Genomic DNA, 56,081 nt, shown 5'->3' with positions numbered 1-56,081 from the left:
GGGATATCGCGGGCCAGCTGGAGGCGCCCGTGCCGACACCGAAGGAGAGCATCGGGGGTTCGGCGGAGACGGAGGTGAGGGAGGTGGCGGTGAAACCGACCGGGCCGGAGGCACCCGGAGCGGTGATCACGGCGACTCCCGCGGCGTGCCGGCGGAAGACGGAACGCAGGAGGTCGGGGGAGGCGAGCCGGGAGGTGCCGAGGTCGGGCGAGGCCGTCATGGAGTTGTCGTCCTTCTGGAGGGAGCGGCGGGAGGGTCCGGAGGCTGTCAACGGCCCGGACAGCGCGCGCTCGCGGTACGGAGCAGGTCGACGTGGACCCGTCCGTGGAGAAGGAGTTCCTCTGGCATGGGGTCAGGCTGACGATAGGTGGTCTGCCCAGTCAAGTACGTTCCGGAATCTGAAAGGTGGCTCACCCTCAGCCGACGGCAGGTCACACGGCCTCCCCCAGAGCGGCGATGACGTCGGCCCTGCGGGGCTGTCCGGTGGCGCGCCGGACGATCCGGCCGTCGGCGTCGAGGACCAGGACGGTCGGGGTCTTGAGGATGTCGAGTTCACGGACGAGGTCCAGATGCGCCTCGGCGTCGATCTCGACGTGGGTGACGCCGGGCACCATGTCCGCCACTTCGCCGAGGACCCGGCGGGTGGCCCGGCAGGGGGCGCAGAAGGCGCTCGAGAACTGCACGAGCGTGGCCCGCTCCCCCAGCGCGCCGCCGAGCCGGTCGGCACCGAGCCGTTTTCCGTCGTCGCGCCCGCGCACCCGCACCCTCCCGCTCCGCCGCCGCTGCAGCACTCCGTAGGCGCTCGCCGCCGCGAGCACCACCACGCACACCACCACTCCGGTCACGAGCTGCTCCAGCGTTCATGAGACTGAAAAGATTCCCCGCACCACGAACCGATTCTTCTGAGGAATGCTCGATCCATGGACATCGATGTGAGAGGCCCGCGCCTCGGGGCCGCCGTCACGACCGTAGTACTGGCGGTCGTGCTGGTGACCGGCAGTGTGTGGCTGCTGGCCTGGCAGACGCTGGCGTTCGCCCTGGGCGCCGCGGGCGGGGTGGGGCGTTCTCCGTACGGCTGGGCGTTCCGCAGGATCGTACGGCCGCGGCTCGGGCCGCCGACGGAGTTCGAGTCGCCGGAGCCGCCGCGGTTCGCGCAGGCGGTGGGGCTGGTCTTCGCCGCCGTGGGACTGGTGGGCCTGGCGCTGGGTCCCGGCTGGCTGGGGCTCGCGGCGACCGGTGCGGCGCTCGCGGCCGCCTTCCTCAATGCCGCTTTCGGGTACTGCCTGGGCTGCGAGTTGTACCTGCTCGTGCGGCGGGTGGCGGTGCGCGCGCAGTAAAGGCGGCTTAAAAGACCGAGGTGGATCACGGGGCGGAGTGACGAGGATCTCGTCGCCATGGGGCACGGGGACTGGCCCCCCGGCCGTTCTTCGGGCACGATCTGCGAGATGCCGTAAACCTACGGCAGCGTAACTTTGCCCGAGGGGAACCCCTTCCCGGGCAGAAGGAAGGGTCTGCGCCGCCCATGGCAGAGCTTGTCTACCGTCCCGCCGTCGGCCTCGCCCTGACGCTGTTCAAGGCCTGGGATCTCAAGATCGACTGCAAGGGGTCGGAGAACATCCCGCGCTCGGGCGGTGCCGTGCTGGTGAGCAATCACATCAGCTACCTCGACTTCATCTTCGACGGCCTGGCCGCGCTCCCGCAGAAACGTCTCGTTCGCTTCATGGCGAAGGAGTCCGTCTTCCGCCACAAGATCTCCGGTCCGCTGATGCGCGGGATGAAGCACATCCCGGTGGACCGCAACCAGGGCGAGGCGGCCTACCAGCACGCGCTGGCCTCGCTGCGCTCGGGCGAGATCGTCGGGGTGTTCCCCGAGGCGACCATCTCCCAGTCGTTCACGCTGAAGAGCTTCAAGTCGGGTGCGGCGCGGCTCGCGCAGGAGGCGGGCGTCCCGCTGATCCCGATGGCCGTGTGGGGGACGCAGCGGCTGTGGACGAAGGGCCACCCGCGCAACTTCAAGCGGAGCCACACCCCGATCACCATCCGCGTCGGCGAGGCGATCGAGGCGTCCAAGGACAAGTACGCGGGCGCGATCACCCGTCAGCTGCGCGAGCGCGTCCAGGAGCTGCTGGAGGCCGCCCAGCGCGCCTACCCGGTCCGCCCGAAGGACGCGAACGACACCTGGTGGATGCCGGCACATCTCGGCGGTACGGCGCCGACGCCGGAGCAGGTCCGGGCGGCCGAGGCGCACTGACGCCGGCCGTAAGGCGCCTCAGGTCAGCCCGGCGGGAAGCGTCTCCCAGAGGTGCGGCCGGTCCGGGGCGGCCCTGAGCGCGTCCAGCACCGCCGGGTGCGGTGCCGCGTACAGCACCGGATAGTCCAGCTCGCCCGCCTCCCGCTCCGGGAGGAAGGCGAGCCGTTCGCCGTCCAGGGAGAACCGCGCGTCCACCCCCGGCTTGTTGCCGCGCGGGTCCTGACGGTGCCAGGCGCCGTGGAAGCGTACGGCGACCAGCCCGTGCACACAGTGCCCCGCGCCGGCGTCGTGCGCGAGGCGCTGGTAGCACAGCGCCGTGGGGATGTCCTCGGCCCGCAGCAGCGCGGTGAGCGCGTGGGCCTTGGCGTAGCAGATGCCCGTGGCCCGCTCCAGCACGTCGGAGGCGCGCCAGGTGACGCGCGGATCGCCGGAGTCGTGCGAGTGGGGAATGGTGTCGCGCACGAACTCGAAGGCCAGGCGCGCATAGGCATACGAGTCCATGGCGTCCTTGGCGAGCCGTGCGGCGGTCTCCCGGACGAGCGGGTGATGGTGGTCGATGACCTCGTCGGCGGCCAGATAGGCGGACAGGTCGGGGGTTTCCTGGATCAGCTCCATGATCGGAGAGCATAGGAACGCGGCCACCCGATCGTCAATAATCTTTCGAGTGACCGCATACCTATGCATGATCCCTGCCGGGCCGGCGTCAGTGCGCCATCTCCTCCTTGACCGCCGCGACGAACGCGTCCACGTCCTCCTCGGTGGTGTCGAAGGCGCACATCCAGCGCACGACGCCCGCGGCCTCGTCCCAGAAATAGAACCGGAACCGTTTCTGCAGCCGCACACTCACCTCGTGCGGGAGCCTGGCGAAGACCCCGTTGGCCTGGACCGGGTGGAGGATCTCCACGCCGTGCACCGCGTGTACGCCCTCGGCCAGCCGTTGGGCCATCTCGTTGGCGTGCCGGGCGTTGCGCAGCCACAGGTCCTTCGCAAGCAGCGCTTCCAGCTGCACGGACACAAACCGCATCTTGGAGGCGAGCTGCATGGACAGCTTGCGCAGGTGCTTCATGCGGCGGACGGCGTCCTGGTTGAGGACGACGACCGCCTCGCCGAAGAGAGCGCCGTTCTTCGTCCCGCCGAGGGAGAGGATGTCGACGCCGACCGCGTTGGTGAAGGTCCGCATCGGGACGTCCAGGGAGGCGGCCGCGTTGGCTATGCGGGAACCGTCCAGGTGCACCTTCATGCCGTGCGCATGGGCGTGGTCGCAGATCGCGCGGATCTCGTCCGGCGTGTAGAGGGTGCCGAGCTCCGTGCTCTGGGTGATCGAGACGACCTGCGGCATCGCGCGGTGCTCGTCCTCCCAGCCCCAGGCCTGCCGGTCGATCAGCTCCGGGGTGAGCTTGCCGTCGGGGGTGGGGACGGTGAGCAGCTTCAGGCCGCCCATCCGCTCCGGAGCACCGCCCTCGTCCACGTTGATATGGGCGCTCTCGGCGCAGATCACCGCTCCCCAGCGGTCGGTGACCGCCTGGAGCGCGACGACGTTGGCGCCGGTGCCGTTGAAGACCGGGAACGCCTCGGCCGTGGCGCCGAAGTGGCTGCGGACGATCCGCTGGAGGTTCTCCGTGTAGTCGTCCTCGCCGTACGCGACCTGATGGCCGCCGTTGGCCAGGGCCAGGGCGGCCATCACCTCCGGGTGGGCCCCGGCGTAGTTGTCGCTGGCGAAACCGCGGACCTCCGGGTCGTGATGGCGACGGGCGTCGGTCTTCGGGGGGTTCACGGCTTCTCGGTGAGCCACAGACGCTGTCCGTTCACTTCGGAGGCGGGCTTGTCCCAGACGCCGGCGATCGCCTCGGCGAGGTCCGTGACATCGGTGAAGCCCGCGAACTTCGCGTTGGGCCGGTCCGCGCGCATCGCGTCGTGCACCAGCGCCTTCACCACCAGGATGGCAGCCGCGGAGGTGGGTCCCGCGGCGCCCCCGGCCTTGTGGAAGGCGTCCGCGAGCGCGAGGGTCCAGGCCTCGGCGGCGGCCTTGGCGGCGGCGTAGGCGGCGTTGCCCGCGGTGGGATGCGAGGCACCGGCCGCGCTGATCAGCACGTACCGCCCGTGCTCGCTGCGCTGCAGGCCCTCGAAGAACGCCAGTGACGTGTGCTGCACGGTCTTGACGAGCAGCAGTTCGAGGAAGTCCCAGTCGTCCAGACTCGTCTTGACGAACGTCTCGCTGCCGCGCCAGCCGCCGACGAGGTGGACCAGTCCGTCGATCCGGCCGAAGTCCTTCTCCACGCGGTTGGCCCAGTCACGGGTGGAGTTCAGGTCGAGCAGGTCGACGGTGTCGCCGGTGACGGTGGCGCCGCCGGCCTCGTAACGGGCGTGGTCGACGGCCTCCGCCAGGCGCTCGGGGTCGTTGTCCGAGCCGACGACGGTCGCGCCCGCGCGGGCGAGCCGGAGCAGTGCCGCACGGCCGGCGGGTCCCCCCGCGCCGGCCACCGCGATCACCGCACCGTTGAGAGCGCCGTTCCCCATCCTTGCCTCCTGCTGAGCGGTGTCCGTACGGTCGCTCACGCGGCGACCCTCTCGGCGCTGTCCGCCGTGATGCCCCTGGTGGAGGCGATCACGTTCTTGAGCTTCTTGGACAGTGCCTCATAGAACATGCTCAGCGGAAACTCGTCGGGAAGCACGTCATCCACGAGTTTGCGCGGCGGCTGCGAGAGATCCAGGGCGTCGGGGCCCTTGGCCCAGCGGGAGCCCGGGTGCGGGGAGAGGTAGGTGGAGACCAGCTCGTAGCCGGCGAACCAGTGGACCAGCTTGGGGCGGTCGATGCCGTCGCGGTACAGCTTCTCGATCTCGGCGCACAGCTCGTTGGTGACCTGCGGGGCGCGCTGCCAGTCGATGTGCAGCTTGTTGTCGGTCCAGCGGACGACGTCGTGCCGGTGCAGGTAGGCGAAGAGCAGCTGGCCGCCGAGGCCGTCGTAGTTGCGGACGCGCTCGCCGGTGACCGGGAAGCGGAACATGCGGTCGAAGAGGACCGCGTACTGCACGTCACGGGCCTGCGGGACGCCGTCGGCCTCGAGCTTCACGGCCTCCTTGAAGGCGGTGAGGTCACAGCGCAGCTCCTCCAGGCCGTACATCCAGAACGGCTGGCGCTGCTTGATCATGAACGGGTCGAAGGGCAGGTCGCCGTGGCTGTGGGTGCGGTCGTGGACCATGTCCCACAGGACGAAGGCCTCCTCGCAGCGCTTCTGGTCGTGGACCATGGCGGCGATGTCCTCGGGGAGCTCCAGGCCCAGGATGCCGACGGCGGCGTCGGTGACCCGGCGGAAGCGGGCGGCCTCGCGGTCGCAGAAGATCCCACCCCAGGAGAAACGTTCCGGCGCCTCCCGGACGGCGATGGTCTCCGGGAAGAGCACGGCCGAGTTGGTGTCGTAGCCGGAGGTGAAGTCCTCGAACTTGATGCCGCAGAACAGCGGGTTGTCGTAGCGGGTGCGCTCCAGCTCGGCCAGCCAGTCCGGCCAGACCATGCGCAGCACGACCGCCTCGAGGTTGCGGTCCGGGTTGCCGTTCTGGGTGTACATCGGGAAGACGACCAGGTGCTGGAGGCCGTCGGCGCGGTTCGCGGCGGGCTGGAAGGCCAGCAGCGAGTCGAGGAAGTCCGGCACCTCGAAGCCGCCCTCGGCCCAGCGGCGCAGGTCCTTCACCAGGGCCCGGTGGTAGTCGGCGTCGTGCGGGAGCAGCGGGGACAGCTCCTCGACCGCGTCGATCACCTCCTCCACGGCCTGCTCGGCCTCGGCGCGCTCGGGGGCGTCGACGGCGGTGAAGTCGACCGATCCGTCCTTGGACTGCCAGGGGCGGATCCGCTCCACGGCATCCTTGAGCACGGGCCACGCCGGGTGCTCCACCACCCTGGTGCCGGGAGGAACCCGCTCCCCCGTCGCCGCCTGCACAAGAATTTCCGTCATGTCCCATCCTCCACGGGAGAACCTCGCGTATGGACACCGTATGCATACGAGGTTTCCTCCAGCAAGGGGGACTGCCGGAAATTATCCTGCGCACCCACGGGTTCACGTGAGTTTTTCCTGTCCGACATCGGAGGAGTGACTGGTTCCGCTCAGGGCGGGTACCCGCTGCGACCAACGGCATCTACACGTGTCCATGACGAGCCCGGGCCGTTAGGCTGCGGATCTGCGCACCCGCTCGTCGACGGAAGCGAGTCCCGTCTTGAACTTCGTCACCATCGGTCATCGCGGCGTCATGGGTGTCGAGCCCGAGAACACCCTCCGCTCGTTCGTCGCCGCCGAGGAAGCCGGCCTCGATGTGATCGAACTCGATCTGCATCTGAGCAAGGACGGCGCCCTGGTGGTCATGCACGATCCGGACGTGGACCGTACCACCGACGGGACGGGACCCATCGCCGACCAGACGCTCGCGGAGCTGAAGACCCTGGACGCGGGGCGCGGGGAGCGCGTGCCGGTGTTCGAGGAGGTCCTGGACGCCGTGACGCTGCCGCTGCAGGCCGAGATCAAGGACGTGCAGGCGGCGCGGGCCCTGGCCGAGGTGCTGCGCGACCGGGATCTGGTGGGCCGGGTGGAGGTGTCCTCGTTCCACGACGAGGCGGTGGCCGAGATGGCCCGGCTGGTCCCCGGCGTACGCACCGCGCTGATCGGCAGCCGCTTCGGCCTCGACATCGTTTCCCGGGCCGCGGACGCCGGGGCGACGACCGTGTGCCTGAACCTGCGGCGCCTCACCCTGGAGATCGTCGAGGAGGCCCGCAGACGGGATCTGCGGATCATCGGCTGGGTCGTCAACACCCAGTACCAGCTGCGGCTGGTGCGCGCGCTGGAGCTGGACGGCGCGACCACCGACTACCCGGAGATCAGACGCACGGGGCGCTTCACCGCGTGAGGCGGGTCAGGACAGCGGCTTGACCAGCAGCTCGAACTGGAGGTCGTCGCGCTGCGGGATGCCGAAGCGCTCGTCGCCGTAGGGGAAGGGCGTCATCCGTCCGGTGCGGCGGTAGCCGCGGCGCTCGTACCAGGCGATGAGGTCGTCGCGTACGGAGATCACCGTCATGCGCATCTCGGTGGCGCCCCAGACCTGGCGGGCCTGCCGCTCGGCCTCGGCGAGGACGATCCTGCCGAGACCGCCGCCCTGGGCCGTGGGGCTGACCGCGAACATGCCGAAGTAGGCGTGGTCACCCCGGTGTTCGAGCTGGCAGCAGGCGACGATCCGACCGTCCCGCTCGACCGTGAGCACCCGTCCGTCGGCCGACCCGATGATCTCCAGAACCCCCTGGGGGTCCGTGCGTTGGCCCTGGAGGATGTCCGCCTCCGTGGTCCAGCCGGCCCTGCTCGACTCCCCGCGGTAGGCCGACTCGACCAGCGCGACCAGCTCGTCCACATCGGCGTCGGTGGCGTCACGGAAGGTGGGGGCGGTGGCGGCGGTGTCCATGCGGGCGGTCTCCGGTGTGTGGCGCGGCTGGGACTCGGACGAGGGTATCCCCACCCGCGCCGGGCCCGTCCGGCCGCTCGGCACGGCGGCGGGCCACTAGGCTCCCGGCGCATGGTGCATGTACTCAGCAGCAGGGTCCTCCTCCGCCCCACCGACCCCGAACGCTCGCGTGCCTTCTACGGCGAACAGCTCGGCCTCGCGGTCTACCGCGAGTTCGGTACGGGGCCGGAGCGCGGGGTCGTCTACTTCCTCGGCGGCGGTTTCCTGGAGCTCTCGGGGCGCTCGCGGACGCCGCCGGAGCCTGCCGTACGGCTGTGGTTGCAGGTCGCGGACGTGACGGCGGCGCATGAGGAGCTGCGGGCGAAGGGGGTCGCTGTCGTGCGGGCGCCGGTGACGGAGCCGTGGGGGCTGGTGGAGATGTGGATCGAGGATCCGGACGGGACGCCGATCGTGGTGGTGGAGGTGCCGGCGGATCATCCGATCAGGTATCGGCCGGGGATCTGAGGCAGTCCGCCGACTCGGTCGGCGGGCGCGCCCCTGGGGGGTGATGCCGGCCCCTGTCGCATGCGTGAGCGGATGCCGGGGCGGCAGGGCGGGCTTAGCGTGCTGGAGGGGTCCCCTTTTCTGGAAGGAACGTCATGAAGCTCGACGCGCCCGTGCCCGGCGGGCCCTGCTGGGCCGAGCTGGGGACCAGTGATCCGGAGGCGGCGAAGCGGTTCTACGCGGAGCTGTTCGGCTGGCGTGCGGAGACGGATCCCCGGCAGGAGGCCGGCGGCTACACCGTCGCGCACCTCGGCGAGGCGGCCGTCGCCGCGCTGACCCCCCTGTACCAGAAGGCGCAGCCGTGCGCCTGGAACGTGTCCTTCGCGGTGACCGACGCCGATGTCAGCGCACGGCTGGTCACCGAGGCCGGCGGCAAGGTGCTGGTCGGCCCGATGGACATCTTCGACGTGGGCCGTTTCGTGGTCGCCCTCGATCCGGGCGGAGCCGCGTTCCAGCTGTGGCAGGCGCGGGCCTTCCCGGGCGCGGGACTGTTCAACGCTCCCGGTTCGCTCGGCTGGGTGGAGCTGCTGACCCGCGACCCGGACCGGGCGGAGACCTTCTACACCACCGTCTTCGGCTGGACCGTGAGCCCGTCGGAGAACTATCTGCAGTGGGGGGTCGGTGGCGCCGACTTCGGCGGCATGATCAGGATGGACGAGACGTTCCCGCCGGAGGTGCCGCCGCACTGGCTGCCGTACTTCGCGGTGGCCGACGTGGACGCCTCCGCCGCCACGGCGACGGCTGCGGGCGGCACCGCGCCGATGGAGCCCACGTCGGTGCCCGACGGCCCGCGGATCGCCGTACTGAGGGATCCGCAGGGCGCGGTGTTCGGGGTGTACCGGGCGGGGGACGAGGGGTGAACCCCGGCGTCCGGAACGCCGGTTGACGCCTCAGGCCCGGACGGTCCGCATGTGCCCTTCCAGGCGGCTCAGCAACTCGCCCAGCAGCCCGGCCAGTTCGCCTTGGCGATCACGGTCGAGGGCGGACAGCACGGCCCGCTCGTAGGCGAGTTGCTCGGGGAGGACGGCGTCGACGAGGTCGCGGCCGGCGTCCGTGAGACGCAGGTGCGCGACGCGGCGGTCGCGGGTGTCGCCCCGGCGTTCCACCAGGCCGCGTTCGGTGAGCTGTTTGAGGCGTTTGGTGACGGCGGCTCCGGAGGAGAAGGTCTCCCGGGCCAGGTCGCCGGGGGTCAGTTCATGGCCGGTGCGGCGCAGTGCGCCGAGCAGGTCGAACTCGGGGCGGCTCAGGCCCGCCCGGCGCAGGGGCGCGTCCTCGGCCTGCTGGAGCAGGGCGGCACAGCGGTTGACACGGCCGATGATCTCCATGGGCCCGGTGTCGAGGTCGGGCCGCACCGCCTGCCACTGCCCCACCACCGTCGCGACGGTGTCCCTCCTCGCCCCGTCCCCGGCCGCCGCTGGTCCCCGCGTCGCCGTCATCGCCGTACGCCCTCCGCTCTCGTGGTCGCCTCCCGGCCCGGGGACAGGCCCCGGTGCCGTACCGTCGCGGCGAGCGTACGGTGTCCGGACCGCTCGGCCGCCACGACCCGCTCCTCGGGCAGGGCGCGCCGCCGCCACTCGCCGGACGCCGTGTCGGCGGTGGCCCGCAGGTCCACCAGCGCGGCGGCGAGGGCGCGGCGGGCGGACTCCAGGGGCACGGCGGGGGCGGGCTGCGGCTGCGCCAGGAGGCGCGCGGCGCGGTCACGGGCCTCCGACACGGCCGTCAGGGACCGCTCCAGGCGGTCGCCGGAGCGGCGGTTGGTGACGGCGACCGCGGCGACGAAGCCGACGGCCGCGCCGACGAGGGTGTCCACCAGTCGCTCGGTGATCAGCCGGCCCGCGTCCTGGTAGTGGGCGAACTCGGTGATGAGCAGGGCCATCGGGGTCACACAGACGCTGCCGAGCCAGTAGTTGCGGCTGATCAGCGCCTCCGCACCGAAGTTGAGGGCGAGGCAGACCAGGACCAGGACCGCCTGGTGGAGGTGGGCGAGGGGGACGAGCGCGGCGAAGGCGAGGACGCCGGCGAGATTGCCCACGACGCGCTGGACGGCACGGTTCCAGGTGAGGGTGACGTTCGCCTGGTAGAGAGAGGCGGCGGTGACCAGGGCCCAGTAGGGGCGGCCGACGCCGAGGGCGAGGGAGGCGTATCCGGCGAGGGCGCAGCCGAGGGCGGTGCGGGCCGCGATGGGGGCGAGCGGGCCCAGCCTGTGCCACAACGACGGTTGACCGGTGGCCGGTTCGGCGGCGATGCCGAGGAGTTCGTCGTCGGGGAGGTCGTCGGGGTGAGGGACCGGGCCGGTGCCGTGCAGGGCGCGGGCCCAGGTCCGCAGGCGTTCCGGGTCGGTGTCGGCGGGGGCGGCGAGGGCGGTCTCGGCGCGGACGAGGAGCCGTTCCAGGGCGCGGTGGGTGTCCTTGCGGCGCTCGGCGGGCCGCGGGCCCGGGGTGCGGGCGGCGAGCAGGGTCTGCCAGGCCGCGTGGACGGCGGCGGCAGCGGCGGCGCGGGCGCGGCCCTCGGCGGGGCCGTACGGCGGCGTCCCGTGCGTCCCCGTCGCGTGGGCGGCGACGTATGCGGCGGTCGTGCGCAGGGCGTGGGCGGTGGCCCGGCGCTCCGGGCCGTGCGGGCGCAGCAGCCCCGGCGCCATGCCGATCAGCCAGGCCCAGGAGCCCGCGGCGAGCGCCAGGCCCAGATGGCCGGGGATCCGGCCGAGGGTCTGCGGGGTGAACAGCGCGGCGGAGCTGACGAAGGTGAGGACGACGTTGGCGGGCGGTCCGAGGCGGGTCGCGTCGCAGAGCGCCTTCTGGGCGGCGGCCAGCAGCGCGCCGACGGTGACCAGGAGCACCGGGTCCGCGGTGAGCGCGGACGCCAGGAGCGCGAGGGCCAGGCCGCCGGTCATGCCCAGGACCACCAGGGCGAGGACCCGGGCGCGGGCGGCGTAGGGGCGGTTGTGGGCGTACAGGGCGCACAGGGACCCGGCCATCGTGTACGCCGCCAGGTCGAGCCGGCCGAGCGCCAGCAGGACCAGGTTCGGCGGGGCGACCGCGGCGACGACGCTCAGGGCCGGCTTGAACCAGATGTCGGAGGGACGGCCGAGGCTCAGTACGCCGGCCAGCGGGAGGCGGGGTCCGGGCATGCTCATCAATTTAGCACGTGTTTTACTCGTAAAGAATCGCTGGATCATCGCTCACCCGGCGTGCTCCCTCGAGTGCTCCCCGTGTACATCGTTGCGCCGCGTGCGCGCCGCGTGCCGTGGGCATCGCAACTCTCGACGCGACCGTCGAGCGGGGAGGTGCGCGTGCACGGACCGACTTCGCCCGGCTGGCTGCTGGTCACGCTGTGTACGGCGACCGGTGCCTACTGTCTGCTGCGGATGCGCAGCCATGTGGAGGAACAGCGCAGAGCCGCCGGCGGCGAGGCGCTCATGGGGTTCGGGATGGCGGTGATGGCGGTGCCGCCGCCGGTGTTCACCCCGCCCCCGTGGGCCTGGCCCGCGTATGCGGCGGTGTTCGGCGCGGCCGCGCTGCGGGCCCTGTGGGCGGCGCGTACGCACACCCATCATCTGCATCACCTGGTGGGCACCTCGGCGATGGTCTACATGGCGGTCGCGACGGCCCTCTCGCCGTCCCACGCGCACGCGCACGGCGCGGCCGCCTCGGGCGTCCCGCTCCTCACGGGCGTGCTGCTGCTGTACTTCGCCGGATACGTCCTCCTCTCGGGGGCGCGGCTGCTGCCGGCGACGGGGGCGTCCGTGGCCGGCGGGGGCGGTGGGGCCGGGAGCGTTCCCGGGTCCGCCGGGGGCGCCCTCGGCTGGAGCGACCGTCCCGAGCTGGCGCGGGCGTGCCGGCTGTCGATGGGGATCGGGATGGTGGCGATGCTGCTGACCATGTGAGGCCCGGCTGCACCCAACTCGGCCGTGGCCTGCGTCACTTTGCCGGGACAAGCCGTACCCCTGAGCGGTGAGCCGCTCATAGGGTGCTGCTCATGATGGTCCCCGCGGTCCTGCTGCTGCTCGGCGCCCTGGCCGCGGTCGGGGCGCCCCGGCTGCTCGCCCGGGCCGACTGGCCGGACCGTGAACCGGTGGTCGCCCTGTGGGCGTGGCAGTGCGTGGTGGCGGCGGTCCTGCTGTGCTGTGCGCTGTCGATGACGCTCAGCGCGGCGGCGGCCTGGCAGGCGGTACGCGGGCATGTCTTCGCTCCGGCGCCGCGGGCAGTCGTGGATGCCTACACGCTTGGCCCGACCGGCCCCTGGGCGGCTGCCACCGCGGTGGCGCTGGCCGGTGCCGGGCTGTGGAGCGGGGCGATGCTGGTACGGGAGGTGGCGCGTGCCCGGACCCGCAGTCGGACCCGCCGGGCCGAACTGCGGCTGCGCGCACCGCTGTTGCCGGGTGAGGAGTCGGCGGCGGGACGGCTCGTCGTCCTGGAGGGCGAGCGGCCCGACGCCTGGTGGCTACCGGGTGCGGCACCCCAACTCGTCGTCACCACGGCAGCGTTGCAGCGCCTGAAGGGGCGCCAGCTGGATGCCCTGCTCGCGCACGAGCAGGGTCACGCGCAGGCCCGGCACCACTGGCTGCTGCACTCGTCGTCCGCGCTGGCCACCGGGTTCCCGCAGGTACCGGTGTTCGCGGCGTTCCGCGACGAGATGCACCGGCTGGTGGAACTGGCCGCCGACGACATGGCGTCCCGGCGGTTCGGCCGGCTGACCACCGCGCTGGCCCTGGTCGAGCTCAACGAGGACCGCGGGGTGTTCGGCCCGTCCCCCACCCCCCAGGCCCATGTCCCGCAGCGGGTGCACCGCCTCCTCACACCCCCGGACCGGCTCCCCACGGCCCGCAGACTGCGCCTGACCGCGGCAGCCTCACTGGTACCCGTGATCCCGGTGCTGGTGGCCCTGGTACCGGGGCTGAGGGCACTGGGCTGAGGATGCCCCCGGGCCCGCCCCCCCCTGACGCCCCGGGTTGGCCTCTGACCCCCCGGGTCGGCGAGGATCGCATCATGCACACCCGGTCCGTCGACTCCCCGCACCGTCCGCCGGCCCAGCGCACGGCCGCCCGCCTCGCCGCGGTCCTCGGCCTGTGCTCGGTCGTCCTTCTCGTCCTGGTCGCGGCCGAGTGGCACCCCCTGATGTCCGTCGACGGCGACCTCGCCCGCACGACCCACCGCTGGGCCCTGGCCGAGCCCGGCTTCACGCATGTCTGCCGCATCCTCACGGACTGGGTGTGGGATCCGGTGACGATGCGACTGCTGGGGGCCGCGGCGGCCCTCTGGCTGGTGTGGCGGTACGCGGCCTGGTGGACGGCGGGCTGGCTGGTGGTCACGTCGGCGGTGGGGACGCTGGTCCAGCAGGGCCTGAAGGCGGCGGTCGACCGCGACCGCCCGGTCTGGCCCGACCCCGTCGACTCCGCCCACTACCAGGCGTATCCCTCCGGCCACGCCCTGACCGCCACGGTGGTCCTGGGCCTCCTCCTGTGGCTCCTGCACCGCCACGGCGTGAGCCGCCCGGTATGGCGTGCGGCCGTGACGGTGGCGGTCGTCTCCGTGGTCGGCGTGGGCCTGACCCGGATCTGGCTGGGCGTCCACTGGCCCTCGGACGTCCTCGGCGGCTGGCTGCTGGGCGCCCTGCTGGTGGTGGTGGCCGTCATGGCGCACCGGCGCCGGCACCCGTGAGCGTGCCGCCGTACCCCTCCGGCGGGCCGTACCCCTCCGGCGGGCCGTACCCCTACGTCGGGCCGGAGGACATCCGGCGGGCCGTCCCAGCGGGCGCCGAGGGGTACGCCGTGCGCGACCTCGCCGGCCTGACCGCGTTCGCGGCGCAGGACGAGGAGCCGTACACGTACGTCGTCGGGCTGGACGGATGGCTGCGCCTGGCCCCTCGGCGCAGCGAGCACGTGGCCTGTGCGGGCGGCGGGGCCGTGCTCGGCGCGGGTGAGATCTCGTTCAGCCGCACCGGGCGCGGCTGGGAGGTCCACGAGGTCAGCAACCAGTCCACCGGCTACTGCCCCGACCCCGACTGCTGGCCGGCGGTCGCGGCGGCCCTGGACCGGGCGGGCGTCGCGCGGCCCGACGGGTTCACCCACGCCCTGGTGTTCCGGCGCTGCGAGCGGTGCCGGGAGATCAACGTGGTGCGGGAAGGGGTGTACGTCTGTGTCTTCTGCGAGGAGGAGCTGCCCCTCTTGTGGAACATGGCCCCGCGAGATCCTCCGGGTTCCTAGGATCGAGCGCATGAGCGCCGTTCTGTTCGACTTCTCCGGGACCCTCTTCCGGGTCGAGTCCGCCGAGGCCTGGTTGCGTGCCGTGCTGGAGGAGGCCGGGGCCGGGCTGCCGGAGGAAGAGGTGGCCGCCACCGCCCGGGCACTGGAGGTGGCCGGGGCGCTGCCGGGCGGGGCGAGTCCGGGACGGGTGCCCGAGGAGGTGGCCGGGGTGTGGCGGGTGCGGGACGAGAGTGCCGCGGCGCACCGGGCGGCGTACACCGGGCTGTCCCGTCAGGTGGCCCTGCCGGACCCGGGGCTGCACGACGCGCTGTACGACCGGCACATGACCCCGGCGGCCTGGGCGCCGTACCCCGACGCCCTCGAAGTACTGAGCGGGCTGCGGGAGTCGGGGATCGGGGTGGGCGTGGTCAGCAACATCGGCTGGGACCTGCGGCCGGTGTTCCGCGAGCACGGGCTCGACCGGTTCGTCGACACGTATGTGCTGTCGTACGAGCACGGGGTGCAGAAACCGGACCCCCGGCTGTTCGCGGTGGCCTGCGAGGCCCTCGGGGTCGATCCGCGCGCGGCCCTGATGGTCGGGGACGACCGGCGGGCGGACGGCGGGGCGGCGGCGCTGGGCTGCGCGGTGCACTTCGTGGACCATCTCCCGGCGGCCGAACGGCCGGACGGACTGCGCCCGGTCCTGGACCTGGTGGGCCGCGGCCGGGAGGCGGGGAAGCGGTAGCCGGGCCGGCAGGCCCGAGCCGGGCCGCCGCACCTTCACAGGTCGGTAGCCCGAGGCCACCATCGGGGCGGAGGCGCGCCCACTCTGGACGATCCCCCGCGTCGCCCAGAGCGGGCGGCAGCCCGGATCCGCTCCGTGCGGAGCTGTCCGGGATGCCCTGAGTATAGTTGGCTGATAGCCAGTCAACGCAGGAGTTACAGGATGTCCCCGCGCAGCGCCTCGGTCAATGAAGAATTGCGGCGGCGTTCGCGGGAGCGGCTGTTGCAGGCGGCCCTGGAGCTGGTGAGCGAGCGGGGATACGAGGCGACGACGCTCGGCGACATCGCGGACCGGGCGGGTTCGGCCCGGGGGCTGGTGTCGTACTACTTCCCCGGCAAGCGGCAGTTGGTGCAGTCGGCGGTGCACCGGCTGATGCACCGTACGCTCGAGGAGGCCCTGGAGCGGGAGCCGTGCACCGAGGACGGCCGGGAGCGGATGGCGCGGGCCATCGACGCGATCCTCCAACTGGCCCGGGACCGTCCGGTGCTGATGCGTCAGCACATGGCCGGGCTGCTCCAGGCCGAGGGGTTCGTGCAGTGCCCTGAGCAGCAGCGGCTGGCCGAGCTGCTACGGGAGACCTCCGCCCGGCACGGCTCGCGGGACGTCGACCACGACTATCCGATGCTGCGTTCCCAGCTCATGGGCGCCGTGTACGCGCTGGTGCTGCCCAACGTGCCGTTGCCGCTGGCCACGTTGCGCGCGGAGCTGTTCGAACGCTACCGGCTGGACTGGGAGTCGGGGGTCCCGCCGGACGCCGAGGCGCCCGGCGGGAGGTGCGACGCGGATCTGTCGCGCTTCTTCGCGACGGAGCCGTCCGCCGAGTCCGGCGGGGATCAGTCGAAGTAGTCCGGCTGGGTCTGGACGTTGAGCTCCCGCAGGTGGATCCGCTGGGCCGGATCCGTGCGCCGGTCGCTGAGCTTCAGCACGTCGAAGCCCTTGGTGATGTCGTTGGAGTAGATGTAGCCGTTGTAGTAGTACGCCGACCACGCGCCGCCGACCGACAGCGTCGTCGTGCTGACCGGGCCGCGCTCGAACCAGGCGATCTCCTTCGGGGCGGAGGAGTCGGTGAAGTCCCAGACCGAGACGCCGCCCTGGTACCAGGCCTGGACCATGATGTCCTTGCCCTTGACCGGGATCAGCGAGCCGTTGTGGGCGACGCAGTTCTCGGTGTCCGCCTGGTGGCGGGGGATCTTGTAGTAGCTGCGGAAGACGAGCTTGCGCTTGTCGCCCTTGCCGACGATGTCGTAGATGCCGTCGGCGCCGCGGTTCGGGCCGATCGCCGCGTTGCAGGTGGCCGCTCCGCCGCCGCCCAGTTCGTCGGTGAAGACGACCTTGTTCGCCTTCTGGTTGAAGGTCGCCGAGTGCCAGAACGCGAAGTTCACGTTGTCCTGCACCTGGTCGATGACCTTGGGGTTCTCCGGGTCCTTGATGGAGAAGAGGATGCCGTCGCCCATGCAGGCGCCGGCCGCGAGGTCCTTCTCCGGGAGCACCGTGATGTCATGGCAGCCGGTGGTCTTGGACACGCCCGGGTTGGTGGGCGAGCCGGGGTTGCCGCCGCCGTCCGGGCCCTCGCCCGGGAAGAGGACGGGGAAGTTCACGACCGCCGCCGTCTCGGGCGCCTTGCGCGGCACCTTGATGACGGAGATGCCGTCGTGCGGGGGCTGGCAGTCGGGGTAGCTGGCGCTGGGCGAGTACGAGGAGACATAGATGTAGACGTTCTTGCGCTCGGGCACCAGGCTGTGGGTGTGCGAGCCGCAGGCGGTCTCGACGGCGGCGACGTACTTGGGGTTCTGCTTGTCGCTGATGTCGAAGACCTTCATGCCCTCCCAGGACGACTTCTCGGTCGCGGGCTGCGTGGTGCTGTTGCAACTGCTGTCGCTGCGCGAGGAGTCGGTGGAGAGGAAGAGCAGGTCTCCGGAGACGGAGATGTCGTTCTGCGAGCCGGGGCAGAGCACCTGGGAGACGGTCTTCGGGGACTTCGGGTTGCTGATGTCGAAGATGCGGAAGCCGTCGTAGTTGCCGGCGAAGGCGTACTTCCCCTGGAAGGCGAGGTCCGAATTGATGCCGGACAGCGCGTCCTTGGGGATGTTGGTGAGGTGCTCGATGTTGTCGGAGTGGACGATCTCGTCCTGTCCGGGTATCTCGCCGTCCGCGATCGCGGCGGCGGCCCCGGCCTGGGCGCTTCGGGAGATCTCGCGCTCCGCGGCCGGCCCGTCCCCCGGGTCGGGGGTGGCGGCAGCCGGGACCGCCGTGAGCAGCGCGGCCAGGAGCCCGGTACAGGCGGCGGCGGCGCCGAGCCGTCTGCGCCGCGTTCGGGGATCGTTCAACAGGGTCACTGCGTCCTCCCTCGTTGGCCGTTCCTGTGGAACGGTTCACGGTCCCCTGAAGTATCGTCTTCATCATGCACATATCAAGGGCTGGCAACGCAGACGTAATGAATCTCTCCGCTGGGTAGTGCGAATATTCCAACTCCCGTGCCTCTGGAGGTTGTTGTGTCCCACCGCCGCGCATCCCTCGCCGCCGCGGCCGCGCTGCTCGTGCTCGCCCTCGCGGGCTGCGACTCCGGTACGCAGGACAAGTCGGCCTCGGCAAGCGGCCCTTCGGTGATCGCGCCGGGCAAGCCGGGCGAGGGCAACCGGACGCTCTCCGCCCAGGAGGCGGCCGAGCAGCGGGCCGAGGACGACACCCCCAACTCGGCGGACGTGTCGTACGCCCGGATGATGATCCGGCACCACGCCCAGGCACTGGAGATGACCGGACTCGTTCCGGAGCGGGCCGAGTCGGCCGACGTCGAACGCCTCGCGCTGCGCATCGCGGCCGCGCAGGGACCGGAGATCGAGGCGATGAAGGCCTGGCTCGGGTCGTACGACAAGGCCGAGACCGGCGATCCGCACGACCACACCGCGATGCCCGGGATGGCGAGCGAGGCCCAGCTGAAGAAGCTGCGCGCGGCGCACGGCAAGGCCTTCGACACCCTCTTCCTCAGCCTGATGATCACGCATCACGAGGGCGCGATCACCATGGCCACCGAGGTCAAGGCGCAGGGCAACAACCTGCGGATCGAGGAGATGGCGGACGACGTCGTGGCCCAGCAGACGAGCGAGATCACCCGGATGCGGCAGATGGGCTGACCGGGACCGGGCCCCCGGCCCCGGCTCACCGCTTCGCGTGACGCGGCGTCAGATAGCCCGCGTCCCGGGCCTGGGCGATCAGACGCAGGGACCTGCGCCGGCTGTGCCCCGTCGCGCACATCACCGCGAGGACGGGGTCCCCGCCCTCCCGCTGGGCCGCACGGTACTCCCGGGCGATCAGCCGACGCCCCTCGCGGCCGCTCGGCCAGGCCGGACGGGCGCGGCGGGGACCGCCCGGCCCGTCGGTGACCTCCTCGGCCTCCGCCCCGGCGCCACCCGCGCACCTGTCGAGGAGCGGGCCCTCGATCCAGTCCGCGAGCTCCGCCAGGTCGACGAGGGACAGGGGCGGCCGGGCGTGGACGTCCTCGATGGACACGCAGTCCTCGGACACCACGGCCAGCAGGTCCACGCCGGCCCCGTCGGCGAAGGCGAGCCGGACGTCGAACCAGGTCACGGCGGAGTCGCCGCTCTCCCGCAGCTCCCACGCCGGCCGCACGGACACGGTCCCGTCCTCGGCGGAACGATCAGAAAGATTAAGGAAGGATGCTTCTAGCACACACGCAACGTAACCGCATGATCACTTTCCATACGAACGGACACGCACGCGGGCCGGAGTGACGGCACCCTGTCAGCGGAGCGTCCACGGTGCGATGCTGGAGGCACCAGCGATCTCCTCCGTCGCACGGGTGTCGTGCGGGTAAGGAGTCACGCCGTGCTGCGTGTCGCCGTCGTCGGATCCGGGCCGAGCGGGGTCTACACCGCCCAGAGCCTCGTCCAGCGGGATCCCGAGGTGCTGGTCGACGTCCTGGACCGGCTGCCGTGCCCGTACGGCCTGGTGCGGTACGGCGTGGCCCCCGACCACGAGAAGATCAAGTCGCTCCAGGGGAACCTGCGCACGGTGCTGGAGCACGAGCGGGTGCGGTTCCTCGGCGGGGTCGAGGTCGGCGCGGGCGGTGTGCCGGTCGCCCGGCTGCGTGAGCTGTACCACGCGGTGGTGTACTGCGTGGGCGCGGCGGCCGACCGCCGGCTGGGCATTCCGGGCGAGGAGCTGCCGGGCAGCTGGTCGGCGACGGAGTTCGTCTCCTGGTACAGCGCGCATCCGGACGCGCCCGGCGAGGGCTTTCTGCGGGGCGTCCGCTCGGCGGTCGTGGTCGGCGTGGGGAACGTCGCGGTGGACGTCACCCGGATCCTGGCGCGCGGCGCGGCCGAGCTGAGCCCCACCGACATGCCCCAGGCCGCGCTGACCGCGCTGGCCGCGAGCGGGGTCACGGACATCCACACGGTGGGCCGGCGCGGCCCCTCCCAGGCCCGGTTCACCACCAAGGAGCTGCGGGAGCTCGGCGCGCTGCCGGACACGGACGTGCTGGTGGACGAGGCGGAGCTGGCGCTCGACCCGGCCTACGGCGATCCGTCCGGGCTGCCGGCGGCACAGCGCCGCAATGTGGAGGTGCTGCGCGGCTGGACGGCCCTGCCCCCGCGGGACGTACGGCGGCGGATCCGGCTCCGCTTCTTCCTGCGGCCCGTCGAACTGCTCGCCGACGGGGGCCGGGTGGGCGGGGTGCGGTTCGAGCGGACCGCACCCGACGGCCGGGGCGGCGTCACGGGCACCGGCCGCCACGAGGACGTCGAGGCGCAGTTGGTGCTGCGGTCGGTGGGCTATCGCGGGGTGCCGCTGGAGGGGCTGCCGTTCGACACCGCGCGGGGCACCGTGCCGCATACGGCCGGGCGGGTGGTGCGCGCGGGCGCGCCGGCGCCGGGCGAGTACGTGGCGGGCTGGATCAAGCGGGGCCCGACCGGGGTCATCGGCACCAACCGGCCGTGCGCGAAGGAGACGGTGACCTCGCTGCTGGAGGACGCCTCCCTGCTCGTACGGAAGCCGGTTCCGGAGGATGTGCTGCCGCCGCTGCGGGCGGCGGGGGCCGAGCCGGTCGGGTGGCAGGGGTGGCTGGCGATCGAGCGGGCCGAGGCGGAGCTGGGGGCCTCGCTGGGGCGGGGTGCGGTGAAACTGCCGGACTGGGCGGCGTTGCGGACGGCGGCGGGCCGGGCAGAGATCGCTGACGATTGCACGTAGCGGCAACAGCTCGGAAATCAACATTCTGTTTAATCCCCGTACCGTCCCGTGCTGTTCGGATGTGTCCCCGCCCAGGAGTGCCCATGGCCACGACCGCACCCGTTCACCCCGTCGACGAGGTGCCCCCCGTACGGCAGTTGGCGGCCTTCGGCCTGCAGCACGTGCTCGCGATGTACGCCGGCGCGGTGGCCGTGCCGCTGATCGTGGGCGGGGCGATGAAGCTGTCACCCGCCGATCTGGCGTATCTGATCACGGCCGATCTGCTGGTGTGCGGGATCGCCACGCTGATCCAGTGCGTCGGGTTCTGGCGCTTCGGCGTACGGCTGCCGATCATGCAGGGCTGTACGTTCGCCGCCGTGTCGCCGATGGTGCTGATCGGGACGACGGGCGGCGGGCTGCCCGCGATCTACGGCTCGGTGATCGTCGCGGGGCTCGCGATCGTCCTGCTGGCCCCAGTGTTCGGCCGGCTGCTGCGGTTCTTCCCGCCCCTCGTCACCGGCACGGTGATCCTCGTCATCGGTCTCTCGCTGCTGCCGGTCGCGGGCAACTGGGCGGTGGGTGGGGCCGGTTCGAAGGACTTCGGGGAGCCGAAGAACCTCGCGCTGGCCGCGTTCGTCCTCGCCGTGGTGCTGGGGGTGCAGCGGTTCGCGCCCGCGTTCCTGAGCCGGATCGCGGTGCTGATCGGCATCGCGGTGGGGCTCGTGGTCGCGGTGCCGTTCGGGTTCACCGACTTCGGCGGGGTCCAGGACGCCGACTGGCTGGGGATCAGCACGCCGTTCCACTTCGGGGCGCCCTCCTTCGAGGCCTCGGCGATCGTGTCGATGCTGGTGGTGGCGCTGGTGACGATGACGGAGACGACCGGTGACCTGATCGCGGTCGGCGAGATGACCGGCCGCGGGGTCGAGCCGCGCTCCCTCGCCGACGGACTGCGCGCCGACGGCCTGTCCACCGTCCTGGGCGGTGTGTTCAACACCTTCCCCTACACGGCGTACGCGCAGAACGTCGGCCTGGTCGGGATGACCCGGGTGCGCAGCCGCTGGGTCGTGGCCACCGCCGGCGGCATCCTCGTCCTGCTGGGGCTGCTGCCCAAGCCGGGCGCGGTGGTGGCGGCCGTGCCCGCGCCGGTGCTCGGCGGCGCGGGGCTGGTGATGTTCGGGACGGTCGCCGCGAGCGGACTGCGCACCCTGGCCCGGGTCGACTTCCAGGACAACCACAACCTCACCGTGGTCGCCGTGTCCGTGGCCGTCGGCATGCTGCCGGTCGGGGTGCCGGCGGTCTACGAGAAGTTCCCCGACTGGTTCCAGACGATCATGAACAGCGGTATCAGCGCGGGCTGCCTGACGGCGATCGTGCTCAACCTGGTCTTCAACCACCTTCCGGCGAAGGGTGGTTCGGCACCGGGGACGGCGACGCCGCCGACCGGTGCCGGTCAGGCCCGGGGAGAGGCGGAATAGGCCACCGGGGCTCTCCGTTTCTCAGCCCACGGTGCAGGCGGCACCGTTGAGGGTGTACGCACCCGGTGCCGCGCTGTTGCCCGTGTGGTTCGCCTGGTAGCCGATGCTGACGCTCGCGTTCGGGGCGATGGTGGCGTTGTACGACGCGTTCGTCGCCGTCACCGCCCCGGAGGCCGGGGTGTACGTGGCGCCCCAGCCGTTGGTGACGGTCTGGCCGGAGGGCAGGGTGAAGGCGAGCTGCCAGCCGTTGACGGTGGTGGTGCCGGTGTTGGTGACGGTCACCGAGGCGGTCAGTCCGGTGTTCCAGGCGTTGGTCGTGACGGTCACCCTGCAGCCGCCGGGCTGGGGCTGGGGTGCCGGGCCGCCGCTGTCGAGGCCGAAGAAGGTGAGCACGCGGGCCGCCATGCCGTACGTGTACAGGTTGTGGCCGATGCCCTGGAGGCTGATCGCCTCCACCGGGGCCTGGTCACCGGTGCCGCCGTAACGGGTGCGGGTCCAGCCGGACTGCGGCGCGTCCGTGGCGGCCGGTGTCTGCCCGACGCCCCGCACGTTCGTCCACTGCTTGACCTCCTCCCCGAAGTTGGGGTAGCGCAGCACGTCGTCCTCGGTGCCGTGCCAGAGCTGCATCCGGGGCCTGGTGCCGGTGTACCCGGGGTAGGCGGCGCGGGCGATGTCGCCCCACTCCTGCGCGGTGCGGATCACCGTGCCGCCCGAGCAGGCGCTGTTCCACTCGGAGCCGTCGGTGGTGGCGAAGCAGCCGAAGGGGACGCCGGAGAAGGCGGCGCCCGCCGCGAAGACGTCCGGGTAGTCGCCGAGCAGGACGTTGGTCATCATCGCGCCCGAGGAGATGCCGGTGGCGTAGACCCGGCCGGTGTCGGCGGCGTAGTTCGCGGTCACCCAGTCGACCATGGACCTGATGCCGACGGGATCGCTGCCGCCGCCGCGCTTGAGGGCCTGGGGCGAGGAGACGTCGAAGCACTTGCTGCTGCGGGTGACCGACGGGTAGACCACGATGTACCCGTACTGGTCGGCCAGCGTGTCGTACTCGGTGCCGTTGTACATGTCGGGGCCGGATCCGGTGCACCAGTGCACGGCGACCAGGACGGCCGGGTGCGCGGTGACGCTCGCCGGCACGTAGACGTACATCCGCAGACCGCTGGGGTTGGCGCCGAAGTCGGTGACCTCGGTGAGGGTGGCGGTCGGCACGGGTGCCGCGGCCTGCGGGCGGGCCACGGCGGCGGGGGCGGCGAGGAGGGCTGCGGCGAGCAGGAGCGCGAGGGCTCCCCCCAACGAACGCAGCGCTCTCCGTAAGAAGTCGGACACGCGCTTGTCCCTTTCTGGTGGGGGCTCGGGGGACGTCGTACGTGGAGTCCGCCTCGCATGGTGGCATGCGCACGCTCCCCATGGAAGCGCTCCCACGGCATTCGCGTACGACGGCGCGTTCTGCGCAAAGCGTTGACTAGAAAGCGCTTGCCCTCTACGTTCCGTTCAGCAGTGTGACCGAGCCGCTCCGCAAGATCCCCCAAAGGTCGCACTGTCGGCATTTTGAAGTTCAGTCACAAGAACCACGTTCACATATGCGTTCTCCCCACCTCAGCGAAGGGACGCATCCGCATGCGTACAGGCCCCCCACGTACACAGGCGCAAAGGTCCGCTCTCGTCGCGGCCGGCGCCGCTCTCGCCGCGACGGCGGTGCTCGCCCTCCCCCAGCCGGCCGGCGCGGCCGACACCTCACCGGTCGGGTTCGGCGCCGGGACGACCGGGGGCGGGAGCGCCACGGCGGTCACCGTCTCGACGCTGGACGCGTTCAAGGCGGCGGTGACCGGCGGCACTTCGAAGGTCGTGAAGGTCAACGGCCTGATCACGCTGAGCGGTCAGGTCGACATCGGCTCCAACACGACGGTCCTGGGCGTCGGTTCGTCGTCCGGGTTCACCGGAGGCGGGCTGCGGCTGAAGAAGGTGACCAACGTCGTCATCCGCAATCTGAACATCAGCAAGCCGCTGAAGCCGGCCGACGGCATCGAGGTCCAGGCCTCGACCAAGGTGTGGATCGACCACAACTCCTTCTCGGCGGACCGCGACCACGACAAGGACTACTACGACGGTCTGCTGGACATCAACCACGCCTCGGACTACGTGACGGTGTCCTGGAACACCTTCAAGGACCACTTCAAGGGCTCACTCGTCGGTCACAGCGACAACAACGCGAGTGAGGACACCGGGCACTTGAGGGTGACGTACCACCACAACCTGTTCAGCAACGTCTACTCGCGCATCCCCAGTCTGCGGTTCGGCACCGGGCACTTCTACGACAACTACGTCGTCGGCGCCGAGACGGCGGTCCATTCACGCATGGGCGCCCAGATGCTGGTCGAGAACAACGTCTTCCGCTCGACCTTGGTCGCCGTGACCACCAGCCGGGACAGCGACGTGGACGGCTACGCCAACCTCACCGGCAACGACCTCGGCGGAGCCGCGACCGAGGTGTCGCGGGTGGGGACCTTCACCAAGCCGCCCTACAGCTACACCGCCGAGCCCGCCTCGACGGTCGTCGCCTCGGTGACGTCCGGCGCGGGCTCCGGAAAGCTCTGACCACCCCCCAACGAGGAAGAAGGAATCGGGACATGACTTCTTCGGTACGTCCGCGCGCCCGAACGCGCGCACTGACGGGCGCGCTGGCCGCCCTCGGCATGTCTGTTGGCATGATCATGGCGAGCGGCACGCTGACCCCGGCGAGCGCGGCCACCTGGCCCACCGCCACCGGCAGCCAGGCGGTCTCCTCCACCATCTCGCTGTCCGGCACCAAGGACTACGGGATGATCCGCCTCTACGGCACCGGCGACCTCGGCAGCGGCAGCCAGGACGAGGACCAGGGTCCGATCCTGGAACTGGCGGCCGGCACGGTCCTCAAGAACGTCATCATCGGCGCCCCCGCCGCCGACGGCATCCACTGCAAGGGCAGCTGCACGTTGCAGAACGTCTGGTGGGAGGACGTCGGCGAGGACGCGGCGACCTTCCGCGGTTCCTCGTCGTCCAACGTGTACACGGTCTCGGGCGGGGGCGCGCGGTCGGCCAGCGACAAGGTGTTCCAGTTCAACGGGGCCGGCACGCTGAACGTGTCCAACTTCGCGGTGCAGAACTTCGGCACCTTCGTCCGCTCCTGCGGCAACTGCTCGACGCAGTACAAGCGGACGATCAACCTCAACACCATCGAGGCGACCTACTCGGGCAACAAGCTCGTCGGCATCAACACCAACTACGGCGACAGCGCGACCCTGAAGAAGATCACGATCGTGGGCGACGGCAGCAAGAAGATCGTCCCGTGCCAGAAGTACATCGGGAACAACACGGGCGCGGAGCCGAGCACGAACGGCACCAGTGCCGACGGGACGTACTGCAAGTACACGTCCTCGGACATCACGTACAAGTAGCCCCTCCCCCACCGTCCCCCCACGGTGAAGGCGGCCGTACGAAGCGCCCCCGCACGGCGCTTCGCACGGCCGCCGCTCCTACGCCCGGGTGCCGAGGGCGATCCCGGCGAGCGTGCGGCGGTGGTGTTCGTAGGCGGTGCGCAGCGCCGGGCCCGGCCAGTCGGCGGGCAGCAGCGCGGGCGGCAGCACGGGGTCGGCCAGCAGGTGGCGTACCACGGCGGCCAGGGCCGTGAAGCGCTCGGCCGGCCCGGGTGAGCGCTCCACGTGGGCCAGCAGGGCCCTCGCCGTGCCCGCCCAGGCGTCGAGCGGCCACAGGCTCGCGGCCAGCTCACGGGCGGGCACCGCGGGCCGGGTGGTGAAGCGCTGGAGGACCTGGTCCAGGTCCGGGGGCCAGGGGCGGCCCAGGCTGGCGGGGCGCAGCCAGACGCCCTCGCGGAGTTCGGCGAGCCTGAGGGCGGTCAACCGGGTGCGCAGGTCGGCGCGTTCGGCGGGGCCCCGGCCGGTCGCGGTGATCACGGCCATCTCCCAGTCGCCCTCCCACGCGCGCGTGTCGGGACTGACGGCGTCGTCCTGTCGGCGCTGCCGCTCCAGCAGCCGGTCGCTGAGCCGGTAGACCGTGTCCGTGCGCCGCAGGTCACCGGCGGCCACCATCCTGCTGAGCGCGGCCCGCACGGTCGATCCGCCCACCCCGAAGGGCTCCACGCCGCGCACCAGGTCCCGCGCGGGCAGCTCGGGCGGGTGCGCCCCCAGCAGCAGGCTCAGCACCACCGACCGGGCGGACAGCGGGCGCAGATCGACCCCTCCGGGTTCCGCCGAGACGTTCATCCGCATGGACACGTACTGTACGTCCCCCATGGTGTTGCACTATTGATGCGACCGAAGGAAAAGCGCAACATGGTGGGCATGACCTCGACGCTCGCGCAGACCCCGCCGTACGCCACGCACGACGTGGCCAATCAGCCGCCGCCGCTGTCCCCCTACGACGCCTCCGACGACACCGCCCTGCTGGAGGGGCTGCGGCGGGAGGGCGCCGGCTGGGCGGAGCCGGACGTGCGCCGGCTCGGGCTGCTGGCCGGCGGCCCCGAGGCGCAGGAGTGGAGCGAGCTGGCCAACCGGCACGAACCGGTGCTGCGCACGCACGACCGGTACGGCCACCGTGTCGACGAGGTCGACTTCCACCCGAGCTGGCACGAACTGCTGCGGGTGGCGGTCGCCGAGGGCCAGGCGGGCGCGCCCTGGGCGGACGGGCGGCCCGGCGCGCATGTCGCGCGGACGGCGGGCGGGCTGGTGTGGGGGCACACCGACGCCGGGCACGGCTGCCCGACGTCGATGACGTACGCGGCCGTCCCCGCCCTGCGCCGGCAGCCGGAGCTCGCGAAGGTGTACGAGCCGCTGCTGACCGGCCGGGAGTACGACCCGGGGCTGCGGGTGCCGACGGAGAAGCGCGGACTGCTGGCCGGCATGGGGATGACCGAGAAGCAGGGCGGCTCGGACGTCCGTACGAACACCACGGCGGCCTCACCGACGGCGGAGCCCGGTGTGTACACCCTGCGCGGGCACAAGTGGTTCACGTCGGCGCCGATGTGCGACCTGTTCCTGGTGCTGGCGCAGGCCCCGGGCGGGCTGTCCTGCTTCCTGGTGCCGCGGGTGCTGCCGGACGGCACCCGCAACACGTTCCGCATCCAGCGGCTGAAGGACAAGCTGGGCAACCGCTCCAACGCGTCCTCCGAGCCCGAGTTCGACGGCACCGTGGCCTGGCTGGTGGGACCGGAGGGGCAGGGGGTGAAGACCATCATCGAGATGGTCAACTGCACCCGTCTGGACTGCGTGATGATGTCGGCGGCGCTGATGCGCAGGACGCTCGTCGAGGCGGGTCATCACGTACGGCACCGGAGCGCGTTCGGCGCGCGGCTGCTGGACCAGCCGCTGATGCGCAACGTCCTGGCCGATCTGGCGCTGGAGTCGGAGGCGGCGACCACGCTGACGCTGCGGCTGGCCGGGGCGGCCGACCGCGCGGTGCGCGGAGACGGCGGCCAGGGGGCTGAGCAGGCCTTCCGGCGGATCGCCACCGCCGTCGGCAAGTACTGGGTGACCAAACGGGGTCCGGCCTTCACGGCGGAGGCACTGGAGTGCCTGGGCGGCAACGGCTATGTGGAGGACTCCGGCATGCCCCGCCACTACCGCGAGGCACCGCTGCTGTCGATCTGGGAGGGCTCGGGGAACGTCAACGCCCTGGACGTCCTGCGCGCGTTGACGCGCGAGCCGGGGACCGCGGAGGCGCTGTTCGGTGAACTCGCCCTGGCGCGGGGGGCGGACGCCCGGCTGGACGCGGCCGTCGCGCGGCTGCGGTCCGACCTCGGCTCGGCGACACCGTCCGGGGCCCGCCGGCTGGTGGAGCGGATGGCCCTCACCCTTCAGGCCTCCCTCCTGGTCAGGCACGCCCCGCCCGCCGTGGCGGACGCGTTCTGCGCGACCCGGCTCGGCGGCGACTGGGGCCACGCCTTCGGCACGCTCCCCGACGGGGCCGACGTCGGCGGGATCCTGGCACGGAGTCTCCCCGCCGCGAACTGAAGCCCTTCACCTGTGAGTTGTCGTCGGATTCCGCTTCGTTGTCGGTGACGTGGTGCACACTCGTGAGCGGTTGGCACTTCTGACACTCCGTCCGGGGGAGGACACCGTGTTCACGGGGATCGACCGCGTCGACTGGGCGGCGCTGCACCACGCCCACGGCAGCGCGGAGGACGTGCCCGGACTCCTCAGGGGGCTCGCCTCCGAGGAGCCCGGGACACGGCACAGCGCGCTGGACGGGCTGTACGACGCGGTGCACGGCGAGGGCAGGGTGTACGACGCGACGCTCGCCTGCGTTCCGTTTCTGCTCGAGCTGGCCGCGGACGAGCGGGTGCCGGAGCGGGACGGGCTGGTGGAGCTGCTGGTCAGCATCGGGACGGCGACGGCAGGGGCCGGCGGCGCCGTACGGGCGGGCGGCGAGGTGTTCGCCCGGCTGGCCGGGGATCCGGACCCGGGGGTGCGGCGGGCGGCGGCGGGGGCGGTCGTACGGTTCCTGGACGAACCGGCGCGGGTGCTGGAGCTGTTGCGGCGGCGGCTGGCGGTGGAGCGGGACGACCGGCTGGTGATCCCGCTGATCGAGTGCCTCGGCGAGTTCGCGCGCCGCGACTGCGGCGGGACCGGCGAGGCGGTGGAGCTGCTGGCCGGGCTGAGCGCCGCGCCGTACGGGCCGGGGCCCCGGCTGGCCGCGCTGGGGCAGCTCGCCGCCCACGCTCCCGGGCGGCTTCCGGCCGACCTGGTGCCCGCCGTCCTCGGTCTGCTGGAGGAGCGCGCCGGGGACCGCGCGGGCCACACGCGCGTGCCGGCGGGCGGAGCGGCGTACTCGCTCGTCGACCGTCTGCGCCGGCTGGCCCCCTCGGACGAGGAGGGTGCCCGGCTGCTGCGCACACTGCACACCGCGCTCGACGACCGGCTGTCCGACCGGATCGCCCTGCTGCACGGACAGCTGGTCAGCCCGGTCCCGTCCGACCGGTGCACCGCGCTGCTGCTGTCCGCCGCGCTGCTGCGGGAGTGGCGGGGGGATCACAGCGCGACGGTGGCGCTCATCGGCGAGGGCCTGCGGAGCGCGGCGGACGGGGAGCGGGACCGGTGGTGCGACACCGCCGTGTCCGTCCTGGAGGGGCTGTTCGCGCTGGCCGCCCCGGCCGCCGACGGCCTCCACGCGCTGGTGGTCGCGCGGCCCGAGCTGTGGGTACGGCGGTGGCCGCCGGAGGCGCCCACGCTGGGCGCGCCGCTGCGGGCCCTGGCCCGCGCCGGGGATCCGCGCGCGGTCCCGGTGCTGGCCCGGCTGGCGGAGGACCCCGTCCTGCCCCGGGACCTGGGTTCCGTCGTCGTCCACCTGGGCGCGCACGCGGCCCCGCTGGCGCCGGCCCTGCGGCGTGCGCTCGCGGCGACCCCGCCGGGTGCCCCCGAGAAGGCCCTGCCCCTGGTGGCGGCGGTGGGGGTGCTGCGGGACGAGAAGGCCGTGCCGTCGCTGCTGCGGCTGCTGAAGGACGTGCGGGAGTACCAGGAGGGCGAGCACGCGCTCGCCGTGGTGGACGCCCTGTGGTCGATCGAGGGCGACGCCGGGGCGGTGCTGCCCGTCCTGCTGCGGGCGTCGGCGCACGGGGACCCCCGGTGCCGGGCGCGCGCCGCCCGCGGCCTGGGGCGGCTCGGCGGTGCCGCGCGTCCGGCGCTGTCCGGACTGCGCCGGACGGCGTCCCCCGGGCGCCCTGTACCGGAGCGGACGGCCGCCGCCTGTGCGGTGGCCCGGGTCACCGGGGAGGTGGAGCCGGCCGTCGCCGCGACCCTGCGCTCGGCCTGGGCCGGGCACCCGCACACGCGCGTGGACATCGCCGCCTGTCTGACCGCCCTCGGCCCCGGCGCGGCGCCCCTGCGGGACCTGGCCGCGGCGGAACTGCGCGCACCCCGCCGGCACACCGCCCGCCCGGACGGCCACGGCAGCCATGACATCCCGAGGGACGAGGAACTGCTGCGGCTGTGCCGGGAGGTGGTGGGCGGGGGGTAGAGCCGCGCGGCGGGTGGCGGGCCGCGTGGGTGCCGGTCAGCTCATCGGGCGGCCCCGGAGGGCGTCGAAGCGGGCCCAGTCGGTGTCCCACTGTGCGATACGGCGCTGTTCCAGCCGCCCGCGCAGGAGCCGGCCGCCCGCGAAGGGCAGCGCCGCGGCGGCCACGCCGGCCAGGCCGCCGACCATGGAGGAGCGGAGCCGGGCCTGGGCGGGGGTGGCGGGCTTGGTGACCAGACGGCCCCGGCGGTCCGTCCAGACGGTGACCGGGGTGCCGGTGGGGCTGCCGGTCGCGACCCGGACCTGACCGGTGTGCGAGGAGCCGTCCGGGCCGGTCCAGCCGACCTTCGCCCAGACCATGTCGCCACCGGCGGAGCCGGACTGCCGGACGGCCTTCCCGGGCGCCGGTTCGGTCAGCCGGGCCTCCAGGGGACGCCACTCGACGCGTTCTCTGGCCAGCCCGTGTTCGACGGACCCGGCAGCCCCCCATCCCGCCAGAACCCCGACGAGGACGGTCAGTACCCAGGCACCGAGCACGACCCAGGCCTCCACCGCATCGGCGCGACGCCTGAGCGGGTTGCGCCGCCAGCGCCACAGCCACACCTTCGGACCACGGAACGCCATCGAAGGCTTCCTCCTCATGAGCGCACGAACATCCTTGGACCGCCCTCCCATACGGGGCGGGCGGTCCGGATGCTCAGGGCGACTCCCCCGTCCCGGCGGTCGCACGCGTCCCGCCGCCCGCGCAGGCGCCCGTCCGCCGGGGGCCGAGGACCTGCGGTCGGGACCGGCGCGACCGCTGTGACCTGCGGTGACGGGCTGTCCGGAGGTGACTGTCAGTGGCGGGGTGCAGACTGGCCGGTGTCCGGGACAACGAGGTCGAGGACACAGCGGAGGAGGGCGGCATGACCGAGGTACTGCTCGCCGTGGGCACGCGCAAAGGCCTGTTCATCGGGCGCCGGCGCGGCAGCACATGGGAGTTCGACGAATCCCCGTACTTCAACGCACAGGCGATCTATTCGGTCGCCATCGACACCAGGGGTGAGCGGCCGAGGCTGCTGGCCGGCGGTGACAGCGCGCACTGGGGGCCGTCGGTGTTCCACTCCGACGACCTCGGCCGGACCTGGACCGAACCGGCCACACCCGCCGTCAGGTTCCCGCAGGACACGGAGGCTTCGTTGGAGCGGGTGTGGCAGCTGCACCCGGCGGCGGCCGAGCCCGACGTGGTCTACGCGGGGACGGAACCGGCGGCGCTGTACCGCTCGGAGGACCGCGGGGAGACCTTCGAGCTGGTCCGCCCGCTGTGGGAGCACCCGACGCGCTCGAAGTGGGTGCCGGGCGGCGGCGGGGAGGGCCTGCACACCGTCCTGACCGACAAGCGCGACCCCGACGCGGTGACGGTGGCGGTGTCCACGGCCGGGGTCTTCCGCAGCACCGACGGCGGGGCGAGCTGGGAGCCCTCCAACTCCGGTGTCTCGGCGGTGTTCCTGCCGGATCCGCACCCGGAGTTCGGCCAGTGCGTGCACAAGATCGCCCAGGACGCGGCCACCCCGGACCGGCTCTATCTGCAGAACCACTGGGGGGTGTACCGCAGCGACGACACCGGCCGGAACTGGACGGACATCGGCGCGGGCCTGCCCTCCACCTTCGGCTTCGCGGCCGCCGCCCATCCCACGCGCGGCGACACGGCGTACGTCTTCCCGATCAACGCCGACGCGGACCGGGTCCCCGCCGGCCACCGGTGCCGGGTGTTCCGTACGGCGGACGCGGGGGCGAGCTGGGAGCCGCTCACGGCGGGCCTGCCGCAGGAGGACCACTACGGCACGGTGCTGCGCGACGCGCTGTGCACGGACGACGCGGATCCGGCGGGCGTGTACTTCGGCAACCGCAACGGCGAGGTGTTCGCCTCGGCCGACGACGGCGACAGCTGGCGGCAGTTGGCGTCCCATCTGCCGGACGTGCTGTGTGTGCGGGCCGCGGTGACCGGATGAGCCGGGTGGGGGGACCGCGGGGCGTTGGCCACCGGTTGATCATCACCGTGTGTACGGCAGTAGGGTGACGCCCGTGGCACCACGACCCTTGCATGAAATCGTCGAAGCAGGCTGGGCGAAGGCCCTGGAACCGGTGGCCGGACAGATCGCCGTGATGGGCGACTTCCTGCGCGCGGAGATCGCCGCGGGACGCACCTACCTCCCGGCCGGGCAGAACGTTCTCCGGGCCTTCCAGCAGCCCTTCGACGACGTCCGCGTCCTGATCGTCGGACAGGACCCCTACCCCACGCCGGGACACGCGGTGGGACTGTCCTTCTCGGTCGCGCCGGACGTCCGCCCGCTGCCCGGCAGCCTGATCAACATCTACCGGGAGATGAACGCCGACCTCGGCCTGCCCCAGCCCTCCAACGGCGATCTGACGCCGTGGACGCGGCAGGGCGTGCTCCTGCTCAACAGGGCCCTCACCACGGCCCCGCGCAAGCCCGGCGCACACCGCGACAAGGGCTGGGAGGCGGTCACCGAGCAGGCGATACGCGCGCTGGCGGCGCGCGGCAAGCCGCTGGTGTCCATCCTGTGGGGCCGGGACGCCCGCAATCTGCGTCCGCTGCTGGGCGATCTGCCCTCGGTGGAGTCCGCGCACCCCTCCCCCATGTCGGCGGACCGCGGCTTCTTCGGCTCGCGGCCGTTCAGCCGGGCCAACGACCTGCTGGTCCGGCAGGGTGGCCAGCCGGTGGACTGGCAACTGCCGTGACCGTCCCCGCGGATCCGGAGCGCGGCCACGGCATCCTCGCCGTGGACTCGGGCGGCTCGGGTCTGCGGGTGGCCGTGGGCACCTCCGGGACCGGCGCCCTGGCCGGGCGCTCCTCCACGGTGCCGGTGCGCACCGGGGAGCGGGGTATCGATCCCGGGCATCTGATGGACCAACTGGTGCCGATGGTGCGGGCGTCGGGAGCGGAGGCCGGGGTCGCGGCGCTGACCACGGCCGTCGTGGGCGCGGCCGGACTGGCCACCCTGGGCGACGGGCTGCGGGCCGGGCTTGCGGACGCCCTCGCCCGCGCGTTCGGCGTCCGCACGACCGCGCTGGCCGCCGACGCCGTGACCGCGTTCACCGGCGCGCTCGGTGCGCGGGCGGGTGCCGTGGTCGCCGCAGGCACCGGCCTGATCGCGATCGGCACGGATCTGACGGACTGGCAGCGGGCGGACGGCTGGGGGCATCTGCTGGGCGACTGCGGCGGCGGCGCCTGGATCGGACGGGCGGGGCTGGAGGCCGCGCTGCGCGCCCACGACGGGCGGCCGGGCGGCTCGGCCCGGCTGCTGGCCCGCGCCGAGGAGCGGTTCGGGCCGATGACCGGGCTGCCGGGCCGGCTCTACCCCCGGCCGGACCGGGCGGCCGTCCTCGCCTCGTTCGCGCCCGAGGTGGCCGGATGCGCCGAGGACGACCCGGTGGCCTCGGACATCCTGCGGGCGGCGGCACGGCACATGGCCGAGTCGGCCGCCGCGGTCTGCCCGCCGGACGGGCACCCCCCGTTCGCCCTCACCGGGGGCCTGGTGAGACTGGGCGCGCCCCTCCTCGTACCCCTGGCGGAGGAAGTGGCCCGGCTGCTGCCGCGCGCGCGGCGGGTGGACGCCGAGGGGGATCCGCTGCACGGAGCGGTGCGGATCGCCGCCGATCTGGCCGAAGGCCGACTCGTGCTGCCGGTCGACGGGGTGCTCCTGTCGGTGACGCATCGCGCGTAGGCGCGTGCCCGGGGGTGTGCGTAGGGGACGTACGGAGTGAAACGTACGGAACGAGTCGTACAGCGTTACCCAAAAGAGGGATTGCTCTCTTCGAGGGCAAGTCGCCCGGAAAACACGCTGATCACTTCTGATCCGTACGTAACTCATCAGACAAAACCGGACGGATACCGCTCACCTGCACCCTCCCCGAACAGGGGAGCCCAGGAAACAAGTAACATGCGGCGCCATGAGCTCCCCCACTGGGCCCGCGTCCGGCCTCCCTGTACGAATGCCGCGCCCCCGCCAACCCGGGCGGCACCGGCGACCCGAGCCGTTGGCGGCTCCCGAAGGCGCGCCCGCGTTCGTCCTCGCGGTGCCGGGCACGCCGAGCGCGGCCACCCGCGGGATCGCCGAGGAGATCGTGAGCATCGCCCGCTCCGAGCTCCCGGGTCTCGACGCGCGCATCGGTTACCTGGACGGGGACGACGTCGAGTTCCCCGCTCTTCAGTCCGTCCTCGCGCACGCCGCCGAGGAGCGCACCGCCCGCTACGAGCAGGCCCGCGCCGCCGGTCTCGACGTCAAGGAGCCGGACGGCCCCGTCGGCGTCGTCGTGCCGCTGCTGGCCGGCCCCGACAGCGCGCTGCTGCGTCAGGTCCGCCAGGCCGTGATGGAGAGCCGGGTCGCCGCCGATCTGACCGATGTCCTCGGCCCGCACCCGCTGCTCGCCGAGGCGCTGCACGTGCGGCTGTCCGAGGCCGGTCTGGCCCGTGCGGACCGCGCCCGGCTGTTCACCGTGGCGACCGCCGCGGACGGCATCATCCTGGCCTCCGTGGGCGGCGACGAGGCCGTGCAGGCCGCCGGGATCACCGGCATGCTGCTCGCCGCCCGTCTCGCCGTGCCGGTGATGGCCGCCGCGCTCGACCAGGAGGGTTCCATCGCCTCCGTGGCCGAGCAGCTGCGCGCCTCCGGCTCCCAGCAGCTGGCGCTCGCGCCGTACCTGATCGGCCCGGAGATCGACGCCGCGCTGATCGAGGAGGCCGCCAAGGAAGCGGACTGCGCCGCCGCCGAGGCGCTCGGCGCCTACCCGGCGATCGGCAAGCTCGCGCTGGCCAAGTACACGACCGCCCTGGGCATCGCCCCACCGCAGCCGCAGGGCGCGCCGGTCCGCTGACCGGCCGACCGTCAAGGACGCCGCACATCGCGAAAGGGCCCGCTCCGGCCGAGGAGCGGGCCCTTCGCCGTGCCCTGGGCACCGGGGGCGGGCGCCGGCCGGGGCTCCGGGTCAGTCCAGGACCACGCAGGAGGCGGCCGGCAGCGGCAGCGAGCCCGCGCGCCGGGGCAGGCCGGTGGTGGGGTCGAGGGTGAACCAGGTGACGTCGCCGGAGCGCTCGTTGGCGACGTAGAGGATCTTGCCGCAGGCGGAGACGGCCAGGTCCCTCGGCCAGTGGCCCGCGCAGGGGACCGTGCCGGCCGGCCGGAGCGCGTCGCCCTCCCCCTCGACGGCGAACACGGACAGCACGTCCTCGCCGCGCGTGGCGGTCCAGACGAACCGGCCGTTCGGCGCGACGGCGATGCCCGAGGGGTAGGCGTCCCCGTCGGGGGCGCCGGGCAGCACCGCCATCTCCGCCAGGGGCTTCAGGGAGCCGTCGAGGGCGTCCCAGCGGCACACCGTGACGGTCGGGGTGAGTTCGTTGACGACGTACGCGTACGAGCCGTCGGGGTGGAAGGCGAGGTGGCGCGGCCCCGAGCCGGGGCGCAGCGCGTGCTCGCGGTGCAGGACGGGCGTGCCGTCGCGCAGGGCGCACACCCGCACCGAGTCCGTCCCGAGGTCCACGCTGACCGCCCAGCGTCCGCTGGGGTCGGCCTGCACCTGGTGGGCGTGCGGCCCCTGCTGGCGGCGGGTGTGCGGGCCGGAGCCGGTGTGGTGCAGGACGCCGGAGGCGGTCCGGGCGAGGCCGCCGTCCGCGCGGACGGGGACGGCGGTGACGCTGCCGGAGCCGTAGTTCGCGGTCAGGACGTGCCCGTCGAACAGGCCGAGGTGGGTGGGGCCGCTGCCGCCGACCGGCACGGGCGCGCCGGCCGCCTCCGGCAGGTCACCGGTGACGCGGTACGCTGCCACCGCGCCCTCGCTCGTCTCGCTGACCGCGTACAGCGTGCCGCCGTCGGCCGACAGGGCCAGGTAGGAGGGGTCGGGCAGCGCGTCGAGGCTGCTGAGGGCGGTGAGCGCCCCGCTGTCCGGGTCCACGGCGGCGGTCACGATGCCTGGCCCGCCGGCCGCCGTGAACGAGCCGATGAACGCACGCCGGGTCCGTCCGCCGAGGTCTGCCACCGCTGTCCCCTCTCGGTCGCTGCTGTCCGGGGTGACGGTAGCAGTTGATCAGCGCAGGTCTAGACCAGACCCGCGCCGAAACGTCCCGCCGGGCGTCACGCCCCCACCAACGGCGATCCCGACGGGGTCCGCAGCGGCTGGGCCAGTTCCGCCAGGGCGTGCTCCAGGCCGTGCAGGTGGGCCAGCGCGGGCTCGGTGACCGGGGGCCGTTCCACGGGGGCCGCTGCCGCGCTCTCGCCGTCGGTGAGGGCCTCCACGGCCGCCTGGACGCGCCAGCAGGCCGCGGCCAGCCGGGCGTCGTGCGAGGCCTCGGGGTCGGCGGCGACGGCGGCCAGACCGCGGCTCTCGCGGGCGCAGGCATCGAGCAGGGCCAGCACCCGGCGGGCGCGCCGCTTGCGGCCGAGCATCGGGTTCAGGGGGTGCACGAGCGGGGCGACGGCGAGCCGGACCCGGCCGAGGAGCTGCTCCAGTTCGGCGGCCCGCCCGGCGGGATCGGCGGCCGGGTCGCCCGCGAGGCGTGCGGCGGCCTCGGCGGTGCAGGCGTGGACACGGCGCAGGGCGCGCTGGATCCAGGCGTCGGTGATCGTGTGCGTGGTGACCGGCAGGACGAACAGCACGGCCAGCGCGGCGCCGAGCGCACCCACCCCGGTCTCGGCGAGCCGCAGCGCCAGCAGCCCGGGGGTCAGGACACCGAGAAGGCCGTAGAGCAGCTCGGCGAGCAGGGTCACCCAGAGCATCATCCAGGTGTAGGAGACGGCGGCCGTGTAGAAGATGCCGAAGACGGAGACGGCGACCAGGGCGGCGGTGAGGGCCGGGGCGCCGTGCAGGGGCACCGCGACCAGGAGGCCGAGTCCGATGCCGATCACCGTGCCGAGCACCCGGCGGAATCCGCGCACCAGGGTCTCGCCGCGCGAGGCGGTGTTGACGAAGATCCACCAGGTGGCGCCGACGGCCCAGTACCAGCGCTGCCCGGAGACGAGCTGGCCGAGGACGAGGGCGAGGCCCGCGCCGGCGGTCGCCTGGACGGCCTGGCGGGTGGTGACCCGGGCCAGGCCGCGGCCGCCCGGCGGGGCGGGCACCGGTGCCGGGGGCGTGCGGCGCTCGTAGCACCACGCCCCGAAGCGCACCACCGCTGCGGCCGACAGGGACAGCGCGAGGGAGGCGTACAGCTCGGGGAGCTGTCCGGCCGTCGCGTGCAGGAACTGGGCGACGAAGAACATCATGAACGCGAAGACGCCCAGGCTGTGCCCGCGCGGCCCCCAGCGGCGGGCGTACACGCCCGCGCCGATGACGGCGAGGAAGCCGAGGTCGCGGGCCACGGGGTGGTCGTGCAGGACGGCCGCCGCGGTGAGGACGGGCAGGCCGACGGCGGGCAACAGCGCGGTGGTGACCGCCTGGCCGCGCACGGAGGCGTCCGCGACGGTGAACAGCGCGAGCAGGGCGGCGAGCCCGCCCGTGACGACCCCGGGGAGCGCATGCCCGGCGAGACCGCACGCGACGACGGCGAGGCCGATGCCCAGGACGGCCCGGGCGGCGAAGCGCAGCCGCGTCCGCCCCGGGTCCGGAGCCGTGAACACCCTCTTCAGCACTGTTTCCCACCCCTGCCGGACGCCCGCACGAAAAAGGCGCCGCGAGTGTCCGCAGCGCCATTGATGTGTCCATAGGAACATCGGGTCGGCAGATGGTTCAACAGGGGTCGATATGACTGGGCCAATGGTGCGGCAATGGTTCCCCTCGGTCGGCCGACAGGGTGCCATCGGACCACCGGGGCGGCGATTCACCGGTCGGCCGCCATGCGCAGGGCGCGCAGCACATCGGCGTCGGTGAGCTGGTCGAAGTCGTCGTACCAGAGGCCGACGGCCATGAAGGCGGCCGGCTGGTGCAGGCAGATCACGTCGTCCGCCTCGGGCCGCAGCAGGGCGACCGCCTCCGGGGCGCCGACCGGTACGGCCAGGACGGTGCGCCGGGGCGCCGCGCGCCGCAGGGAACGCAGGGCGGCACGGGCGGTGGCCCCGGTCGCGAGGCCGTCGTCGACCACGATCGCGGTCCGTCCTCGCAGGTCGGGGGCGGGACGGCCCTCGCGGTAGAGCAGCTCACGGCGGTGGAGCTCGGCGCGCTCGCGCTCCACGACCGGGGCGAGGTCGCGCTCGGTGAGGCCGAGTGCGCGCAGGGCGGCCTCGTCGAAGAGCGGCTCGGCGTCGCCGACGAGCGCGCCGACGCCGAGTTCCGGCTGGAACGGCGCGCCGATCTTCCGTACGACGAGCACGTCGAGGGGCGCGTCCAGCACGCGGGCGACCTCCTCCGCCACGGCGACTCCGCCCCGGGGCAGGGCGAGGACGACCGGGTCGGGCAGTTCGCCGTTGTCCTGCCGGGTCCGCAGCACATCGGCGAGCACGCGTCCGGCCTGGCCGCGGTCAGGGAACCGCATGGCGACCGCCCCTTCCCTCCGGTCGGTCCCCCGCCGCAGGCCGCAGCCGGTCGGCGCACCACCGCTTCGCCGCCCCGGCGACCTGCTCCAGCGCACCGGGCTCCTCGAACAGGTGGGTGGCGCCCGGTACGACGTGGAGGGTGCACGGCCCGCGCAGCAGCCGGGCCGCCCGCTCGTTCAGGCGCAGCACCTCCGGGTCCCGGCCGCCCACGATCAGCAGCACCGGCGCCCGTACGGCGTCCAGGGCGGCCTCGGCCAGGTCGGGCCGCCCGCCGCGGGAGACCACGGTCAGCACCCGGCCGGGCCGCTCGGCCGCGGCCGTCAGCGCCGCCGCCGCGCCGGTGCTGGCGCCGAAGAGGACCACGGGAAGCGCCTCGGTGTCGTGCTGTGCGGCCAGCCAGTCGACGACGGCGACCACGCGCCGGCCCAGCAGCGGTATGTCGAAGCGGTGCACGCCCGTCGAGGCGTCCGCGCGTTCCTCGGGCTCGGTGAGCAGGTCGATCAGCAGGGTGCCGAGGCCTGCGGTGCGCAGTTCGGCGGCGACCGCACGGTTGCGCGGGCTGTGCCGGGAGCTGCCGCTGCCGTGGGCGAACAGCACCACGGCCCGGGCGTGCGCCGGTACGAGGAGGTCACCGGTGAGCGCCGCACCGTCGACGGGCACCCGGACCGGCTGGGAGATCATCACCGTCATCTTCTTCCTCGGGACGGCGGCGGCGCCGCGCGTGCCTCCCCCGGCGCCGACACGGGTTCCGTGTATCCAGAATGGCACCGGTCAAGCGGGGTTACCGTGGGGGCGTGGGCGGCGGCGTCGTGACGCTGTTCCTGTGTGGCGATGTGATGCTCGGGCGCGGCGTCGACCAGGTCCTCGCGCATCCGGGCAGTCCTCGGCTGCGGGAGGACTGGGTCACGGACGCGCGGGAGTACGTGCGGCTGGCGGAGACGGCGCACGGACCGGTCCCGGCGCCCGTGGGTCCCTCGTGGCCGTGGGGCGAGGCGCTGCGGGTGCTGGAGGAGAGCGGCCCGGACGTACGGGTGGTGAACCTGGAGACGTCCGTCACGCGCTGTGACGCGTTCGCACCCGGCAAGGCGGTCCACTACCGGATGCATCCGGCCAACCTGCCGGCGCTGACGGTGGCCCGGCCCGATGTCTGCGTCCTGGCCAACAACCATGTGCTGGACTTCGGCCGGCCGGGTCTGGCGGAGACGCTCGGTTCACTGGCCGGTGCGGGGCTGCGGACGGCGGGGGCGGGTCAGGGGCCCGACGAGGCCTGCGCGCCCGCCGTGGTGCCCGTGCCGGGCGGCGGCCGGGTGCTGGTGTTCGCGCTGGGGGCGCGCTCCGGCGGGATCCCGGCCGACTGGGCGGCGAGCCCGACCGTGGCCGGGGTCGCCTACCTGCCCGAACTGTCGGCCGCCACGGCCGCCGCGGTGGCCCGGCAGGTGCGCCGGACCCGGCGCCCGGGGGACCTCGTGGTCGTGTCGGTGCACTGGGGCTCCAACTGGGGATACCGCGTGCCCCGCGACCAGACCCGGTTCGCTCGCGCCCTGGTCGACGGCGGTGTCGACCTGGTCCACGGGCACTCCTCCCACCATCCGCGCCCCGTCGAGGTCTACCGCGGCCACCTCGTGCTGCACGGCTGCGGCGACTTCATCGACGACTACGAGGGCATCTCCGGCCACCCTGAGTACCGCGACGACCTGCGGATCGCCTTCCTCGTCCGGCTCGCCGCGGACACGGGCCGGCTGGCGGGGCTGCGGATGGTGCCCCTGCGGGCCCGCCGGCTGCGCCTGGAGCCGGCGCCCGCGGCGGACCGGGCCTGGCTGCGGGCGACCCTGGACCGGATCAGCCCGGGCGTCCGGGTCACCGAGACCCCCGACGGCTCGCTCACCGTGGCCCACCCGGCCCTCGCGCACGGGCCGGCGGCGGGCTCGTGAGCCGTCCGACCGGGCCGTTGGTACAGTCGGCGAAGATCAGTCCCGTACGAGGAGGCCGCGCGCCATGGCCGTCGACGAGCTGGACACCCGCATCCTGCGGCTGCTGCTCGAACAGCCGCGCACCAGCGTGCGGGAGTACGCCCGGATCCTCGGCGTCGCCCGCGGCACCCTCCAGGCCCGGCTGGACCGGCTGGAGCGGGACGGGGTGATCACCGGCACCGGTCCCTCGCTCTCCCCGGCCGCGCTCGGTCATCCGGTGCTCGCGTTCGTACACATCGAGGTCACCCAGGGCCATCTCGACGACGTGGGCGACGCGCTGGCCGCCCTACCGGAGATCGTCGAGGCCTTCTCGATCACCGGTGGCGGGGATCTGCTCACCCGGGTGGTGGCGCGGGACAACGCCCATCTGGAGGACGTGATCCAGAAACTGATCAGCCTCCCCGGAGTGGTCCGCACCCGGACCGAGGTCGCCCTGCGCGAACGCGTACCGCACCGTCTGCTGCCACTGGTGGAGTCGATCGGCCGCGCGGCCCGGAAGTAACTCCCTCAACTTTCCATCGTGTCGGTCCCGTTGACGCCCTCCCGTCCCCCTTCTAACGTCTGGTCGACCATCCGCACACCGTTCGTAATCACGAACACATAATGACGCCCCCTTGTGCGCACACCCCCCTTGTGGATCAGAGGAGCAGTACATGGCACGTCCCCTCAGCAGACGGACCCTCCTCCGGAGCGCGATCCTCGCCGCCGCCGTCCCCGGCGCCGGCGCGGCGGTGGCCCCCGCGGCCTCGGCGGCCACGCTTCCGCCGCCGGCCTCCTGGGCGCTTCAGCCCTTCGCGCTCAAGGACGTGGCCCTCGGCACCGGGATCTTCGCCACCAAGCGGAAGCTGATGCTCGATCACGCCCGCGGCTACGACGTCAACCGGCTGCTCCAGGTCTTCCGGGCCAACGCCGGGCTCTCCACGCTGGGCGCGGTCGCGCCGGGCGGCTGGGAGGGGCTCGACGGCGAGGCCAACGGCAATCTGCGCGGGCACTACACCGGGCACTTCCTGACCATGCTGGCGCAGGCGTACGCGAGCACCGGCGAGCAGACGTTCGCCGACAGGATCGCGACCGTGGTCGGCGCGCTGACCGACGTCCGCACCGCCCTGCGCACGGACCCGAAGATGCTCGCCGTCACCGGGAAGTGGGGCGGTGCGCTGGAGCTGGTGCGCGGCTCCCACCAGTACGTCGACCTGCCCGCCGGTGTGCTGAACGGCGCCTCCGCGATCACCCTGTCGGTGTGGGTCAGGCCCACCCATGACGCCAACTGGCAGCGGGTCTTCGACTTCGGCAACAACACCACCCGGTACATGTACCTGGCGAGCCGCAACGCGAGCGGTGTGCCCCGGTTCGCCATCACGACCGGCGGTGCGGGCGGCGAGCAGGGCCTCAACGGCACGGCCGCGCTGCCGCTGAACCAGTGGAGCCACCTCGCGGTGACCCTCTCGGGCACCACCGGCACCCTGTACGTCAACGGCACGGCCGTCGCCACGAACACCGCGATGACCCTCACCCCGGCGACGCTCGGCACGCTCACCAACAACTGGCTGGGCCGCTCGAACTACTCCGGCGACCCCCTGTACGCCGGCTGCTACGACGAGTTCAACGTGTGGTCGCGGGTGCTCACCCAGGCCGAGATCACCTCGCTGCAGAGCACCGAGGCCAAGCTCTCCTCGCCCGGACTCGGCAATCTCGCGTCGTACTACTTCCAGGCCACCACCGGCGGCACCTTCCCGGACGCCTCGGGCCGGGGCCTGACCGCCACCCTGAAGCGCACCTGGGGCGGGCCGAGCCACCCCGGGTTCCTCGCGGCGTACCCGGAGACCCAGTTCATCCTTCTGGAGTCGATGACCGGCAGCGACTACACCAAGGTCTGGGCGCCGTACTACACCGCGCACAAGATCCTGCGCGGCCTGCTGGACGCCTACACCGCCACCGACGACGCCCGCGCCCTCGACCTCGCGTCCGGCATGGGCGACTGGATGCACTCCCGGCTGTCGGTGCTCTCCGAGGCGACGCTCCAGCGGATGTGGGGACTGTTCTCCAGCGGGGAGTTCGGCGGAATCGTCGAGGCGATCGTCGATCTGCACGCGTTCACCGGGAAGGCCGAACACCTCGCGCTGGCCAAGCTGTTCGACCTCGACTCACTGATCGACGCGTGCGCCGCGAACACCGACACCCTCGACGGACTGCACGCCAACCAGCACATCCCGATCTTCACCGGGCTGCTCAGGCTGTACGACGCGACGGGCGAGACGCGCTACCTGACCGCCGCGAAGAACTTCTGGGGCATGGTCGTACCGCACCGCATGTACGGCATCGGCGGCACCAGCACCGGGGAGTTCTGGAAGGCGCGGGACAGCATCGCGGGCACGATCAGCGCCACGAACGCGGAGACCTGCTGCGCGTACAACCTGCTGAAGCTGAGCCGGACCCTGTTCTTCCACGAGCAGACCCCGGCCTACATGGACTACTACGAGCGGACCCTGTTCAACCAGGTCCTCGGCTCCAAGCAGGACACCGCCGACGCGGAGAAGCCGCTCGTCACGTACTTCATCGGGCTCACCCCCGGCCATGTGCGCGACTACACGCCCAAGCAGGGCACCACCTGCTGCGAGGGCACCGGCATGGAGAGCGCCACCAAGTACCAGGACTCGGTGTACTTCAAGGCCGCCGACGGCAGCGCGCTCTACGTCAACCTCTACAGCCCGTCCACGCTGACCTGGACCGAGAAGGGCGTCACGGTCACCCAGACCACCAGCTACCCGGCGGAACAGGGCACGACGCTCACCTTCGGCGGGAGCGGCGCGTCCTTCGGGCTCAGGCTGCGGGTGCCGTCCTGGGCGACCGCCGGCTTCCAGGTGACGGTCAACGGCGGTGCGGTGAGCGGGACTCCGGTCGCCGGGAGCTACTTCACCGTGTCCCGCGCCTGGAAGTCCGGTGACGTGGTGCGGGTGACCGTGCCGTTCCGGCTGCGCGTCGAGAAGGCCCTGGACGACCCGTCGTTGCAGACCCTGTTCTACGGTCCGGTCAACCTGGTCGCCCGCAACTCCTCGACCAGCTACCTGCCGTTCGGGCTGTACGCCAACGCGGCCCTCTCCGGCGATCTGCTGCCCACGCTGACCCCGGTGAGCGGCAAGTCCCTCCACTACACGCTGAACGGCACCGAGTTCGCCCCGTTCTCCGAGGGGACGGAGGACCCGACGCACGCCTACTTCCGGCGCTCGGAACCGAAGGCCGTCTTCGGGACCGTCGACTCCGGGGTCGCCAACCCCGCGAAGCCGGACGGCACCACCCTGCTCGACGAGGTGTGGGCGGCGGCGCCGTTCGCCTCCAAGGCGGCCCTCGTCGCCCGGGTGCGGACGGTGGTGGACGCGTGGGTGGCCGCCGGGCTGCTGGCGTCGGCGGACGGGGTGAAGGTGGTGAGCACCGCCGACGCGGCGAGTTACGTGGCCTGAGCCGACGGGCGGCGGCTGCGGCTGCGGCTACGACCGGCGGCGGGGCTTTCCGCCACCGGTTCCGCGCCGGCCGCCGCCCTTCGTTCCGGCGCCGCCCTTCGTGCCACCGCTGCGGCCGCGGGCACCGCCGCCGCTTCCGGCGTTCTTGCGCGACGCGCCCCCCGACTGCGCCTTGCGGGGCTCGCGCTGCTTCGCCGGGGTCTGCGGGGCCCGTCCCCGGGTGCTGTTGACCGTGCGGCCCCGGACGATGCCGATGAGGTCCTCGACCAGGTCGGTGGTCGCCTCCTCGGGCCAGGACAGGGCGACCGCCGACTGCGGGGCGTCCGCCAGCGTGCGGTAGGTGAGGTCGCGGCGGTGGTGGAGGCGGGCCAGGGACTGGGGCACGATCAGGACGCCGATGTTCGCCGCGACGAGCTCGATCGCGTCCTCCGTGGTCCGCGGGCGCTCGAAGGCGGGCTCGCCGGGCAGCTCGGACCAGCCGAGGACGTCGTCGAGGGGGTGGATCACCACCTCGTCGGCGAGATCGTCCAGGGTGATCTCCTCGGCGGCGGTGATCACATGGTCCTTGGGGACCACGACGACCGTCGTCTCGGTGTAGAGGGGGATCGCGCTGAACACCGTACGGTCGACGGGCAGCCGGACGAAGGCCGCGTCGGCGGCACCGTCGCGCAGGACGTCGCAGGCCTCGGCCGGGGAGACCTGGAGCAGGGTGAGGGGGGTGTCGGGCAGGCGCTCCTCCCAGATCCGCACCCATTTGGCGGGCGTCACTCCGGGAACGTACGCGAGCCGGAACGAAGGGGAATCCGCCTGGTCGGTCATCCCGCCAGGTTACCGGCTGTGGTCGGAGGTCTCCGCGGCGGCCGATACCCTGGACCGTATGAAGTCGCAGCAGACCACCCAGACGATGAAGCCCGCCACCGCGGCGAAGAAGCTGGGTGTGTACCTCCCCGCCACGCCCGCCGAGTTCCAGGAGGGCGTCGTCTCGCGCGCCGAGCTGAACGAGCTCCAGGCGAACCCGCCGCAATGGCTGCGGACGCTGCGCGAGAACGGCCCGCACCCCCGTCCGGTGGTCGCGGCCAGGCTGGGCGTGTCCATCGCGGGCCTGGCCCGGGGCGGGGTGACGGAGGCGCTCACCACCGAGCAGATCGACGCGCTCAAGGACGCCAAGCCGGAGTGGCTGGAGAAGGAGCGCGGCACCCAGGCCGAGGTCCGCAAGGAGGCGGCCCGCCTCCGGAAGCGCGAGGCCGAGCGCGCCGCCGAGGACTGACCCGAGTCGTTTGCGCAGCTCAGCGAGGTGCGCCGCGCGCGATGAACCCCGGGAGTCGCCTGGAAGCGGTCGGTTTGACTACGATCTGGGCAGGTTCACCGAAGTGGGTGTTTCGAGGTTGCTGGGGGTTGGGATGGTTGCTGGTCGTGTGGTGCGCTTCGACAGCCAGCGGGGCTACGGGTTCATCGCGCCCGACGACGGCGGGGAGGATGTCTTCCTGCACGTCAACGACATGCTGATGCCCGAGTCGCAGGTGCGGCGGGGCATCGTCGTCGAGTTCGAGATCGAGGACGGTGAGCGCGGACCGAAGGCGTCCGGGGTCCGGCTCGCGCGGGGCGCGGACGGCAAGCCGCTCGCGGCCGACGACGACGTGCTGTGCGATGTGCTCAGCACCGAGGAGTTCGTCCGGGACGTCACCGAGGCCCTGCTGAGCGCGGCGCCCTCGCTCACCGGGGAGCAGATCGTGCAGGTGCGGAGCGGGCTCGCGCAGTTCGCCAAGAACCACGGCTGGGTCGAGGGCTGATCCAGGCCCGAGGACACCAGGACCCCCGTCGACACCGACGGGGGTCCTGTCGTTTTTTCGCCTGCGCGCCGAGCCCGCGGACCCCCCCTCCGGGCGGGGCCATGACAGGAATCCTTGCAGGTCAATACCTGTTCCGCCGTCAGATCGGTGTCTGTCAGGACCCGTTGTCAGTGGCTTGTTCTACAGTTCCCGTCACTTGATCGATGCGGGTGCGGGAGGCACGTATGGGGTGGGTGTCGGCCGGCGACTACGAGGTCGCCCTCGACGACGGCAAGGTGGTGTGCCGCAACGCGGCGGGGCGGTTGCTGAAGACCGTACCGCCCAAGATCGCCGACGATCCGGCGGTGGTGGGACTGCGCCAGCTCGTCGAGTGGCTGGAGCGGCACGAGCGGCAGTGTCTGACCGATGTGGAGCGGTGGATGGTGCGCTCGCTGCCGGTGCCGTTCGCGGTCGTCGCCCGGGTGTGGCCCGACCCCGCCTGGCGGGCCGCGCTGCGTGACCTGGTGGTCACCGGTGCCGACGGGGAGGTGGCCGGGTTCCTGCGGGACGCCGACCCCGAGCGCGGCCTCGGACTGGTCGACCTCGACGGCGACACCGTGCGCATCACCCCCGACCTGGTCAGGCTGCCGCACCCGGTCCTCCTCGACGATCTGGAGGACCTCCGGGAGTTCGCCGTGGAGCTCGGTGTGGAGCAGCGCGCCCAGCAGCTCTTCCGCGAGGTGTGGCACCGGCCGGCGACGCTGGACGCCCAGGGCACCTCGGTCGAGGAGTACGCGGGCGGCGCGTTCAAGGAGCAGCGGTTCCTGCACGGCCGGGTGACCCAGCTCGGCTACCGGGTGCGCGGCGGCAACGCCGTCCACTCCGTCCTGGAGGACGGGCGCACCGTCGAGGCGCGGGTGTGGGTGGGCGACTACGAGAGCTACGAGGAGTCCGAGACCGGCCCCCTGACGTTCACCGATCCCGCGGGCCGGGTGCTGAAGCTCGGTCAGGTGGGGCCGGTGGCCTGGTCGGAGGGCATGCGCATGGCGGCCGCACTGTACGCGGGGCGCGACATCGAGGACGAGGAGCGGGCGGCATGACGACCTACGACGAGAACACCGCGGGCGCGCTGCTCGACGCGGGCGCGGTCCTGCCGCGGGGAAGCACGGGCCGCGAGGACGCCGACACGCTCACCGTACGCACGTACACCCATCCCGGACTGGACGACCGGCGGATCGTCCGGCTGGTGCCGGGCACCCTCGGCGAGGCCGAGGACCTCGCCCTGGACTTCCTCGGTCTGGTGCGGGACGCGGAGGTCCCCGAGGTGGGCCAGGTGCGCCGGGTGACCCTGGGCTTCCCGGCCTGGGCGCTGGTCAACGACCCGGCGAACGGCCATCACGCGCTGGCGCTGGTCAGGGACGTCGAGCGGCTCGCCCGGCAGGCCAAGTCCCGGCCCGGCACCGCCAAGGAGGGCTTCGAGGAGCTCGGCACCCGCCTCGGCCGTGCCGTGCCGCACTTCCTGCCGACGTTCTACGAGCAGGCGGCGCGGGTCTTCCTCCAGCACGAGAACACGACGTACGCCGCCGCCTTCTTCGGCAAGGCGCGCGAGGCCGAGCGGGTGCACGCGCTGACGGTGGACGAGGAGCGGCAGCGTGCCGTGTTCCTGGAGTTCGCGTTCGCCGGCGCACTGACCGTCAAGGCGCTCAAGGAGCATGTGAAGGCGCTCGCCGCGCGGCTCAGCCCGGCCGACGCCTGGACGCAGTTCCGGCAGCTCACGGTGGAGCGGTGCGCGGCCGGCATGCCGCCGTACGCGTCGCTGCCGCAGGACGCGCGCGGGCTGATCAAGGCGGCGGGGCTGGACCGGGTCTCCGAGGAGTGCGGGCTGGTCGGCGACCTGCTCGCCTCGCCCGCGGCCGTGCGGGCTCCGGCGTCGTTCTGGAACTCCTACCGGGCGACGCTGGTCGTGCTCGCCGAGCGGGAGCCGGAGGTGCGCCGCCGGCTGCTGGAGATCATGCCCGCCGGTCTCGGCCGGTCCGTCGAGGACGACGAGTTCTGGCTGGCGCTGCTCGTGGAGTGCGGGGCCGATCTGCTGCTGACCGGTGAGGCCGGTGCGCGGGCGGACGAGGTCGACGCGGCGGACTGGCTGACCCGCTGGGCCCTGCACCGCAAGCACGGCGCCACCATCTGCGACCGTTCCGCGGCCACCCTCGCGCTCGTGGCGAGGATGGCCCCCCGGCTGCGTGCCCAGGGCCGGCCCGTCGACATCGTCACGGGACGCTGGCACGCCGGTGCCGACCTCGACCTGCTCGATCTCTGCCTGGCCGAGGGGATCACGCTGACGCCGCCCCCCGGGGACGAGGTCGTGTACCTCGGTCTGCAGCGCTGGCTGAGCGAGGACCGGGCCGGCCGGCGCGATCTGACGGCGACGGCGACCGAGACGCGCTTCCGGCGCCTGCTGTACACCGAGATCGGCACCCAGAGCGGCAACCGTCCCGAGGCCGCGGTACTCAAGGGCATCGCCGCCCACCCCGTGCTCAGCGACATCCTGCGCGAGTGGCTGCGGGACGCGGCCGGGGAGCTGACGGCCGCCGTCGGCCTGCCCGCCGCGCGTGCCGCGCTGGAGCGGATGCAGCCCTTCCGCAGCGTGGCCGCCGAGGTCGCCCCGGACGCCGTGGCACAGGTCGCCGCGCACGAGGCCGCGCCGCTGCTCGGGCACACCCTGCGCGCCGGTCTCCTGGACGAGCTGGGCTGGCCCGCGCTCGACGAGGCGCTGCGCCGGATCGACACCGAGACCAAGCCCCGGCGCGACCAGGACAACACGGTGGCGGTCCAGGAGGCCTGGCCCGCGCTGATCGTCCACCGGGGCCACAAGGTGTTCGTCGTCGGGCCCGAGGAGATCCTGCTGGAGCACGATCTGCGGCTGCCCGTGGAGCTGGGGCAGTGGAACCGTCCGTCGTTCCGCTACACGGACGGCGAGCTGCTGGTGATGTGGCGGGAGGACGGCAAGCAGTTCGGCTACTGGTCCGCCCGCGCGGCCGATGTGTTCCCGCTCGGCGGCGAGGCGATCCCCTACTACTGGTACGGCGCCGGCCACGCGGGCGCCGCCTCCCTCCCGCTGCCCGGCGGGGGCCGTGCCACCGGCGCGCGCACCCTGCACGCCGGCGACACCGTGCTGCCGGCGGGCCGCCGCATCCTGGGCGACGGCACCTCGTACTGGCGTCAGGGGCGGCAGGGCCGGCAGCAGGTGTGGCTGGAGTACGACCCGGCCACCGGCACGCACGGGCGGGCCTCGCTGCCCGGCTTCGTGCAGGGCGGTGTCCGGGAGGACGCCACGCTGAGGCAGCAGGACTGCGAGGTGCTGCCGCTCCAGCCCGGGCTGGAGCACAGCCCGTTCGGCACCGACGGCACGGTCCTCGGCCGCTGGGTGCGCACCGAGGGCGAGGGCGCCGGGGCGCGTACGGTCGCGGGCACACCGGACGGCCGGACCGTCGCCGTACCGCGTACCGGCGGCGCGTCCGGGGTTCCGCTCGGCGCGCTGCGGCTGCCGGGCGGCGCCGAGCCCGTCGTCGTCCGCACGCAGCAGCACCTCGCGCTGTACGCGGCCGGCGACACCTCCGCCGCCGGTGAGCTGGGGCGGGTGACGCCGATGGAGCGCGGCAGCGAGTTCGCCGCCGGGACCCGGTTCGTGCCGCCGGTCGAGTTCTGGCACGCGCTGCGTCCGCGCGACGAGCTGGCCTCCGCCGTACTGCGCGCGCTGACCGACGAGCGCGTGGCCGAGGTGATGCGCGCGGGCGCCGAGGCGCTGGCGGAGCGGCAGGCGCGGATCGCGGCGGCCGCGGCGGTCGACGGAACCGACGACGCCAAGGCGGTCGTCCCGGCCGCCGACGAGGTGCTGCGGACGGTGGTCCGTGCCGCCCTGCCCGAGCTGGGCGACGAGCGGCTGGTCACCGGTGTGGCGGCACTCGTGCGCGCGGCGCTGCGCTTCGACGAGTCGACCGCGGTGTACGTGGCACCCCCGGTCGTACGGCCGCAGCAGGACATCCGGCGCACCGAGGGCATGTTCGCGGACTACAGCCCCGAGTACGGCGACGACACCACCCTGCGCGAGGCGGTGAACGGCCTGGCGGGACTGCACGGCTGGTGGGGCGGCACCCCGCGGTGGAGCACGCTGCGCCAGATCCGCGCCGTGAACCATGTGCTGTCCGGCGAGCCCGCCGACGGCAAGCCGCTGCCGAAGGCCCTGCGGACCACCGGGGCCCAGGACGGCTGGAGCAGTGACGAGTTCACCGTCCCCGGCGACGGCGCGCAGTGGCTGTCCGTTCTGGACGAACTGCGCCCCCTCGCCTACCGGGCGACGACCCCGGCGACGACCGAGACGCACCGTGCGGCGCTGCTGTTGCTGTTCGAGGCGATCACGGAGGGGCCGCTGGCCGCTCCGGGGAAGCTGCTGCGGCAGATCGTGCTGAGCGAGCCCCACGACAAGCGGCAGCGCGTCGGCCAGGTGCTGCGCCGGGGGGACCGTACGGTCGTCGTCATCGGCTCCCGCAACGTCGACGAGCACAACCGGATGCACTGGGTGGCCCTGGACCACGGCCCCGCCGACGATCGCGGCGCGATCGCCCACTTCACCCTGGAGCAGGAGCACGCGCATCCGGCGGTGTACCCCGCCGAGACGCTCGCCGCCGTCACCCGGCTCGTCCGGGACAAGGGCCCGGCCCCCTGGCAGCCGGAGGCGACGGCCGCGCTGGTCACCGCGAGCCGGGGCGGGCTCGGGCCCGTGCAGGCGGCCCTGCTGCTCGCGGGCCGGCCCTCGCAGCTCACCGACGAGGTGGTCGCGACGACGGGGCTGAAGCCCCGCCAGAAGGAGCTCGGCGACCTCCTGCTGAACTCGCTGGAGCCGGGCCACTGGAAGCCGATGGTCGGCGCGCTGCTGCCCGAGAACCCCGCCGACCTGTGGACGACCGGACCGGACACGGACGCCGTGGGCGTCATCTGGAAGCGGTTCCTGGGCGATGTCGTCCGGCTGCCCGAGGAGCTGGCCGCCGAGCTCTCCCTCGTCTCCCTGCCCCTCGGCTCCGCGTCCGAGGTCCTCAACCCCGGGCGCACCCCCTGGATCAGCCGCACCACCGTGCAGCGGCCCGACAAGGACGGCGCCCTGGTCGCGGAGGACCCGCAGGCGCTGCCCGGCCGGTACGAGTTCACGCAGGCCGTGCACGCCCTGGCCGGCCTCGCCTACGCGCTGCCGTACGGGCACCCGCTGCGGGCCGTGCTGCCGGACAGCCTCGCCGCGCTGCGCCGGCGGGTCGCCGATCCGGGGCTGCTGCTCGACCTGGACCTGGCCTGGACGGCGAACGCCGAGCCGACCGCCGTCGCCCTGCGCAAGGCGTACGGGATGCCCGCCACCGGCGGCGCCGACCAGGACGGGCTGACCCGGGCGGGCGAGGCGCTGGTGCTGCGCCCCTGGTACGGAGAACAGGAGACGGTGCTGGTGCGGCCCGGTGCGCTCACCGGTTCCGACGACCCGGTGTTCGGGCTGCTCGAAGGGATCGTCGGCCCCGGGCGCGGCCAGGGCATGGGGGCCCTGCGGACCCTCCTCGACGACGACCTCGCGCGCGCGCTCGCGGTCGGCGCCGATCCCGAGGGGCCCACGGGGCATGCGCAGGACCCGACGTTCAGCGTGCCCGCTCTGGTCGCCGAGGTCGCCGAGCGGCACGGCCTCGGTGCGGACGCCGCGGCGCTGTATCTGATGCTGCTCGCCCTGCCCGACCCCACGGACCGCAACTGCGCCCGCTGGACCGGCTGGAAACCCGCGCGGATGAAGAAGGCCCGCGTCGAACTCGCGGCGACCGACCTGGTCGTGGAGGCCAAGCGGTCGCGCGCCGGACGCACGCTGTTCCTGCCGTGCGGCTGGCTGGACCTGAAGTCGAGGGGTGCGCTGCCGGTGGAGCTCTGGAAGCGGAGCCTCTACCCGCTCAGCGGCCACGGGCGCGCCGTACCGCTGCTGCCGGTGCCCGAGCTGTACGAGCGGGCCTGGGAGCGGGTCCGCACGGGTGACGCCCCCGCGTACGAGGAGCTCACCACCCGCGCCACCCGCAAGGGCCGCCGCCGATGACCACCGTCCCGCCCCACCTGGAAGAACGCACCGCGATGACCACCACCCTGTCCCCCGACACCGCCCGCCAGATCGTGCCGCCGGAGGAGCGGTACGCCATCGAGCTGGCCTTCCTCGCCGCGTACGACGACGGTCCGCGCCCGCCCGCCTGGCGGCTCACCCCGCGCGCGGTCGTCACCTTCGTCATGGGCAGCGACGCCCGGGCCCTGAAGCTGCCCGACGGCGCCGAGGTGCCCGAGGGAGTGCCGCGCCGGCTGGTCGTGGAGAACAAGTTCGTCGGCGACCGTGCCCTGGTCGAGCGGTGTGTCGTCACGCTCGCCGGGGAGCGGGGTCTGCTGCTCGTCGGCGAGCCCGGCACCGCCAAGTCCATGCTGTCCGAGCTGCTGTCGGCCGCCGTGTGCGGGACCAGCGGACTGGTCGTGCAGGGCACCGCGGGCACCACCGAGGACCAGCTCAAGTACGGCTGGAACTACGCCCTGCTGCTGGCGCAGGGTCCCAGCCCGCAGGCGCTGGTGCCCTCGCCGGTGCTGACCGCCATGCGCCGCGGCGGCATCGCCCGGGTCGAGGAGGTCACCCGGTGTCTGCCGGAGGTACAGGACTCGCTGGTGTCGCTGCTGTCGGAGCGGCGGATCGCGGTGCCCGAACTGGCGGGCACGGACGACGCGTTGGCGCACTCGGCACCCGGCTTCAACCTCATCGCCACCGCCAACCTGCGGGACAAGGGCGTCTCGGAGATGTCCGCGGCCCTCAAGCGCCGCTTCAACTTCGAGACGGTCGGACCGATCCCGGACCTCGACGCGGAGACCGCGCTGGTGCGCAGCCAGGCGCGGGTCTCCGTGGAGCGGGCCGGGGCGCCGTTCCAGGTCGACGACGCGGTGCTGGAGGCACTGGTCACCGCGTTCCGGGACCTGCGGGAGGGCCGGTCGACGGAGGGCTGGGAGGTGGAGCGGCCGTCCACCGTGATGAGCACCGCGGAGGCGGTGTCGGTGGCGGGCGCGCTGGGGCTGGCCGCGGCCTACTTCCCGGGCGACCGTGATGTGCTCGGCCTGCTGCCGGGACATCTGCTCGGCGTGGTCCGCAAGGACGACCCGGCCGACGCGGCCCGGCTGCGCGGCTACTGGGACGGTCCCGTACGGCGCCGCGCCGAGCAGGGCTCCGCCACCTGGCGGACCCTGTGGGACCTGCGCACGGTCCTGGAGGGCTGACGGCCGTGTCGCTCTCCCACGGGGTCGTCCCCGACGCCACGGCCGAGGCCGGCGGGCCCGGCGCGCCCGAGGGGGCGGTCACCGCCCCCGACCGGGCGCTCGCCGTCCTCACCGGCCCGGCCGCGCCCTTCCTCATCGGCGTGCGGCACCACGCGCCGTCCCTGGCCGCGGCCGTGCCCGCGCTGCTCGACGCGGCGCGGCCGGACGTGGTGCTCGTCGAGCTGCCGGCCGAGATGCAGGAGTGGCTGCCCTGGCTCGGGCACGAGGAGACGCGGGCGCCGGTCGCCCTCGCCGCCGCGCCCGGGGACGGGCGGGGCGGCTCCGGGCCGGCCTTCTATCCGTTCGCCGACTTCTCGCCCGAGCTGGCGGCCGTGCGGTGGGCCGCCCGGTGCGGTGTGCCGGTGGTCGCCTGCGATCTGCCGCTCGCGCACCGGGCGTGGAGCGAGGGGCGTGGTGACGCGGCGTCCGGGGAGCCCCTCGGACTCACCTCGGCGCTGCGGTCCCGGCTGACGGGGCGCCCCGGGGACGATCTGTGGGACCGGCTCGTCGAGGCCACCGCGCCGGGGTCACCGCCGGAGGCGCTGCGCCGGGCGGCCCTGCTGACGGGGTGGGCGCTGCGCGAGGACGCGGCGGCCGCGGGCGGGGTGCCGGAGCTGGATCTGCGGCGGGAGCGGTGGATGCGGGCCCGGATCGCCGAGGCCACCGCGGGCGGTCGGCGGGCCGCCGTGGTCGTCGGCGCCTTCCACGCACCCGCGCTGACGGAGCCGCGGGCCGGGGAGGGGGCCGCGGTCTCCGGCGCCGAGGTCTTTGGTCCTGAGGTCTCCGGCGCCGGCGCCCCGGGTACCGACGCCCCGAGTGCCGACGCCCCGGGTACCGACCCCCCGCGTGCCGACGCCCCGGGTGCAGACGCCCCGGGTGCAGACGCCTCCGGAATCGACGCCTCCGGTACCAGCCTCTCCGCCGCTGACGTCTCCGGTGTCCCTGCCTCCCGCGGAAGCACCCCCTGGACCACCTCCCTCATCCCGTACACCTACGCCCTGCTGGACGAGCGGTCCGGGTATCCGGCCGGTATCCGGGACCCGGAGTGGCAGGACATGGTGCTGCGGGCGGCCGGGGAGCCCGCCGCGCTGGAGGAGGCGCTGACGCGGGCGGCCGTACGGGTGTGCGCGGAGCTGCGGGGGCTCGGGCATCCGTCCGGGCCCGCCGACGCCCGGGAGATCACCCGGCTCGCCTCGGACCTGGCCCGGCTGCGCGGACTCCCGGCGGCGGGCCGGGGCGAGCTGGTCGAGGCGGTGCAGACGGTGCTCGCGCAGGGGGAGCCGTACGGACGGGGCCGGGCCGTGGCGCGGGCGATGGAGCGGGTGCTGGTCGGTGCCCGCACCGGGCGGCCGGCACCCGGCGCTCCGCGCAGCGGTCTCGCCCCGGCGGTGGAGGCCGAGGTCACGGAGCTGGGCCTGCCCGGACCGGAGAGCGGTACGGTCACGGGCGCCAAGGACCTGCGGCTGGACCCGCTGCGGTCCGACCTGGACCGGCGCCGTGAGCTGCTGCTGCGCCGGCTGACGGTGTGCGGGGTGCCGTACGGGGAGGCGAAGGAGGTCGCCGGGGCGGGCGGTGCCGAGGCGCTGACCTCGCGCTGGGAGGTGCGCTGGACGCCGGCCACCGCGGCCATGCTGACCGCGGCCGGGGTGCGCGGGGTGACCGCCGCCCAGGCCGCCGAGGGGGTGCTGCGGGAGCGGCGGCGCGCGGAACGGGACGAGGGCGGATCGACGGGCGCCCAGGTGCTCGAGGGGCTGGCGCGGGCGGCGGAGTGCGGTCTGCCGGCGCTGGCGGACGAACGGCTCGGCGACCTCGCCGAGACCCTGCCGCAGGCCGGCACGCTGCCCGAACTCCTCGCCGGCCTGGCCCTGTTGGACCGGGTCCGCTCCGGTCATGTGGCCGGTCTGGGCGCCGACGACGGCCGTACGGCACGGGCGGCCGCCGTGGCCGAGCTGCTGACGTCGGCGGCGGTGCGGCAGGTGGACGGTCTGACCGGTTCCGAGGAGACGGCCGACGCGCACGCCCTGCTCGAACTCGCCCATCGCGCGGACCTGCTGGGCGGGATCCGGCTCGCCGACGCCCTCGCCCGGCTGGCCGCCGGGGGCTCGCCGCTGATGCGCGGCGCCGCCGGGGCCGTACGGGTGCTGCTCGGGCAGGAGGACGCGCGGGCGTTCGGGGACCGGGTGGCCTCCTGGGTCGACGGTGCCGTGGACGCCGACGCGCGCTCCGCGCTGGCCGCCCGGCTGACGGGGCTGCTGACGGCCGCGGGGCCGTTGCTGGAGGCGGCGGCCGACGCCCTGGAGCCGCTGCTGGGGCGGGTGGCGGAGCTGTCCGACCGCGCGTTCCTGGACCGCCTTCCGGCGCTGCGGGGCGGTTTCGACACGCTGAGCCCGGCGGCCCGGGACCGGCTCCTGTCGGCCGTGGAGGAACGCCTCGGCACCGACCGGGTGGCCGACACGGGCGGGGTGGACCCGGCCGCGCTGGCGGCCTGGGCACAGGCCGACCTCGCGGCGCACACCGCCCTGCGCTCCCTCGGGCTGCTGCCCACGCCGAAGGACGGCACAGGGGCGGACGCCACCGAGAGGACGCCGGTCACCCGGACCGCGGACGAAGACGGGGACGGGGACGGGGACGGGCACAGGGACGGGGACAGGGACAAGGACAGGGACAAGGCTGAGGCCGAGGCTGAGGCCGAGGAACGGCGGCTCACCCCCGCCGACCGCTGGCGGCTCGTCCTGGGCCGTCGCAAGGAGCGGCTGTCCGCGTCCGCCGCGCCGCTCGCGACCGCGCTCGACGAGCTGTACGGCAGCGGGCGCGGCGAGGGCAGCCGGGGCGATCTCACGGGCGCGGGCGCTGGGGGCGGCCGGGAGGTGCCGTATCCCGGGGTGCGGGAGTGGTCGCAGGAGCTGGCGGCACTGTTCGGGCCGGGCATCCGGGAGGAGGTGCTGGCGGCGGCCGCGGCGGAGGGCCGCAAGGACGTGCTGACGGAGCTGGACGCGGCCGGTGTGCGGCCCTCGGTCGAGCTGCTGCGCACGGTGCTCAGCCATGCGGGCGGGCTGCCCGAGGCCCGGCTGGCCGCGCTGCGTCCGCTGGTGCGGCGGCTGGTGGACGCGCTCACCCGGGAGCTGGCCACCCGGCTGCGGCCCGCGCTGCACGGGACGGTCCTGCCGCGGCCCAGCCGGCGGCCGGGCGGCGGGCTGGACCTGCCCCG

General features: G+C 73.5%; 50 protein-coding genes (2 of these 50 cut by a window edge). 31 read left to right on the top strand and 19 right to left on the bottom strand.

Annotated features, from left to right (window positions below):
- On the bottom strand, positions 1-220 hold the 5' end (the start) of the coding sequence (locus tag AQJ64_RS32535; RefSeq protein WP_055637637.1) for a flavin reductase family protein. Its footprint begins 290 nt before the window's first position; 220 of the gene's 510 nt are visible here — the first part of the coding sequence; it begins with the start codon at positions 218-220; the stop codon falls past the left edge of the window.
- A gap of 211 nt (positions 221-431) precedes the next feature.
- Positions 432-845, bottom strand: a complete 414-nt coding sequence (locus tag AQJ64_RS32530; protein WP_055637636.1) for a TlpA family protein disulfide reductase — start codon at positions 843-845, stop codon at positions 432-434.
- A gap of 75 nt (positions 846-920) precedes the next feature.
- Here AQJ64_RS32530 and AQJ64_RS32525 point away from each other — a divergent pair, with 75 nt between their 5' ends.
- Together AQJ64_RS32525 and AQJ64_RS32520 are read left to right on the top strand one after the other, a co-directional pair.
- A complete protein-coding gene (locus AQJ64_RS32525) occupies positions 921-1,337 on the top strand; it encodes a DUF4395 domain-containing protein (RefSeq protein ID WP_055637635.1) in 417 nt (138 codons plus the stop codon).
- 185 nt (positions 1,338-1,522) lie between these two features.
- A complete protein-coding gene (locus AQJ64_RS32520) occupies positions 1,523-2,251 on the top strand; it encodes a lysophospholipid acyltransferase family protein (protein WP_055637634.1) in 729 nt (242 codons plus the stop codon).
- 18 nt (positions 2,252-2,269) lie between these two features.
- Here AQJ64_RS32520 and AQJ64_RS32515 read toward each other — a convergent pair whose 3' ends face one another.
- The 4 genes from AQJ64_RS32515 to AQJ64_RS32500 form a co-directional block, all read right to left on the bottom strand.
- On the bottom strand, positions 2,270-2,866 hold the full coding sequence (locus AQJ64_RS32515) for a transglutaminase-like domain-containing protein (protein ID WP_055637633.1): 597 nt from the start codon (positions 2,864-2,866) through the stop codon (positions 2,270-2,272).
- Between the two features lie 88 nt (positions 2,867-2,954).
- Complete coding sequence (locus AQJ64_RS32510) at positions 2,955-4,025, bottom strand: threonine aldolase family protein (RefSeq protein WP_055637632.1); 1,071 nt, start codon at positions 4,023-4,025, stop codon at positions 2,955-2,957.
- The gene (locus AQJ64_RS32505; RefSeq protein ID WP_055637631.1) at positions 4,022-4,768 is read right to left on the bottom strand and encodes an SDR family NAD(P)-dependent oxidoreductase; all 747 of its coding nucleotides are present in this window, start codon (positions 4,766-4,768) and stop codon (positions 4,022-4,024) included. The genes AQJ64_RS32510 and AQJ64_RS32505 overlap by 4 nt, the downstream gene beginning before the upstream one ends.
- Before the next feature lie 35 nt (positions 4,769-4,803).
- The gene (locus AQJ64_RS32500; protein WP_055637630.1) at positions 4,804-6,201 is read right to left on the bottom strand and encodes a DUF6421 family protein; all 1,398 of its coding nucleotides are present in this window, start codon (positions 6,199-6,201) and stop codon (positions 4,804-4,806) included.
- Positions 6,202-6,460: 259 nt separating this feature from the next.
- On the opposite strand from AQJ64_RS32500, the gene AQJ64_RS32495 reads away from it, so the two are divergent.
- Positions 6,461-7,144, top strand: coding sequence for a glycerophosphodiester phosphodiesterase (locus AQJ64_RS32495; protein WP_055637629.1), 684 nt, complete (start codon positions 6,461-6,463; stop codon positions 7,142-7,144).
- 6 nt (positions 7,145-7,150) lie between these two features.
- Here AQJ64_RS32495 and AQJ64_RS32490 read toward each other — a convergent pair whose 3' ends face one another.
- Entirely contained in the window at positions 7,151-7,690 is a 540-nt protein-coding gene (locus tag AQJ64_RS32490; protein ID WP_055637628.1) for a GNAT family N-acetyltransferase, read from the bottom strand.
- A 111-nt stretch (positions 7,691-7,801) separates the two neighbouring features.
- Here AQJ64_RS32490 and AQJ64_RS32485 point away from each other — a divergent pair, with 111 nt between their 5' ends.
- The gene (locus tag AQJ64_RS32485; protein WP_055637627.1) at positions 7,802-8,194 is read left to right on the top strand and encodes a VOC family protein; all 393 of its coding nucleotides are present in this window, start codon (positions 7,802-7,804) and stop codon (positions 8,192-8,194) included.
- Positions 8,195-8,328: 134 nt separating this feature from the next.
- The gene (locus AQJ64_RS32480; protein ID WP_055637626.1) at positions 8,329-9,093 is read left to right on the top strand and encodes a VOC family protein; all 765 of its coding nucleotides are present in this window, start codon (positions 8,329-8,331) and stop codon (positions 9,091-9,093) included.
- A 30-nt stretch (positions 9,094-9,123) separates the two neighbouring features.
- Here the strand turns inward: AQJ64_RS32480 and AQJ64_RS32475 are convergent, their stop codons facing one another.
- Entirely contained in the window at positions 9,124-9,669 is a 546-nt protein-coding gene (locus tag AQJ64_RS32475; protein ID WP_055637625.1) for a MarR family winged helix-turn-helix transcriptional regulator, read from the bottom strand.
- The gene (locus AQJ64_RS32470; RefSeq protein WP_240512894.1) at positions 9,666-11,360 is read right to left on the bottom strand and encodes an FUSC family protein; all 1,695 of its coding nucleotides are present in this window, start codon (positions 11,358-11,360) and stop codon (positions 9,666-9,668) included. The genes AQJ64_RS32475 and AQJ64_RS32470 overlap by 4 nt, the downstream gene beginning before the upstream one ends.
- 162 nt (positions 11,361-11,522) lie before the next feature.
- Here AQJ64_RS32470 and AQJ64_RS32465 point away from each other — a divergent pair, with 162 nt between their 5' ends.
- The 6 genes from AQJ64_RS32465 (at position 11,523) to AQJ64_RS32440 (ending at position 16,044) form a co-directional block, all read left to right on the top strand.
- Positions 11,523-12,116 carry a DUF5134 domain-containing protein gene (locus AQJ64_RS32465; protein WP_059203225.1) on the top strand — a complete coding sequence of 198 codons (594 nt, stop codon included), beginning with the start codon at positions 11,523-11,525 and terminating at the stop codon, positions 12,114-12,116.
- A gap of 92 nt (positions 12,117-12,208) precedes the next feature.
- Positions 12,209-13,144 (top strand): M56 family metallopeptidase, encoded by a 936-nt coding sequence (locus AQJ64_RS32460; RefSeq protein ID WP_059203236.1) that lies wholly within the window; start codon positions 12,209-12,211, stop codon positions 13,142-13,144.
- Between the two features lie 74 nt (positions 13,145-13,218).
- Positions 13,219-13,890, top strand: coding sequence for a phosphatase PAP2 family protein (locus AQJ64_RS32455; RefSeq protein ID WP_059203224.1), 672 nt, complete (start codon positions 13,219-13,221; stop codon positions 13,888-13,890).
- Complete coding sequence (locus tag AQJ64_RS32450; protein ID WP_244902702.1) at positions 13,887-14,435, top strand: hypothetical protein; 549 nt, start codon at positions 13,887-13,889, stop codon at positions 14,433-14,435. The genes AQJ64_RS32455 and AQJ64_RS32450 overlap by 4 nt, the downstream gene beginning before the upstream one ends.
- Positions 14,436-14,445: 10 nt before the next feature.
- A complete protein-coding gene (locus AQJ64_RS32445) occupies positions 14,446-15,159 on the top strand; it encodes an HAD family hydrolase (RefSeq protein WP_055632634.1) in 714 nt (237 codons plus the stop codon).
- Between the two features lie 201 nt (positions 15,160-15,360).
- Entirely contained in the window at positions 15,361-16,044 is a 684-nt protein-coding gene (locus AQJ64_RS32440; protein WP_055632633.1) for a TetR/AcrR family transcriptional regulator, read from the top strand.
- On the opposite strand, the gene AQJ64_RS32435 is transcribed toward AQJ64_RS32440, so the two are convergent.
- Entirely contained in the window at positions 16,032-17,534 is a 1,503-nt protein-coding gene (locus AQJ64_RS32435) for an LVIVD repeat-containing protein (RefSeq protein WP_055632632.1), read from the bottom strand. The two genes, AQJ64_RS32440 and AQJ64_RS32435, sit on opposite strands and share 13 nt — an antisense overlap.
- A gap of 156 nt (positions 17,535-17,690) precedes the next feature.
- On the opposite strand from AQJ64_RS32435, the gene AQJ64_RS32430 reads away from it, so the two are divergent.
- The gene (locus AQJ64_RS32430; protein ID WP_055632631.1) at positions 17,691-18,329 is read left to right on the top strand and encodes a DUF305 domain-containing protein; all 639 of its coding nucleotides are present in this window, start codon (positions 17,691-17,693) and stop codon (positions 18,327-18,329) included.
- Positions 18,330-18,354: 25 nt separating this feature from the next.
- On the opposite strand, the gene AQJ64_RS32425 is transcribed toward AQJ64_RS32430, so the two are convergent.
- Positions 18,355-18,831, bottom strand: coding sequence for a DUF6214 family protein (locus AQJ64_RS32425; RefSeq protein ID WP_055632630.1), 477 nt, complete (start codon positions 18,829-18,831; stop codon positions 18,355-18,357).
- A 210-nt stretch (positions 18,832-19,041) separates the two neighbouring features.
- On the opposite strand from AQJ64_RS32425, the gene AQJ64_RS32420 reads away from it, so the two are divergent.
- Positions 19,042-20,400: an FAD-dependent oxidoreductase gene (locus AQJ64_RS32420; RefSeq protein WP_059203222.1), complete on the top strand. Its 1,359-nt coding sequence runs from the start codon at positions 19,042-19,044 to the stop codon at positions 20,398-20,400.
- 83 nt (positions 20,401-20,483) lie between these two features.
- Positions 20,484-21,854: a nucleobase:cation symporter-2 family protein gene (locus AQJ64_RS32415; protein WP_055637061.1), complete on the top strand. Its 1,371-nt coding sequence runs from the start codon at positions 20,484-20,486 to the stop codon at positions 21,852-21,854.
- Between the two features lie 21 nt (positions 21,855-21,875).
- On the opposite strand, the gene AQJ64_RS32410 is transcribed toward AQJ64_RS32415, so the two are convergent.
- Complete coding sequence (locus AQJ64_RS32410; RefSeq protein ID WP_055637062.1) at positions 21,876-23,177, bottom strand: extracellular catalytic domain type 1 short-chain-length polyhydroxyalkanoate depolymerase; 1,302 nt, start codon at positions 23,175-23,177, stop codon at positions 21,876-21,878.
- Positions 23,178-23,468: 291 nt separating this feature from the next.
- On the opposite strand from AQJ64_RS32410, the gene AQJ64_RS32405 reads away from it, so the two are divergent.
- Both AQJ64_RS32405 and AQJ64_RS32400 read left to right on the top strand, forming a co-directional pair.
- Positions 23,469-24,446 (top strand): pectate lyase family protein, encoded by a 978-nt coding sequence (locus AQJ64_RS32405; RefSeq protein WP_055637063.1) that lies wholly within the window; start codon positions 23,469-23,471, stop codon positions 24,444-24,446.
- 32 nt (positions 24,447-24,478) lie between these two features.
- Positions 24,479-25,285 carry a pectate lyase gene (locus AQJ64_RS32400; protein WP_055637064.1) on the top strand — a complete coding sequence of 269 codons (807 nt, stop codon included), beginning with the start codon at positions 24,479-24,481 and terminating at the stop codon, positions 25,283-25,285.
- 78 nt (positions 25,286-25,363) lie between these two features.
- On the opposite strand, the gene AQJ64_RS32395 is transcribed toward AQJ64_RS32400, so the two are convergent.
- A complete protein-coding gene (locus AQJ64_RS32395; protein ID WP_055637065.1) occupies positions 25,364-26,116 on the bottom strand; it encodes a PaaX family transcriptional regulator C-terminal domain-containing protein in 753 nt (250 codons plus the stop codon).
- A 72-nt stretch (positions 26,117-26,188) separates the two neighbouring features.
- Between AQJ64_RS32395 and AQJ64_RS32390 the strand changes: the two genes are divergently transcribed.
- A complete protein-coding gene (locus AQJ64_RS32390) occupies positions 26,189-27,856 on the top strand; it encodes a DNA alkylation response protein (protein ID WP_055637066.1) in 1,668 nt (555 codons plus the stop codon).
- Between the two features lie 106 nt (positions 27,857-27,962).
- Positions 27,963-29,858 (top strand): hypothetical protein, encoded by a 1,896-nt coding sequence (locus AQJ64_RS32385; RefSeq protein WP_059203221.1) that lies wholly within the window; start codon positions 27,963-27,965, stop codon positions 29,856-29,858.
- 36 nt (positions 29,859-29,894) lie between these two features.
- On the opposite strand, the gene AQJ64_RS32380 is transcribed toward AQJ64_RS32385, so the two are convergent.
- Complete coding sequence (locus tag AQJ64_RS32380) at positions 29,895-30,479, bottom strand: Rv1733c family protein (RefSeq protein ID WP_055634981.1); 585 nt, start codon at positions 30,477-30,479, stop codon at positions 29,895-29,897.
- Positions 30,480-30,694: 215 nt separating this feature from the next.
- Between AQJ64_RS32380 and AQJ64_RS32375 the strand changes: the two genes are divergently transcribed.
- The 4 genes from AQJ64_RS32375 to AQJ64_RS32360 all read left to right on the top strand — a co-directional run bounded on the left by AQJ64_RS32375 (position 30,695) and on the right by AQJ64_RS32360 (position 34,733).
- Positions 30,695-31,846 (top strand): WD40/YVTN/BNR-like repeat-containing protein, encoded by a 1,152-nt coding sequence (locus AQJ64_RS32375; RefSeq protein WP_055634980.1) that lies wholly within the window; start codon positions 30,695-30,697, stop codon positions 31,844-31,846.
- 73 nt (positions 31,847-31,919) lie between these two features.
- Entirely contained in the window at positions 31,920-32,597 is a 678-nt protein-coding gene (locus tag AQJ64_RS32370; protein WP_055634979.1) for a uracil-DNA glycosylase, read from the top strand.
- Positions 32,594-33,583: an N-acetylglucosamine kinase gene (locus tag AQJ64_RS32365; protein ID WP_055634978.1), complete on the top strand. Its 990-nt coding sequence runs from the start codon at positions 32,594-32,596 to the stop codon at positions 33,581-33,583. The genes AQJ64_RS32370 and AQJ64_RS32365 overlap by 4 nt, the downstream gene beginning before the upstream one ends.
- Before the next feature lie 226 nt (positions 33,584-33,809).
- A complete protein-coding gene (locus AQJ64_RS32360) occupies positions 33,810-34,733 on the top strand; it encodes a sirohydrochlorin chelatase (RefSeq protein ID WP_079062078.1) in 924 nt (307 codons plus the stop codon).
- Positions 34,734-34,844: 111 nt separating this feature from the next.
- Here AQJ64_RS32360 and AQJ64_RS32355 read toward each other — a convergent pair whose 3' ends face one another.
- The 4 genes from AQJ64_RS32355 to AQJ64_RS32340 form a co-directional block, all read right to left on the bottom strand.
- On the bottom strand, positions 34,845-35,891 hold the full coding sequence (locus AQJ64_RS32355; protein ID WP_055634976.1) for a lactonase family protein: 1,047 nt from the start codon (positions 35,889-35,891) through the stop codon (positions 34,845-34,847).
- Positions 35,892-35,986: 95 nt separating this feature from the next.
- Positions 35,987-37,480, bottom strand: a complete 1,494-nt coding sequence (locus AQJ64_RS32350) for an FUSC family protein (protein WP_055634975.1) — start codon at positions 37,478-37,480, stop codon at positions 35,987-35,989.
- A gap of 188 nt (positions 37,481-37,668) precedes the next feature.
- Positions 37,669-38,319: a phosphoribosyltransferase gene (locus tag AQJ64_RS32345; protein ID WP_055634974.1), complete on the bottom strand. Its 651-nt coding sequence runs from the start codon at positions 38,317-38,319 to the stop codon at positions 37,669-37,671.
- Positions 38,306-39,001, bottom strand: a complete 696-nt coding sequence (locus AQJ64_RS32340) for a dienelactone hydrolase family protein (RefSeq protein WP_055634985.1) — start codon at positions 38,999-39,001, stop codon at positions 38,306-38,308. Before AQJ64_RS32340 ends, AQJ64_RS32345 begins: the two co-directional genes overlap by 14 nt.
- 113 nt (positions 39,002-39,114) lie before the next feature.
- Between AQJ64_RS32340 and AQJ64_RS32335 the strand changes: the two genes are divergently transcribed.
- From AQJ64_RS32335 to AQJ64_RS32325, 3 genes are all read left to right on the top strand, one after another.
- Complete coding sequence (locus tag AQJ64_RS32335; protein ID WP_206189743.1) at positions 39,115-40,251, top strand: CapA family protein; 1,137 nt, start codon at positions 39,115-39,117, stop codon at positions 40,249-40,251.
- A 64-nt stretch (positions 40,252-40,315) separates the two neighbouring features.
- Positions 40,316-40,792 (top strand): Lrp/AsnC family transcriptional regulator, encoded by a 477-nt coding sequence (locus tag AQJ64_RS32330; protein ID WP_055634972.1) that lies wholly within the window; start codon positions 40,316-40,318, stop codon positions 40,790-40,792.
- A 151-nt stretch (positions 40,793-40,943) separates the two neighbouring features.
- Positions 40,944-43,748 carry a beta-L-arabinofuranosidase domain-containing protein gene (locus AQJ64_RS32325; RefSeq protein WP_055634971.1) on the top strand — a complete coding sequence of 935 codons (2,805 nt, stop codon included), beginning with the start codon at positions 40,944-40,946 and terminating at the stop codon, positions 43,746-43,748.
- A 27-nt stretch (positions 43,749-43,775) separates the two neighbouring features.
- Here the strand turns inward: AQJ64_RS32325 and AQJ64_RS32320 are convergent, their stop codons facing one another.
- Positions 43,776-44,567, bottom strand: coding sequence for a LysR family substrate-binding domain-containing protein (locus AQJ64_RS32320; protein ID WP_055634970.1), 792 nt, complete (start codon positions 44,565-44,567; stop codon positions 43,776-43,778).
- Between the two features lie 58 nt (positions 44,568-44,625).
- On the opposite strand from AQJ64_RS32320, the gene AQJ64_RS32315 reads away from it, so the two are divergent.
- From AQJ64_RS32315 to AQJ64_RS32290, 6 genes are all read left to right on the top strand, one after another.
- Positions 44,626-45,015: a DUF5997 family protein gene (locus tag AQJ64_RS32315; RefSeq protein ID WP_055634969.1), complete on the top strand. Its 390-nt coding sequence runs from the start codon at positions 44,626-44,628 to the stop codon at positions 45,013-45,015.
- Positions 45,016-45,148: 133 nt separating this feature from the next.
- Positions 45,149-45,538, top strand: coding sequence for a cold-shock protein (locus AQJ64_RS32310; protein WP_055634968.1), 390 nt, complete (start codon positions 45,149-45,151; stop codon positions 45,536-45,538).
- Positions 45,539-45,762: 224 nt separating this feature from the next.
- Positions 45,763-46,617: a DUF4132 domain-containing protein gene (locus AQJ64_RS32305; RefSeq protein ID WP_055634967.1), complete on the top strand. Its 855-nt coding sequence runs from the start codon at positions 45,763-45,765 to the stop codon at positions 46,615-46,617.
- Positions 46,614-51,629 carry a hypothetical protein gene (locus AQJ64_RS32300; protein ID WP_055634966.1) on the top strand — a complete coding sequence of 1,672 codons (5,016 nt, stop codon included), beginning with the start codon at positions 46,614-46,616 and terminating at the stop codon, positions 51,627-51,629. The genes AQJ64_RS32305 and AQJ64_RS32300 overlap by 4 nt, the downstream gene beginning before the upstream one ends.
- Before the next feature lie 35 nt (positions 51,630-51,664).
- Positions 51,665-52,834 carry an ATP-binding protein gene (locus AQJ64_RS32295; protein WP_055634984.1) on the top strand — a complete coding sequence of 390 codons (1,170 nt, stop codon included), beginning with the start codon at positions 51,665-51,667 and terminating at the stop codon, positions 52,832-52,834.
- A gap of 140 nt (positions 52,835-52,974) precedes the next feature.
- On the top strand, positions 52,975-56,081 hold the 5' portion of the coding sequence (locus AQJ64_RS32290) for a vWA domain-containing protein (RefSeq protein ID WP_420876539.1). It continues 598 nt past the right edge of the window; the window shows 3,107 of its 3,705 coding nt (coding positions 1-3,107); it begins with the start codon at positions 52,975-52,977; the stop codon falls past the right edge of the window.

Origin of the sequence: Streptomyces griseoruber (assembly GCF_001514205.1) — a bacterium.
Taxonomy (GTDB): domain Bacteria; phylum Actinomycetota; class Actinomycetes; order Streptomycetales; family Streptomycetaceae; genus Streptomyces; species Streptomyces griseoruber.
The sequence above is the reverse complement of the archived record's forward strand: the minus strand, read 5'-3'. Positions and strand labels throughout refer to the sequence as shown.

What these genes read in the sequence shown, in the direction of transcription:
- AQJ64_RS32310 (WP_055634968.1), top strand. Translation starts at nt 45,149, where the DNA reads ATGGTTGCTGGTCGTGTGGTGCGCTTCGACAGCCAGCGGGGCTACGGG.
- AQJ64_RS32445 (WP_055632634.1), top strand. Translation starts at nt 14,446, where the DNA reads ATGAGCGCCGTTCTGTTCGACTTCTCCGGGACCCTCTTCCGGGTCGAG.
- AQJ64_RS32455 (WP_059203224.1), top strand. Translation starts at nt 13,219, where the DNA reads ATGCACACCCGGTCCGTCGACTCCCCGCACCGTCCGCCGGCCCAGCGC.
- AQJ64_RS32380 (WP_055634981.1), bottom strand. Translation starts at nt 30,479, where the DNA reads ATGGCGTTCCGTGGTCCGAAGGTGTGGCTGTGGCGCTGGCGGCGCAAC.
- AQJ64_RS32525 (WP_055637635.1), top strand. Translation starts at nt 921, where the DNA reads ATGGACATCGATGTGAGAGGCCCGCGCCTCGGGGCCGCCGTCACGACC.
- AQJ64_RS32405 (WP_055637063.1), top strand. Translation starts at nt 23,469, where the DNA reads ATGCGTACAGGCCCCCCACGTACACAGGCGCAAAGGTCCGCTCTCGTC.
- AQJ64_RS32460 (WP_059203236.1), top strand. Translation starts at nt 12,209, where the DNA reads ATGATGGTCCCCGCGGTCCTGCTGCTGCTCGGCGCCCTGGCCGCGGTC.
- AQJ64_RS32440 (WP_055632633.1), top strand. Translation starts at nt 15,361, where the DNA reads ATGTCCCCGCGCAGCGCCTCGGTCAATGAAGAATTGCGGCGGCGTTCG.
- AQJ64_RS32345 (WP_055634974.1), bottom strand. Translation starts at nt 38,319, where the DNA reads ATGCGGTTCCCTGACCGCGGCCAGGCCGGACGCGTGCTCGCCGATGTG.
- AQJ64_RS32395 (WP_055637065.1), bottom strand. Translation starts at nt 26,116, where the DNA reads ATGCGGATGAACGTCTCGGCGGAACCCGGAGGGGTCGATCTGCGCCCG.
- AQJ64_RS32400 (WP_055637064.1), top strand. Translation starts at nt 24,479, where the DNA reads ATGACTTCTTCGGTACGTCCGCGCGCCCGAACGCGCGCACTGACGGGC.
- AQJ64_RS32475 (WP_055637625.1), bottom strand. Translation starts at nt 9,669, where the DNA reads ATGACGGCGACGCGGGGACCAGCGGCGGCCGGGGACGGGGCGAGGAGG.
- AQJ64_RS32305 (WP_055634967.1), top strand. Translation starts at nt 45,763, where the DNA reads ATGGGGTGGGTGTCGGCCGGCGACTACGAGGTCGCCCTCGACGACGGC.
- AQJ64_RS32325 (WP_055634971.1), top strand. Translation starts at nt 40,944, where the DNA reads ATGGCACGTCCCCTCAGCAGACGGACCCTCCTCCGGAGCGCGATCCTC.
- AQJ64_RS32360 (WP_079062078.1), top strand. Translation starts at nt 33,810, where the DNA reads ATGAGCTCCCCCACTGGGCCCGCGTCCGGCCTCCCTGTACGAATGCCG.
- AQJ64_RS32340 (WP_055634985.1), bottom strand. Translation starts at nt 39,001, where the DNA reads ATGATCTCCCAGCCGGTCCGGGTGCCCGTCGACGGTGCGGCGCTCACC.
- AQJ64_RS32480 (WP_055637626.1), top strand. Translation starts at nt 8,329, where the DNA reads ATGAAGCTCGACGCGCCCGTGCCCGGCGGGCCCTGCTGGGCCGAGCTG.
- AQJ64_RS32520 (WP_055637634.1), top strand. Translation starts at nt 1,523, where the DNA reads ATGGCAGAGCTTGTCTACCGTCCCGCCGTCGGCCTCGCCCTGACGCTG.
- AQJ64_RS32515 (WP_055637633.1), bottom strand. Translation starts at nt 2,866, where the DNA reads ATGGAGCTGATCCAGGAAACCCCCGACCTGTCCGCCTATCTGGCCGCC.
- AQJ64_RS32485 (WP_055637627.1), top strand. Translation starts at nt 7,802, where the DNA reads ATGGTGCATGTACTCAGCAGCAGGGTCCTCCTCCGCCCCACCGACCCC.
- AQJ64_RS32470 (WP_240512894.1), bottom strand. Translation starts at nt 11,360, where the DNA reads ATGCCCGGACCCCGCCTCCCGCTGGCCGGCGTACTGAGCCTCGGCCGT.
- AQJ64_RS32300 (WP_055634966.1), top strand. Translation starts at nt 46,614, where the DNA reads ATGACGACCTACGACGAGAACACCGCGGGCGCGCTGCTCGACGCGGGC.
- AQJ64_RS32415 (WP_055637061.1), top strand. Translation starts at nt 20,484, where the DNA reads ATGGCCACGACCGCACCCGTTCACCCCGTCGACGAGGTGCCCCCCGTA.
- AQJ64_RS32315 (WP_055634969.1), top strand. Translation starts at nt 44,626, where the DNA reads ATGAAGTCGCAGCAGACCACCCAGACGATGAAGCCCGCCACCGCGGCG.
- AQJ64_RS32505 (WP_055637631.1), bottom strand. Translation starts at nt 4,768, where the DNA reads ATGGGGAACGGCGCTCTCAACGGTGCGGTGATCGCGGTGGCCGGCGCG.
- AQJ64_RS32295 (WP_055634984.1), top strand. Translation starts at nt 51,665, where the DNA reads ATGACCACCACCCTGTCCCCCGACACCGCCCGCCAGATCGTGCCGCCG.
- AQJ64_RS32390 (WP_055637066.1), top strand. Translation starts at nt 26,189, where the DNA reads ATGACCTCGACGCTCGCGCAGACCCCGCCGTACGCCACGCACGACGTG.
- AQJ64_RS32330 (WP_055634972.1), top strand. Translation starts at nt 40,316, where the DNA reads ATGGCCGTCGACGAGCTGGACACCCGCATCCTGCGGCTGCTGCTCGAA.
- AQJ64_RS32500 (WP_055637630.1), bottom strand. Translation starts at nt 6,201, where the DNA reads ATGACGGAAATTCTTGTGCAGGCGGCGACGGGGGAGCGGGTTCCTCCC.
- AQJ64_RS32490 (WP_055637628.1), bottom strand. Translation starts at nt 7,690, where the DNA reads ATGGACACCGCCGCCACCGCCCCCACCTTCCGTGACGCCACCGACGCC.
- AQJ64_RS32320 (WP_055634970.1), bottom strand. Translation starts at nt 44,567, where the DNA reads ATGACCGACCAGGCGGATTCCCCTTCGTTCCGGCTCGCGTACGTTCCC.